A 56989-nucleotide genomic window follows, 5' to 3' on the forward strand; every position below is an offset into this window, starting at 1 on the left:
CCAATCAGCGGATAGGTGCCGGCGCCGCCGGCGAAACGCTGCCGGTAGCGGTCATAGGCATGCGGGTCGTGCGATTGCGAGAATTCCTTCTTGCCGGCCATGTGGGCATCGACCGCGTCGTGGTCGGCCATATCAACGGCATAGCGCGTGTAATAGGCCTGCGCCTCTTCCATCGTCGGGCGGCAGACGACATGCGCCACCGTGTAGACGCCGACATCGCGGCCCACCTTGTCGGCGCGTTCGCGAATGTCGGCGACATGCTTGCCGGCATCGCTCATCTCGGAAAAGGTCGTGAACAGGTAGTCGCACCGGGCGGCGGCGAAATCGCGGCCCGGCCCGCCGAACGCGGCGTTCATCGTCACCGGTCGCGGAACTTGCAGGCTGGCCGGCCGGCTCACCGCTTCCTTCAGGTGATAGTAAGTGCCTTCATAGTCGAGCGGCTCGGACGACGCATAGAGCTTCTCGAGGATTTCGATCCATTCGGCCGCCTGGTCGTAGCCCTTCTCGACCAGTGGCGTACCGAACATGCCGAATTCCTTCGGGTTCCAGCCGCAGACGATGTTGAGGCCGGCGCGGCCCTGGCTGATATGGTCGACCGTCGCCAGCGCCTTGGCGGCATAGAGCGGATGCACGAGCGGCACATGCACGGTCATGAACAGGCCGATCTGTTCGGTGGCCATGCTGAGGGCCGCCGCCCAGGTGAAGGTCTCGAACGACCACTCGCGCACCTTGTTGCGGCCGCCGAAACCACGCCACCGGGCGATCGGCAGCATGAACTCCAAGCCGGCACGGTCGGCGATCTGCGCCGCCGTCAGATTGTCCTGCCAGTTCGCCGCCCAGCGTTCCGGAACATCTGATATGGCAAGGCCGCCATCGGCATTGGTCGAAAAGACGCCAAGCTTCAGTTTGTTCGGGCCGTGCAACGGATGCGTTTTCATCATGTCTCGAACTCGCGGCGGGAGATCACACGCTACGGTGGCGGCAAAATATTTCAAGCCTGAAATAGCTTCGCCTCGCCGCCGTTTGCGGATATGAGTTTGGGCCAGACGACAAAGGGGATCGGCATGAGCGAATTCCGCCAGAAATGCATCGGCAAGGCAAACCTCGTCGGTTCGTTTGCCGCCATTCCCCATCCGGTCGCTGTCGAGGTGATGGCACTGTCCGGTCTCGACTTCCTTTGCATCGACTGGGAGCATGCGCAGATCTCGCGCGACATGATCGAGACCATGGTCCGCGCGGCCGACGTGCATCGCGTGCCGGTGATGGTGCGCGTTCCCGGCCATGCACCGGAAGCCATCCAGGCGGCGCTGGACAGCGGCGCGCAAGGCGTTCTGGTGCCGCGCGTCTCGACCGCTGCCCAGGCCGAAGCAGCCGTGAAGGCCTCGCGCTATCCGCCGCTGGGCGAGCGTGGCGTCGGGCCTGGCCGGGCCGCCGGCTATGGCTATCGCATTCCCGAATATCTTGCCGGCGCCAACGACAGGACCGTCGTCGCGGTCCAGGTCGAGACCGCGGAGGGGTTGGCCAACATCGATGCGATCGCGGCCGTCGACGGCGTCGACGTGATCTTCGTCGGCCCCGGCGACCTTTCGGTGTCGATCGACGCGATCGGACAGCAAGGCGCCGACAAGCTCAATGTAGCGATCCGGACGATCATTGCTGCCACGATCGCCCATGGAAAGACATCAGGCATATTTTGCGCCAGCCCACAGACCATCGGCCGGTGGGCAGGCCTCGGCGCGAGTTTCTTCGTGCTGGCCAGCGACACGATGTTTCTGGGCGCCGGCGCCGCGGCCAACGCTGCCGCGGCGCGCGACGAATTGGCATAGACACGCTCGGCCAGACAAAAGGCGTATCGCTGGAGCAACACGCAAGCCAAGCTTTTTAAGCTTAAAACTTTCACCTTGAAATGCGCCCCACTTTGGATAAGCATTCAAGATCGATGACGGCGGCCGTGCCACAGGGGTTACCGGCCAATCCATCGTGGTGCTTTGGGGGGTTCAGTCCTTGTCGTTCATGCTGCCCCAGTCATCATCCAGCGCACGCTGTGCTTCCGACGGCGGGCGCCGCCAGATCCGTGATCCGCAAACAGAGACCATCGCCAACCGCGCGCGCAGGTCGCTGCCATGAATTGACGCCCCGCTGGGAGGCGGGACGGCAAGAAACCGTGCGGGGCGAGCCCCGCCCGATCAACAACCAGAGGGGATACCCCAGAGGGAACACCATGAACCTGACACGTCGCAATCTCATCCTGCTCGCCGCTGCCATCGGCATTGCCGCCGGCCCCGCCACGGCTTATGCCGCCGATGTGCTCAATGTCGGCGCCTACCCGACCAATCCGCCCTTCGAGTACAAGAACGAGAGCGGCACTTTCGAGGGTTTTGAAGTCGACATCGTCAACGAAGCGGCCAAGCGCATCGGCATGACCACCGATATCGCCGATCTCGGCTTCCAGGCGCTGTTCGCGGCCACCACGTCGAAGCGCATCGACGTCGCCATCTCGTCGATCACCATCACGGCCGAGCGGCTGAAGTCGCAGTCTTTCACCCAGCCCTATTATGATTCCGACATGGGCATTGCCACCAAGACCGACAGCGCTGTTAACACCGAAGCCGACCTCAAGGGCAAGATCGTCGGCGTGCTGTCCGGCTCGACCGGCGAGACCTGGGTCAAGGCGCATCAGGAAGCCGACGGCTTCAGCGATGTGAAGGGCTATGACACACAGCAGAACCTTTTGCTCGACCTCAGCGCCGGCCGCGTCGACGCTGCCGTCAGCGACATTCCGGGCATGGAATACTCCTTCACCAAGATGAAGGATCTGAAGGTCAAGCAGCGCATCAAGACCGGCGAACAGTACGGCCTGATGATGACCAAGGACCATCCGCTGCTCGGCAAGCTCAACGACGCGCTGACCGCGATGAAGAAGGACGGCACGCTGGCCGCGATCCACAAGAAATGGTTCGGCAGCGACGCGCCGGCCGATTCCTCGACCGTCAAGGAAATGCCGCTGCCGAAGGCCTGAGCGGAGATGAACTGAAATCGTGCTGGCTTTCCAGGCCGGCACGATTCATTTCCTGCTCCGGCGCCGCTGCCGCGCGGACCGTCTCGCCATGGCGAGGTCGATTGGTCTTAACTTTGAGCACCCCTGGCTTTGGGGTTCGGGAACGCTCCCATGTCGCTGATCGACACCTTCTTCAATCCCGATGTCATCATGTCCAGCCTGCCGGCGCTGCTGCGCGGCTTCCTGAACACGCTGCTGCTTGGCATTTTGAGCATCGGCATCGGCATCCCCATCGGCCTGGTGATCAGCCTGCTGCGGCTCTATGCGCCGAAGCCGGTGCGCTGGCTGGCGGTCGGCTACACCGACATTTTTCGCGCGCTGCCGGTGCTGGTGGTGCTGATCCTGATCTATTACGCGCTGCCCTTCCTCGGCATCCGCCTGTCGTCCTGGGCGTCCGCCGTGACGGCCTTCGCCTTCATCATGTCGGCCTATTCGGCCGAAGTGTTCCGCTCCGGTATCGAAAGCATTCCGAAAGGCCAGTTTGAGGCGTCGCAGGCGCTTGGCCTACCGTTCCTCTTGACCTTGCGCAAGGTCGTGCTGCCGCAGGCGATCCGCGTGGTCATCCCGCCGATGACCAGCAATTGCGTCTCGATGTTCAAGGACACCTCGCTCGCCTCGACCGTGGCGTTGCCGGAACTCCTGAAGGAAGCGACCAACGCCCAGTCGCTCTACGCCAACCCCTCGCCGCTGATCGGCGCCGCACTGGTCTATCTCATTTTCCTTTGGCCGATGGTGCGCCTCGTCAGCCTGCTTGAAGACCGCTTCAAGACCGAGAAGGCGCGCTGACCTCGCCAACCGATCTCCACCCGCCAAATTCTTCGCAGGAGCGTAACCCGTGAACAAGCACCAGACCGACAATGCGAACGCCTCAGCGTTCCCCGTCGACACTATCCGCGCCATGTTTCCCGCCCTGCAGCGGGCCGGCGATTTCATCTTCATGGACAATGCCGCCGGCGCGCAGATCCCGCAAAGCGTGCTCGACGCGGTGACCAACCATCTGGTTTCGCACAATGTGCAGCGTGGCGGCCGCTATGGCCGCAGCGTCACCGTCGATCAGTCCGTCGCCGACGCCCGGACAAGCGTGGCGCTGCTGATCAATGCCTATAGCCCGGCGGAAATCTGCTTCGGCATGAACGCCACCTCGTTCATCCGGCTCGTCAGCCTCGGCATCGGCCAGATGCTCGCCAAAGACATGGATGGGGGGCGAGACGAGATCATCATCACCGACATGGACCATGACGCCAACATCGCCACCTGGCTGGCGCTGGAATCCGTCGGCGCCAAGTTCAAATGGTGGCGCATGCGCGAGGACGGCAATCTGCATGTCGATGATCTGCGCCCACTGGTTTCCGAGCGCACCCGCCTCGTCGCCTGCACGGTGACGGCGCATTCGATCGGCTCGATCGTCGATGTCGCCTCGGTGGCCGAGATCGCGCATGCAGCCGGCGCGGAAGTGTTCCTCGACTGCGTGCATTACGGTCCGCACGGGCTGATCGACGTGCAGGCCTGGGATTGCGACTATCTCGTCTGCTCCGGCTACAAGAATTTCTCGCCGCATATGGGTTTTCTCTGGGGCCGCTTCGAAACGCTCAAGCGGCTGCCGACCTTCCGCGAGGATTTCATCCCCGACGAACCGCCCTACAAGGTCGAGGCGGGCACCTTCATCTACGAGAATGTCTCGGGCATGGATGCCGCCGTGCAGTATCTGGAACTGATCGGCCGCAATCTGGCTCCATCCAACAACCGCTCGCGGCGCGAAAACATCGTCGCCGGCATGGGCGCCATCCGCGACTATGAGCTGCTTCTGGCGCGCGAGATGCTTGCCGTGCTGAAAGGTTGCGGCGCGACCATCTACGGTGTTGCTGATGAAGCCCGCATCAACGAGCGCGTGCCGACCTTCTGCTTCAACATCGGCAGACTGTCACCGCAGCGGATCGTCGAGGAAATGGCCGAGATGCAGATCGGCATCCGCGACGGCCACATGTATGCGCCGCGGCTGATGAAGCGCCTCAATTTGTCGATGGACAGCGGCGCCATCCGCGCCTCGCTGGTGCACTACAACACGGTCGAGGAAGTGCACAAATTCGGCGAGGCGTTGCGTGCGATTATCGCCAGGCTGTCCTGATCGATGAAGGTGGCCTGATGGCTGCGGCCAGCAGTCTCAGGCCGCCGCCTTCTTCTTCGCCAATCTCGCCTTGATCGAGGCGACGTCGGCGCGCGGCGTCGCGGCGAACAGCGTCTTGGTGTAGCTGTGCTTGGGGTCGGAAAAGACCTCTTCGCGCGAGCCATATTCGACCGCTTCGCCGAAATACATCACCATCACGTCGTCGGCGATGTAGCGCACCACGGACAGATCGTGGCTGATGAAGACATAGGTCAGCTGGAACTCGTCCTGCAGGTCGGCGAGCAGGTTGAGCACCTGCGCCTGCACAGACAGATCAAGCGCGGAGACCGGCTCGTCCAGCACCAGCAGGCTGGGGTTCAGCATCAGCGCACGGGCAATGGCGATACGCTGGCGCTGGCCGCCGGAAAACATATGCGGATAGCGATTGTAGTGCTCAGGCCCGAGACCCACCTTCTTCAGCATCTTCATGGCGAGGTCGCGCCGTTCCTCGGCCGGCTTGTCGGTGTTGATCAGCAGCGGTTCGCCCAGCACGTCGCCGATCTTCTGGCGCGGGTTGAGCGAGCCGTACGGGTTCTGGAAGACAATCTGGACCTTGCGGCGCATCTCCTTGGTCAATCCGCCCCTGGCGATGTCGACCTTGTTGCCGTCGATGAACAGTTCGCCGGAAGTCGCGGGATCGATCAGCGTGATGATGCGGGCAAGCGTCGACTTGCCGCAGCCGCTTTCACCGACGATGGCCAGCGTCTTGCCCTTGTCGACACTGAAGGAAACGCCCTTGACCGCATGCACGGTGCGCTGCGCGCGAAACAGCCCGCCGCCGACATGGTAGTCGCGCACGATATTCTTGCCTTCGACGACCTTGATGCTCATGCGGCGGCTCCCGAGGGCGCCGGCTCGAACAGCATGTCGGAGACGGTCGGCAGCCGGTCGCCCACGGCATTCTCCGGCAGCGCCGACAAAAGCGCGCGGGTGTAATTGCTCATCGGCGATTCAAACAGCGACAGCACGTCGGCCTCTTCCATCTTGCGGCCCTTGTACTGGACGATGACGCGATCGGCGGTCTCGGCCACCACGCCCATATTGTGGGTGATCATGATCAGGCCCATGCCGTATTTGGCCTGCAGCGAGACCAGGAGATCGAGGATCTGCTTCTGGATGGTGACGTCGAGCGCGGTGGTCGGCTCGTCAGCGATCAAAAGCTTTGGATTGCAGGCAATGGCAATGGCGATCATGACGCGCTGGCATTGGCCGCCCGACATTTGGTGCGGGAACGAGTTCAGCCGTTCCGCCGGCTCGGCAATGCCGACCTGCGTGAGGAGTTCGATGGCGCGCTCCCGGCGCTGCGCACCGTCCATGCCCATATGGAAACGCAGCACCTCCTCGATCTGGAAGCCGACGGTGAAGCAGGGATTGAGGCTGGCCATCGGCTCCTGGAAGATCATAGACATGTCCTTGCCGACGATCTTGCGCCGCTCGGCAGCGCTCAGCTTCAGCAGATCGCGGCCATTGAAGCTCATGCGGTCGGCGGTGACCTTGGCGGTCCATGGCAAAAGGCCCATCACCGCCAGCATCGAGACCGACTTGCCGGAACCGGATTCGCCGACGATCGCCAGCACTTCGCGCTCGTCGACATGCAAGGAAACGCCATCGACCGCCCGGAACATACCTGATGCGGTCTGGAATTCGACGACGAGGTTCTGGATGTCCAACAGCGCCATCACGACCTCCTCAATTTCGGATCGAGCGCATCGCGCAGACCGTCGCCGATCAGATTGATGGCAAGCACGGTGATCAGGATCGCCAGGCCTGGTAAGGTCACCACCCACCAGGCGCGCAGGATGAATTCACGCGCCGAGGCGAGCATCGTGCCCCATTCGGGCGTCGGCGGCTGGGCACCGAGGCCGAGGAAGCCGAGGGCGGCCGCTTCGAGGATGGCGTTGGAGAAAGACAAGGTGCCCTGGACGATCAGCGGTCCCAGGCAATTGGGCAGGATAGTGCGAAGCATCAGCCTGAGATGCCCGGCGCCGGCGACCTTCGCCGCCACGACATATTCGCGGCTCTTCTCCGCCATCACCGCGGCGCGCACAAGGCGCGCGAAATGCGGCTGCAGCACGAGCGCGATGGCCAGCATCGCATTGAACAGGCCGGGACCGAGGATGGTGACCATCACCAGCGCCAGCAACAGCGACGGGAAGGCCAGGATGAGGTCCATGACGCGCATGATCGCCACGTCGACCCAGCCGCGGAAATAGCCGGCCAGCAGGCCGAGCGTGATGCCGCCGATGAGCGCCAGCGAGACCACGACCGCGCCGATCAGCAGCGAGAAGCGCGCGCCATAGAGCAGGCGCGAAAGGATGTCGCGCCCGACCGGATCGGTGCCGAGCAGATATTGCGAGCTGCCGCCTGCCTGCCATGCAGGCGGCCGCAAGAATGCGGTCTTGTCCTGGATGTCTGGCGCGTAGGGGGCCAGCAGCGGCGCAAAGAGCGCCGCCAGCACCAAAAGGACGAAGACGAACAGGCCTATAACGGCGCCCCGGTTCACCGAGAAATAATACCAGAAGGTCCTGAGACCGGTGAGGCGATCCGGGTTGCCGGCGGCCATCGGCGCGATTTCGGTCGACTGGCTCATCACGCCGCCCTTATGCGTGGGTTGATAACGGCATAGAGCACGTCAACGATCAGATTCACGGCCATGACGATAAGCGCAATCAACAGCAGGCCAGACTGCACGACAACATAATCGCGCTTGGATATGGATTCGACCATCCACCTGCCGATGCCCGGCCACGAGAAGATCGTTTCGGTAAGGATGGCGCCGGCGAGCAGCGTGCTAACCTGCAGGCCGATGGTGGTGACCACCGGGATGAGTGCGTTGCGCAGAGCATGCACACCGATGACTCGGGCCGACGAGAGGCCTTTGGCTCGGGCAGTCCGTACATAATCCTCGCCCAGCACTTCAAGCATGGCGGAGCGCGTCTGGCGCGCTATCACCGCCAGCGGAATGGTACCGAGCACAATTGTCGGCAGCACCAGATGGCGCAATACCGAGCGGAATGCATCCCATTTGCCGTAGAGCAAGGTGTCGATGGTCATGAAACCGGTGATCGGCTTGAAGAAGTACTGCAGGTCGATGCGGCCATTGACCGGCGTCCAGCCGAGGTAACCGGAGAAGAAGATGATCAGCAGCAGGCCCCACCAGAAGATCGGCATGGAATAGCCGACGAGCGCGGTGCCCATCAGCGACTGATCGAACCAGGAGCCGCGCTTGACCGCCGCGAAGATGCCGGCCGGAATGCCCAGTACCATGGCGAAGATCATGGCAAAGAACGACAGTTCCAGCGTCGCAGGGAAGAGCGTCTTGAACTCTTCGAGCACCGGGCGCTTGGACGAAATCGAGACGCCGAAATCGCCGGTCACGACCTCACCGACATAGCGTGTGTATTGCTGCCAGATCGGCAGATTGTAGCCGAACTGCTCCTTCAGCTCTTCATAACGCGCCGGCGCCACACCGTGTTCACCGGCCATGGCAAGAATAGGATCGCCGGGCAGCAGCCTGACGAACGCAAAGGCGCAGATCGTGATGCCGACAAGCGTCGGGATCAAAAGTGCAATTCGGTGGAGGATATATTTTAGCATGATGTAGGGGGGCGGCGCTTCATTGCGCCGCCCCGCTCTATAGTCTTATTCGGCCTTGTCAACGCCGTCGAAGCGGTGAATGCCGAGCGGATCCATCTTGAAACCGCTGACATTGTTGCGCACGACCGCGTAGACTTGGCTGTGGACCAGCAGGAAGGCGGGCGCTTCCTTTGCGAAGATCACCTGCGCCTGTTCGTAGAGCTTGGTGCGCTCGGCCTGGTCGCTGGTCTTCTTGGCTTTCTGGATCAGATCCTCGAAGTCCTTGTCGCACCAGCTGGAGTAGTTCGAGACGCCGATGGCGGAGCAGGCGAACAGGGTGGCGAAGAAGTTGTCCGGATCGCCATTGTCGCCGGTCCAGCCGATCTGGAACGCACCGGGACGGTCCTTCTTCTTGCCTTCCGAGCGATACTTGGTCCACTCGTAGTTGACGATCTCCGCCTTGACACCGACCTTGGCCCAGTCGGCCTGGATCAGTTCGGCGGCGCGCTGGAAGTTCGGGTTGTACGGGCGAACGCGGTCGGATGCCCAGAGCTGGATTTCCTTCAGGCCGGCGTCGGCCAGCACCTTCTTGGCCGCTTCCGGATTGTAGGCGTCGGTCTTCACATCCTTGTTCCACGACCACATGGTCGGCGGGATCAGGTTTTCGGCAGGCGTGGCGCCTGCATCCTGGAACAGCGACTTGATCAGCGATTCCCGATCGATCGCCTGGTTGAGCGCATGGCGCACCTCAGGCTTGTCGAGCGGCGGGATGGTGGTGTTGTAGCTCATATAGCCGATGTTCAGGCCGGCCTGATCCATCAGGGTCACGTCCTTGTTGGCCTTGATGGTGGCGATGTCGGCCGGGTTCGGATAGGGCGCGATGTCGCATTCCCCGGCGAGCACCTTCTGGGTGCGGGCGGTGGCGTCAGGCGTGATGGCGAAGACGAGATCGTCGATCTTTTCCTTGCCCTTGAAATAATCCGGGTGAGCCGCGTAGCGGATGACCGAATCCAGCTGGTAGTCGACGAACTGGAACGGACCAGTGCCGATCGGCTTGGTCGAGAAATCGGCCATCTTGCCGGACTTCTCCAGCTGGTCGGCATATTCCTTCGACACGATCGAGGCGAAGTCCATGCCAAGGTTGGCCAGCATCGGCGCGTTCGGCTCGGTCAGCGTCAGCTTGACGGTAAGGTCATCGACCTTTTCCCACTTGGCGACGTATTTCGGCATGTCCATGCCGGTGTAGTAGTCCCAGGTCAGGTTCGGCAGATACTTGTCGCCGTTCCAGGGGTTCGCCTTGTTGAACTGGCGATCAAAGGAGAAAACGACGTCGTCGGCGTTGAGGTCACGCGTCGGCTTGAAATAGTCGGTGGTCTGGAACTTGACGCCCGGATGCAGGTGGAAAGTGTAGACCAAGCCGTCGTCGGAAATCTCCCACTTGTCGGCAAGGCCGGGCTCGACTTCGGTGCCGCCATGCTTGAATTCGACCAGACGCGAATAGACGGTACGCGACGAGGCATCGAAGTCGTTGCCGCCGGTCGTGGTACCCGGATCAAAATTGGCAGGCGACGCTTCCGAGCAATAGACGAGCGTCTTTGCATTGGCCATGCCGCTCAGTACGCTTGCGGCCAGCAAAGCGGCCGCAAAAGCGAGTTTCTTTTTCATTGAGCACTCCCTGATGTTCTTCCAAGCCCCTCTATCAGGCTCGCGAAGCGCGCATATAAGCACCGTTTTTCCGGCTTTGGAACACCCCGTTTGCTTACCCCTCGGGAAGCAGGAAAAAAATCTGCCATTTTGCTAAATGGCAGAAAAAATTAGCAGTTTTTTCCACTCACGAGATTATTAACGACCGCATTTTTTTATTGATCTGGCATATGGCGACATGGCCGCCGCGTCCGCCCTCATCCGATCATCGATGCGGAAAGATGCCGGTTCCAAGTGTCGCCGGCGGGAAAGATTTTCGACGGCAAATCTTTCGGCGCCCTGCCGCAAGGGCAAGACTTGCACCGCCGCCGATAGAGGCAATACATAGATGGATATGCTGGCGGCACGGAGGACGCCTCTGTCAATTCGGAGGCGGGCGCGGCATAGGCGACCGAAACGGGCGAACAGGAATTGTCGAGGAGGAACGGGTGGCAAAAGCATCAAAGGCGCCGGTGAAAGCGTCGGCAAAGGCAGTCTCGAAACCAGCCGCCGCCGACGATCAAGGTAAAGCTGGTGCCAAGGCCTCGACCGCCAGCACAGGCGCAAGACCTGCCAAGGCGGCACAGGCAGCCACCGCCAAGGCCGTTGCGAAGCCGGCGGCAAAAGCCGCCCCGGCAAAGACCTCAGCGACGAAGACTTCTCCGGCGAAGACCCCTGCAAAGGCTTCTCCCACAAAGACCGGGGCAGCGAAGGCCGCATCGCCAGCGAAGGCAGCGTCGACATCGAAACCGGCGGCAGCTGACACCAAGCGGTTGCCGAAGGCGCTCACGGAACTTGCCGCAGGCCTGCCCGAAAAGCCTTGGCTCAAGAGCTATCCGAAAAATGTTCCGGCCGAGATCGGTGCGTTGCCCTACAGTTCGATCGGCGATTTCCTGGTCGCCGCCTGCAAGCAGTTTTCCGCCCAGCCGGCCTTCACCTGCATGGACAAATCCATCAGCTATGCCGATGTCGAGCAGTTGTCGGCGGCCTTCGGTGCCTATCTGCAATCGAAGGGGCTGCAAAAGGGTGCGCGCGTCGCCATCATGATGCCTAACGTTCTGCAATATCCGGTGGCGATGATGGGCATCCTGCGCGCCGGCTATGTCGTGGTAAACATCAATCCGCTTTACACGCCGCGCGAGCTGGAGCACCAGCTCAAGGATTCCGGCGCGCAAGCCATCGTCATCCTGGAAAACTTCGCCAACACCTTGCAGGCGGTAGTCTCCAGGACCGCGGTCAAGCATGTCGTGGTGGCGGCCATGGGCGACATGCTTGGCGGCATCAAGGGCACGATCGTCAACTTCGTCGTGCGCCGCGTGAAGAAAATGGTGCCGGCATGGTCGCTGCCCGGGCATGTCAAGTTCAACGCGGCGATGAAGGCTGGCGCCGGCCTTGGCTTCAAGCCGGCCAAGGTTGCGGCCGACGATGTCGCCTTCCTGCAATATACGGGCGGCACCACGGGCGTGTCGAAAGGCGCCACGCTGCTGCACAGCAATGTGCTCTCCAATGTCGTGCAGAACGCGCAGTGGATGGAAGACGCCTATACGATCAAGCCGAAGCCCGCACACCCGAACTTCATCTGCGCGCTGCCGCTCTATCATATCTTCGCGCTGACGGTGAACGCGCTGATGGGCATGCAGCAAGGCGCTCGCAACGTGCTCATTCCCAATCCGCGCGATATCCCGGGCTTCGTCAAGGAACTCCAGAAGTATCCGGTCCACATCTTTCCCGGCCTCAACACGCTGTTCAACGCGCTGCTCAACAATGAGGACTTCCGCAAACTCGACTTCAAGCCGCTGGTGCTGACGCTTGGCGGCGGCATGGCGGTGCAGAAGGGCGTCGCCGAGCGCTGGAAGGCTTTGACCGGTTGCCCTGTCACTGAGGGCTACGGCCTCTCGGAAACGTCACCGGTGGCGACGGCCAACAAGTTCAGTTCCGGTGACTTCACCGGCACGATCGGCCTGCCGCTGCCCTCGACAGAAATCGCCATCCGCGACGATGACGGCAACAATTTGCCGCTGGGCGAGGTCGGCGAAATCTGCATCAGGGGACCGCAGGTGATGGCGGGGTACTGGAACCGGCCTGACGAGACCGCCAAGGTGATGACCAAGGACGGCTACTTCAAGTCCGGCGACATGGGCTTCATGGACGAGCGCGGCTACACCAAGATCGTCGACCGCAAGAAGGACATGATCCTGGTCTCGGGCTTCAACGTCTATCCGAACGAACTCGAGGAGGTCGTGGCCATGCATCCAGGCGTGCTCGAAGTCGCGGCGATCGGCGTGCCGGACGAGCATTCGGGCGAAGTGCCGAAGCTGTTCATCGTCAAGAAGGATCCGGCCCTGACCGTGGAAGCCATCACCGCTTTTTGCCGCGAGAACCTGACCGGCTACAAGCGGCCCAAATATATCGAGTTCAGGACCGAATTGCCGAAGACGCCGGTCGGCAAGATCCTGCGGCGGGCATTGCGCGCCTGATGCACATCGCCCAAAAGTGACCTCGGTTTTGGGAGAACGACATGCACCAAAACAAAGAGCTGAAGCGCAGCGCGCTTTAGCGAGGGGCCACCCCTTCGGCGACGAGGGACCAAGCAAGGACTTGCCAAACCGCCCGCGCCTCGACCCGGCGGAATTCATCAAGGCGAACATGCGCCTTGTTCCTGTACCGGCGCTTCCCGAAATCCGGTTCTACACCGCCCATCCGGGCAGCGGATTGAGACGCCTCGTCGATCCTGAAGACGATATTGATGCGGACGACGATGCGCCAGAACCGCAGCCGCCCTACTGGGCCTATGCGTGGGCCGGCGGCGCGGTGCTGGCGCGCCACATCCTCGACAATCCGATGACCGTGGCGGGCCGTCGCGTGCTGGACCTGGGGGCGGGTTCGGGCATTGTCGGCATTGCCGCCGCCAAGGCCGGCGCAAGCGAGGTGATCGCCGCCGAGATCGACCGCAACGGTGTTGCCGCTATCGGCCTCAACGCGGCGGCCAACGGCGTCGAGATCACGATCGTCCACCAGGATATCACCACGGGGCCGCCGCCGGCCGTCGACCTCGTGCTTGCAGGCGACGTGTTCTACGGCCACGAGGTTGCCCTACGGGTTACCCCGTTCCTCGATCGCTGTTTGGCAGCCGGCATCGAGGTGCTGGTCGGCGATCCGCGTCGCCATGACCTGCCGCTGGCCCGGCTGCGACTGCTCGCCGAACATCAGGTGCCGGATTTCGGTGACGCGAAAGATGCCACGCTGAAGCCGAGCGGCGTCTTTCGTTTCGAGGCCGAGACCGCGCTGGCGGGAGCGATCAAACCGTCTCCTTGACCCGCGTCGACAGGAAATCCGGCAGGTCGGCGACGGAATCGAGAACGACGTCGGCAATGCCGGCCAGCGATTCGCGCGTGCCGGTGCCGGAGAGCACGCCCACCGCCAGGCCGCAGGCGCCGGCGCGCGCCATTTCGAGATCGTGGCGGTTGTCGCCCACCATGGCGATCTCCGCTGGCTTCAGGCCGGTGAGGTCGCAAAAGGCCTGGATGGTGTCGGGCGCGGGTTTGGGATTGGCCACCGCGTCATAGCCATAGGCGGCGTCGAACAGCTGGGCGACGCCCAGCGTGACCAAGGTCTTTTCCGCGCCGCTGGTGGAATCGTTGGTGGCGACGCCAAGCCGGTAGGATCTTTTGTGCAGCACCGCCAAGGTATCGACGATGCCCGGCAGCGCCACCGCCATCGCCGAGCCCTGCACCGAGGTGATCTCGTTGAAGCGGGCTACGGCCAGCATCTGGTCTTCGTCGGACAGACGCGGGAACCACAGCTCGACGACATCCATGTTGGTGCCCGAGGCAAAGATCGAATCGGGCTTGAAGCGCCGGCTGGCGAAATCGAAGCCGGCGGCCGCAAGCAGCCTGTCGGCCTTCCAGCGGTCGCCATCAGCGGCATCCATGGCCATGAAATCGGCGACGCCGAGCCAGGTCGCGTTGAAGTCGACAAGTGTCCCGTCCTTGTCGAACAATATACCCTTGATGTCTGCCAAATCAGTCACTCCGAACCGCGCAATTGGTGGATGCGTTCCACAAGGCCCCTGGTCGAGGCGTCCCGGTTTGCGGCGCTTTCCTTGCCTTCCACGACAGGCAGCAGGCCGGTCGCCAGCTCCTTGCCGAGCTCGACGCCCCACTGGTCGAAGGAATTGATGTTGAACAGCGTGCCCTCGACGAAGACGCGGTGCTCATAGAGCGCGATCAGCCGCCCGAAAGTGCGCGGGTCGAGCTTGCGATAGAGGATGGTCACCGAAGGCCGGTTGCCGGAGAAGACACGATGCGGCGCAATCTTGTCGACGTCGGCCGGCTTCATGCCCTTGGCCAGCATCTGCGCGCGCGCCTCGTCCAGCGTGCGGCCCTTCATCAGCGCTTCGGACTGCGCCAGGCAATTGGCGAGCAGCAAATCATGCTGGTGCTTGAGCTCCGGCTCATGGCCGACAGCCGCGGCCAGGAACTCGACCGGGATGAAGTCGGTGCCCTGGTGCAAGAGCTGGAAGAAGGCGTGCTGGCCATTGGTGCCCGGCTCGCCCCAGACCAGCGGCCCGGTCGGTGTCGCCACGGGCGTGCCGTCAAGGGTGACGCCCTTGCCGTTCGATTCCATGTCGAGCTGCTGCAGATAGGCCGGCAGCCGGGACAGGCGCTGGTCATAGGGGATGACCGCGCGGGCCGGATAGCCGCAGATCACGCGATGCCACCAGCCGACCAGCCCGAGAAGCGCCGGCAGGTTCCCGGCGAGCGGGGTGGTGCGGAAATGCTCGTCCATCTCGTGCGCGCCGTCGAGGAAGGCGCGAAAATTTCGCGGGCCGACGGCGATCATGACGGGCAGGCCGATCGCGCCCCAGACCGAATAACGGCCGCCGACCCAGTCCCAGAAACCGAAGACGCGGTTTTGCTCGATGCCGAACTTGGCCACCAGGTCGAGTGCCGTCGAAACAGCGGCGAAATGCTTACCGACCGCCTGCTTGCCGAGTGCCTTCTGCACCCAGTCGCGCGCCGTCTGCGCGTTGGTCATCGTCTCGACCGTGGTGAAGGTCTTGGAGGCGATGATGAACAGCGTGGTTTCGGCCGACAGGCCCTTCAGCGTGTCGTGGATGTGGGCGCCGTCTATGTTGGACACATAATGCGCGCGTGGCCCGTCATGATATGGCGCCAGCGCCAGCGTCGCCATAGCCGGGCCGAGGTCGGAGCCGCCAATGCCGATGTTGACGATGTCGGTGATCTTCTTGCCGGTGGCGCCAAGAGCCTTGCCTGAACGGATGGCATCAGCGAAGGCGCCCATCGCGTCGAGCACGGAAATGACGTCGGCCTTGACGTCCTGGCCGTCGACCGTGACGCCCTTGCCGCTGAGATTGCGCAGCGCCGTGTGCAGCACGGCGCGGTCCTCGGTGATGTTGATCTTCTTGCCGGCGAACATGGCGGCGCGGCGACCCTCGAGATCGGCGGCGCCGGCGAGCTTCTCCAGCAAGTCCATGGTGACGGCATCGACGGCGCATTTCGACCAGTCGAGCAAAAGGTCACCATCGGTGGCGGAGAATGTCTGGAAACGCTGTGGATCGGCGGCGAAGGCCTGGCGCATGCTCGCAGGTGCCGCGGTGCGATGATCGCGCAAGGCGGCGAGCTGTTTCTGGAAGGCTGACTTATCCAATGGCGGGGAGCTCCTGGCGTTTTTCGACATACTTTATCAGACCGGATGTTTCCGGCGCGTGTCGTCGCGACAAACCTATTGAGCCGAATTCCGTGCGGTCAATACGCGGCGATGCCGCATCGCATCACGATGCGATGACACTATGTGTCACTTCGGGCGGCCGCAGAGCCCAATTTTGGCTGAAGGATCACTGGCATAAATCCCAAAGATCAGAAAAATTGATTGGCGCAACCCCTTGTGCCACCCATACACTCGACTGGTCCAGCCAAATGAAAATGGCTGGCCATCCGAGGAAGATTTCCCATGCCACAGCGCAACGACACGGCCATATGGTCCGGCCTGTTCCGGATTTCGGCCGAATCCGGCCAAACCCTGCAGGCGCAGATCCGCCAGGCCATCGTGGCCGCCATTCTCGACCGGCAGATCGCCGCTTCGATGCCGCTTCCCTCCTGCCGGATCCTGGCCGAGAAGCTGGGCGTCGCACGCGGGACGGTGGTGCTGGCCTTCCAGCAGCTCGTCGACCAGGGGTTCCTGGTGGCGCGCGAGCGGCGCGGCCATTTCGTCAACCCCGACGTGCTGGCAACACCGGCCAAGCCGCACCAGAAGGCGCCCGACCAGGCCAATGAGATCGACTGGAAGGCACGCCGGCAGATCGCCGCCAGCGACATGCCGCCGCCGGCCAAGCACGAGAACTGGATCAAGTCGTCCTACCCCTTCGTCTACGGCCAGTTCGACCCGGCGCTGTTCCCGACCGCCGAATGGCGCGAGTGCAACCGCATGGCGCTGGCCGTGCTCGAAATCCGCAACTGGGCGTCCGACATGGTCGATCGCGACGATCCGCTGCTGATCGAGCAGATCCAGGCGCGGCTCTTGCCCCGGCGCGGCATCTTCGCCAATCCCGACGAGATCATCGTCACGCTTGGCGCCCAGAACGCGCTCTACATGCTGGCTTCGCTGCTGATGACCAAGGGCTCGAAGGTGGCGATGGAGGACCCGGGCTACCCCGACGCACGCTCGATCTTCCGGCTTGCGGGCGCCGACATCCAGCCGGTGCCGGTCGACCAGTCCGGCATCGTAACCTCTTCTATCCCCAATGATTCCGGCTTCGTCTTCGTCACGCCCAGCCATCATTGCCCGACCATGGTGCCGTTGTCGGCCGAGCGGCGGCAGGAGCTTCTGGCGCGTGCCAACCGGCACAACCAGATCATCATCGAGGACGGCTATGACAGCCAGCTTCTCGACGAGGCGCCGCAGCAGGCGCTGAAGAGCCTCGATCGTTCCGGCCGCGTCGTCTATGTCGGCTCGATGTCGAAGACGCTGGCCCCGGGCCTGCGGCTTGGCTACATCGTGGCCTCTGCTGGACTAATCTCGGAACTGAGGGCGCTGCGCCGCTTCATGCTGCGCCATCCGCCGGCCAACAACCAGCGTGCCGTGGCGCTCTTCCTGTCGCTCGGCCATCACGAGGCCTTGGTGCGGCGCCTGTCGAGCGCCTTCGACGAGCGGCGCAAGCGTCTGGTCCATGCGATTTCCGCTTTCCTGCCGGAATGGCGCTCGACCGACTCGGCCGGCGGCACGTCGCTCTGGCTCGAAGGCCCGCGCGGCACCGATTCCCGCGGTTTGGCCGAGGCCGCGGCCTCGCGCAGCGTCATCATCGAGCCGGGAGACCGCTTCTTCGACCGCACCGAAAAGCCTTCGCGTTTCATGCGTTTGGGCATTTCCTCGATCGCGCTGCAGCACATCGAGCCAGGCATCCGGGAACTGGCCACCGCCGCCGGGCGCAGGCCCGCCGCCGCCTGATCCACTTATCCGATCCTTTTGACCGGGGCCGCCCGATCGCGGCCCCGTTTCCTTTAGCGCTGGCATATGCAACCAGACCGGCTGGCTCATGGTCTGGGCCAATGCCGGCGGCATAGTCGTGGCACAAAGGGGAAGAAGCAGCCGATGGTGGACCAACCGCCGCCCTGTTTCCGAGAAAAGGTGGAGTGCCTCCATGTCTGTGGTTCTTGAAAAGCAGGAAGCGGCGGCGGATCAGCGCTCGCGCCGCTCCGGTGGACGCGAAGCGCGCCGTGCCATGCGGGCAGCGCCGCTCGCCGACGACATCAGGCCGGTGCGCGCCGGCCTCGAGGGCGGCAGCTACGGACCGCTGCGCGGCAACGACCAGGAGCGCATCCACGAGGCGGTGCTGACGCTGCTGGAGACGGTCGGCTTCGCCAATGCCATCCCCTCTTGCATCGAGGCGCTGACCAAGGCCGGCGCCACCTATGGCGACGATGGCCGCATCCGTTTCCCGCGCGCCCTGGTGCTCGATACGATCAAAAAAGCGGCACGCAATTTCACCTTGCACGGCCAGGATCCGAAACACGATATGGTGATCCAGGGCAAGCGCGTGCACTACGGCACGGCTGGCGCCGCCGTGCATCTGGTCGATGTCGAGAAGCGCGAATACCGCGAATCGCTGCTGCAGGACATCTATGACGCCGCCCGCATCGTCGACGGGCTCGACAACATCCATTTCTTCCAGCGGCCGATGGTGCCGCGCGACATTCCCGATCCGCTCGAAATGGACTTCAACACGCTCTATGCCTGCGTGATGGGTACGTCCAAGCATGTCGGCACCTCGTTCACGGTGCGCGAGAACGTGCAGCCGGCGCTGGAAATGCTCTATGCCATTGCCGGCGGGGAGGAGAATTTCCGCGCCCGGCCGTTCGTGTCGAACTCCAACTGCTTCGTCGTGCCGCCGATGAAATTCGCCGAGGATGCCTGCGGCGTGCTCGAGGCCTGCGTCGAAGGCGGCATCCCGATCCTGCTTTTGTCGGCCGGCCAGGCCGGCGCGACCGCGCCGGCGGCGATTGCCGGCGCCGTGGTGCAGGCAGTGGCCGAAGTGCTGGCCGGTCTGGTCTATGTCAACGCCATCAAGCCGGGGCATCCGGCAATCTTCGGCACATGGCCGTTCGTGTCGGACCTACGGACCGGCGCCATGTCGGGCGGCTCGGCCGAACAGGCGGTGCTGACCGCGGCCTGCGCGCAGATGGCGCAGTTCTACGATCTGCCGGGTGGCTCGGCCGCCGGCATGACGGATTCGAAACTGCCCGACATCCAGTCCGGCTACGAAAAAGGCATCACCGACGTGATGGCCGGCTTGGCCGGGCTCAACCTCGTCTATGAATCGGCCGGCATGCATGCCTCGCTGCTCGGCTTCTGCCTGGAAAGCCTGATCATCGACAATGACATGCTCGGCCATTGCCTGCGCTGCGTGCGCGGCATCGAGGTGACAGACGAAGCGCTGTCGATCGACACCATCGCCGAAGTCTGCCTGAATGGGCCTGGCCACTATCTCGGCAACGAGCAGACGCTGCGGCTGATGCAGACGGAGTATTTCTACCCGGCCGTCGGCGACCGATTTTCGCCGAAGGAATGGAACGAGAAGGGCCGTCCCGACATATTGCAGCGCGCGATCATCGAGAAGAAGCGCATCCTTGCCGAACGCTTCCCGCGCCATGTGCCAAAACTGCTCGACGAAAAACTGCGCGCCCGCTTCGGCGACATGATCAAGCTGCCGCGCGCCAATATGGGCGGGTAGCCGGTTTGCGGACCGGCACCATCGCCTGAAAATCAACATGCCCTAGTCGGCGCCCAGACCGTAGCGCTCGACGACCTCGGCATTGATCAGCTTGGCGTGCAGAGCCATCAGCACGATCTGCGCGTCGAAACTGTCGCCGGCTTCCACCGCGGCCTCGATCCGGCGTTCGACGTCCTGCCGCTGCTGCAAACCTTGCGAGCTTTCGAAGGTTTCCGGACCGGCGATGCAATAGCTGAACAGCAGCGCCACGTCCGGATAGGCCTGTGGCGGCGGCTCGTCCGGCCAGCGATCCTTCATCAGATTGACGATTGTGAGCTTCACGCCCTCCGGCACGAGGGCGGGGTGCAGGTCGGCGCCGCGCAAGGCGGAATCGAGCTGCCTCAGATCACCCGAGCGGCCGAACATGCCGAGAAAGCCGAGGGAAGAGCGTCGTTGCGCCATGATGTTCCAATCCGTTTCCAACCACTTAAGTGGTCGGGAAGCGGAATACAAAGCGGGCTGGCATCTAGCCACTTACCGCCAGCAGCAAGACACCGGCAAGGGCCGATCCAGCGAGCGTCGGCAGCATGCCGATCTTCAGCTTCAGGATGGCGATCATCGCGGCCAAGGACAGCAGCGCCGCGCGCCAGTCGATCGACGCAAGCACCGGCACATTCATGCCGAGGCTCATTGCGTGCACCTCACGGAAGACGACGTGCAAGGCAAACCACAAAGCGAGATTCATGATGACGCCGACAACAGCGGCGGTGATCGCGCCGAGCGCCGCCGACAAGGCCCTGTTGCCGCGCAAGGCCTCGATATAGGGCGCGCCAAGGAATATCCAGAAGAAGCACGGCGTGAAGGTCACCCACAGGGTCAGCAGCGCTCCGAGCGATCCGCCAAGCAATGGGTTCAGTGACCCGGAGTGACGGAACGCGGCGATGAAGCCGACAAACTGCAGCACCAGGATGAGCGGGCCGGGCGTGGTCTCGGCAAGTCCGAGACCATCAACCATTTCACCGGGAGCCAGCCAGCCGAATGACTGGACGGCGGCCTGCGCGACATAGGCCAGCACCGCATAGGCGCCGCCGAAGGTGACGACCGCCATCAGGCTGAAGAACCGGCCTATCTCGGTCCACACACTGGCAGAGCCGGTGAACCACCAGATCAGGAGGACCGGTCCGAGCCAAATCGGCAGCCAGATCGCGACAGTGCGCGGCGCATGCCATCTGGTCGGTTTGACATGGGACAGTTCGCCGCGCTCGAACATCAGGTCGACGGCGCCCTTGATATCAGGACCATCATCCTTGCCGTGCGCCGAACCGGAGAAGAGACCCGGAGCGAGGCGGTCTCCCAGCCATCCTGTCAGGCCGGCGAGCAGGATGATCAGCGGGAACGGCACATTCAACGCGTAGATTGCGATGAAGGCCGCGACCGCGATCGACACCATGGCCGGGTTTTTCAGGGCGCGCCGTCCGATGCGGATCACCGCCTCGATGACGATGGCAAGCACCGCCGCCTTCACCCCGAGGAAAAGCGCCTCGACGAGCGGAATGTCGCCATAGAGCACGTAGAGGCTGCTCAGGATCAGCATGACGAGCGCGCCGGGCACGACGAACAGGATGCCGGCGACAAGACCGCCGATCGTCCTGTGCAGCAGCCAGCCGATATAGATGGCAAGTTGCTGGGCTTCCGGGCCAGGCAAAAGCATGCAGTAGTTCAGCGCATGCAGGAAACGCTGTTCACCGATCCAGCGCCGTTCCTCGACCAGTTCCCTGTGCATCAGGGCGATCTGCCCGGCCGGCCCGCCGAAGCTGAGCAGTCCGATCTTCGCCCAGACCTTGACGGCTTCGGCAAAGGTCGGCACAGCCGGCGCCTCGACGTTCCCCGACCCATGTGCAGGCACAACGGCGCTCATGACGGTTTACCCGCGCTGGGCCAATTGTGCGTTTCCTCGGTGGCATCGCGGCACCAGCGGAAGAACGCATCGTAGAGCAGCATGCCTGCTTCCAGTTGTTCCAGATCGTCGCGAAACATCCGCGACAGGCCAAGCGAAGCAGCCAGAAAGCCGGCGGCCTGGGGCGCCAGATCGAGCCTTGCGGTGTCGGCCGCGCGCACGATCGCGGCGAGGCGGTCGAGTGCGGTGGATTCCAGCCCGAATTCCTCGATCATCGTATCGAAGGTGCAGCGTTCACCACGATGGCTCCAGAACACATTGTCGATGTCGAACGGCACGGCCTGAAAGCGGTCGGCGACAGCCGGCACTTCGGCTGCCTCGACAAACAGGAAGACCGCATGAGGATCGACGAAACGCCGGATCAGCCAGGGGCAAGCGATGCGGTCGACCTTCGGGCGTGCCCGCGTCACCCATACGGTATGGCCCTTTTCGTCGCGCGGTGGCAATTTGTCGGTGCTGACCAAAAGCCCGTCTGCCTCGCGCCAGGCTTCGAAACCCCCTTCAAGGGATTCGGCGGGAATCCCCTCATGACGCAGCCATGCGGCGACACCTTGCGAGAGCTTCAGGCCTTTCTGGCAGACGACCGCCACAGGCTGGCCGGCGAAATCGGGCGCCCAGGTCGGAACGGTTTTGAAATCGCGCCGGATCGAGGCCGGCAGCAGGCGCGGATCGGCGTCGAAATCCTCATCGATGCGAACATCGACGATTACCGGGGCTCCCGGCAGGCCGACCAGACGAGACAGTTGCGATACGGTGATAGCGGTTGTTGACGGCATGGCGTCCACCTCCTGATAGAGAAGCCTGGACGCGAACGTTGGGCTGACGCCTCACGGGGTCGTCGCGATGCACCCCTTGGCCACAATGGTGGATTTGTTGCGAGCGCTTGTCAAGGATCGTGACCGGCCTCGACCGGGACAAACCACACAGAACTGAAAACGGCGGCGGCGGCCCGATTGACCAGGCCGCCGCCGATTCAGCGTCAGTGATTGTCCCCGGAGCAATCAGTGATTGTCCCTGGGCACGCCCCTGGTGTGCGCGACATCCTGGTATTTCACCGCCGGCTTCAACACCATGCCCTGGTCGAACTGGTCGACCATGCCGCGCTGGATTTCCTGCCACGGCGTCTGGTGCTGCGGATAGTGGTAGCCGCCATTGCCCTGCAGCGCCGCGCGCCGCTTGGCGATCTCTTCGTCGCTGACCAGGATGTTGGCGGTGCCCTTGTTCAGGTCGATGCGGACGCGATCACCTGTCTTGAGCAGCGCCAGTCCGCCGCCAATGGCAGCCTCCGGCGAGGCGTTGAGAATCGACGGCGAGCCCGACGTGCCCGACTGGCGGCCGTCGCCGATGCAGGCCAGCGCATGGATGCCCTTCTTGATGAGGTATGCCGGCGGCTGCATGTTGACGACCTCGGCGCCACCGGGATAGCCGACCGGGCCGGCGCCGCGCATGAACAGGATCGTGTGTTCGTCGATGCCTTGCGCCGGATCGTCGATGCGGGCGTGGTAATCCTCCGGCCCGTCAAAGACCATGGCGTTGCCTTCGAAAGCTTCCGGGTCCTTCGGATTGGAGAGGTAGCGCTCGCGGAATTCCGGCGAGATGCCGCTGGTTTTCATGATCGCCGAATCGAACAGGTTGCCGCTGAGGTTGATGAAGCCGGCATTGACCTTCAGCGGCTTGTCGACGCTGCGGATGACATCGGCGTTTTCGACCACCGCCGCCTTGCAATTGTCGCCGATCGACTTGCCATTGGCCGTCAGGGCATCGGGATGCGGCAACAGCCCGCCCTTCATCAGCTCGGCCACTACGGCCGGCACGCCGCCGGCGTGATGATAATCCTCGCCGAGATACTCGCCCGTCGGCTGCAGATTGACGAGGAGCGGCACCTTGAGGCCGATCTCCTGCCAGTCATCATTGTCGAGCTGCACGCCGAGATGGCGGGCAATGGCGTTGAGATGGATCGGCGCGTTGGTCGAGCCGCCGATCGCCGAATTGACGACGATGGCATTCTCGAAGGCCTTGCGCGTCATGATGTCCGACGGTTTCAAATCCTCATGCACCATGTCGACGATGCGCTTGCCCGTCTCGTAGGCGATCTGCCCGCGCTCGCGGTAAGGGGCCGGGATGGCGGCCGAGCCCGGCAGCTGCATGCCGAGCGCTTCTGCCAGCGAATTCATCGTGGTGGCGGTGCCCATCGTGTTGCAGTAGCCGGTGGAGGGCGCCGAGGAGGCGACGATATCCATGAACTCGTCATAGTCGATCTCGCCGGCCGACAGGCGCTGGCGCGATTCCCAGACGATGGTGCCGGAGCCGGTGCGCTTGCCCTTGTGCCAGCCGTTGAGCATCGGGCCGACCGACAGGGCGATGGCCGGGATGTTGACGGTGGCCGCCGCCATGAGCAGCGCCGGCGTCGTCTTGTCGCAACCGATGGTCAGCACGACGCCGTCGAGCGGGTAGCCGTAGAGCACCTCGACGAGGCCTAGATAGGCAAGGTTGCGGTCAAGGGCCGCGGTCGGGCGCTTGCCGGTCTCCTGGATCGGATGGCATGGGAATTCGAAGGGAATGCCGCCCATCGAGACGATGCCTTCGCGCACGCGCTTGGCGAGCTCGATATGGTGTCGGTTGCAGGGCGACAGATCCGAGCCGGTCTGGGCGATGCCGATCAGCGGCTTGCCCGACATCAGTTCGGCGCGCGTCAGCCCGTAATTCAGGTATCGCTCAAGATAGAGCGCCGTCATGCCGGGGTTGTCAGGGTTGTCGAACCACTCCTGCGAGCGGAATTTTTTCTTCTTGGTGGGGGCGCCGGCCATCACGGTCTCCGTATTTGTATGACAAATCGATATGACAACGCGTCAATGCAAGCAAGGGGCACACGCGTTCCCAACCCGCACTTTGGTGCGATAGACACAACAGCACCTCTGCGCTAGGGCTTCAAACCATTGTTTCCGGGAGGTTCTTGATGGCTTTGGTGATCGAAGGCGAGGAACGCATTGCCGCACCCCTGCAAAAAGTCTGGGAAGCGCTGAACGATCCCGAGGTTTTAAAGGCGACCATTCCCGGTTGCCAGAGCCTCGACATGAAGTCGCCGACCGAGATGGCCGCGACGGTGGTGCTGAAGATCGGGCCTATCAAGGCCACCTTCAACGGCGAAGTGACGCTGAAAAATCTCAAGCCGCCGCATTCCTACACCATCCAGGGCGAAGGCAAGGGCGGCATTGCCGGCTTCGCCAAGGGCGGCGCCGACGTGACGCTGACCGAGGATGGGCCGGATGCCACGGTGCTCAAATACGCGGCCAAGGCCGATGTCGGCGGCAAGATTGCCCAGCTCGGCAGCCGGCTGATCGAGTCGACGTCGAAAAAACTGGCCGGGCAGTTCTTTTCGAGTTTCGGCGAGAAGGTCGGCGGCTGACCGTTTCGCTGCGAGGTCACTCGAAGACGATGCTCGGCACTGCCGCTTCGGCCGCGCCTCGTTCCTCATTGACCCTGTCCCAGACCTTGGCGGCGATGTCGCGATAGGCTTTGGCCTCCGCGCTATCGGGCTTCGAGACAACCACCGGCTGCCCGGCATCCGAGCTTTCGCGGATGCCCATTTCCAGCGGCACTTCGCCGAGGAAGGTGACGCCGAGGCGTTCGGCCTCGCGGCGCGCGCCGCCATGGCCGAAAATGTCGTAGCGCTTGCCGGTATCGGGCGCGATGAAATAGCTCATATTCTCGACGATGCCGAGCAGCGGTACGTCGACCTTCTTGAACATGTTCAGTCCCTTGCGGGCATCGATCAGCGCCAGGTCCTGCGGCGTCGAGACGATGACGGCACCGGCCAGCGGCACCTGCTGCGCCATGGTCAGCTGCGCATCGCCGGTTCCGGGCGGCATATCAACGACAAGCACGTCGAGCCGGCCCCATTCGACCTCGCGCAGCATCTGCGTCAGCGCCGACATCACCATCGGGCCCCGCCAGATCATCGGCGTCTCCTCATCGACGAGGAAGCCCATCGACATCACCTTGAGGCCGTAATTCTCCATCGGCTTCAGGATCTTGCCGTCAACCGTCTGTGGCCGGCCATGGATGTTGAGCAGCTTCGGCATGGATGGGCCGTAAATGTCGGCGTCGAGCACGCCGACCCGCAAGCCGTTGGCGGCAAGGCCAAGCGCCAGATTGACGGCGGTGGTCGACTTGCCGACGCCGCCCTTGCCGGAAGCAACGGCGATGATCGCCTCGATGCCGGGCACGCCGCGCTTGCCCGAGCTGTGTGAGGCCGACGCCTGCGGCGCGGGACGCTGGGGGGTCGCCGGCGGTGCCGGCCTGGGTGCGGGGCGCGCGGACACCGGCGCCTCCATGCCGCCGCCCTTTTTTTCCGCCGTCAGCGCCACCACGGCACCGGCGACGCCGGGAATTGCTTTCACCACGCGCTCCGCGGCGGCGCGCAGCGGTTCCATTTCCTGCGCCCTGGCGGCGGGAACGGTGATCGAGAAGAAGACTTTCGAATCGGCGATGAAAATCTCGGAAACCATACCGAGATCGACGATGTTGCCGGTGAAGTCCGGTCCGTTGACCGTCTTCAGGCGCTCGGTGACGGTTTCCTTGGTGACGGACATGATCTTTCCTCGGCGTTTGGCAATGCAGATAGTGCAGTTTCCGGCGAGAACCAAGCCGTGACGCAAAGGCTTGCCCGGCGTGCCACGGAAAACGACCGATGCTGTCGGATTCTTGCCGGATGACGCTTCCGGCCGATGGCCAAACGGGCCGCGTGCCCTATTTCGTTTGCCTGAACGAGGACACGACAATGCGGGAAGGAGACGGTCATGCTCGAGAAAAGCAACGCAACGGCCAATCTCGCCGTCAAGGACCTGGCAAAGGCAAAGGCCTTCTATGAAGGCACGCTAGGCCTCAAGCAGATCGACGACATGGGCGGCGAGCTTGTCGTCTACAAAAGCGGCGACACGCTCATCAATGTCTATCATTCCCAATTCGCAGGTACCAACAAGGCGACGGCGGTGACGTGGACGGTAGGCGATCAGATCGAGACTGTCGTCAAATCATTGAAATCGAAAGGCGTTGTCTTCGAGCATTACGAAATGCCCGGCCTGACGATCAAGGGCGAGATCCATGTCGGCCAAGGCATGAAAGTCGCCTGGTTCAAGGACCCGGACGGCAACATCCTGAACCTCGTCGACAAATAGGCTTCGGCGCTCCGCGTCAGCCTGCCAGGCTTGTGACGAAATAAGTGAGAGCCGAAATCGCCGCCGTCGCCGGCAAGGTGACGATCCAGGCGATGACGATGTTGCCGGCGATGCCCCAGCGCACCGCCGAGACGCGGCGGGCGGCGCCGACGCCGATGATGGCGCCGGTAATCGTATGCGTGGTCGATACGGGAACGCCGAGCCAGGTGGCGGCGAACAGCGTGATGGCGCCGCCGGTTTCGGCGCAGAAGCCCTGCATCGGATTGAGCCGGGTGATCTTCGAACCCATTGTGTGGACGATCCGCCAGCCGCCGAGCAGCGTGCCAAGCGCCAGCGCCGACTGGCAGGTCAGGACGACCCAGAGCGGCACGTAGAATTTCTCGCCGAGCATGCCTTGCGAATAGAGCAGCACGGCGATGATGCCCATGGTCTTCTGCGCATCGTTGCCGCCATGGCCGAGCGAATAGAGCGAGGCGGAAAAGAACTGCAGGACGCGAAAGGTGTTGTCGACGGCGAACGGCGTCTGGCGCACGAACAGCCAGGAAACCACCAGGATCAGGACGAGCGCCAGCGCAAAACCGGTCGCCGGCGAGAGCACGATCGCGGCGACCGTCTTGCCAAGTCCCGACCAGACGATGGCACCGATGCCGCCCTTCGCAACACCGGCACCGACCAGCCCGCCGATCAGGGCGTGCGAACTGCTCGAGGGGATGCCGGCGATCCAGGTTACGATGTTCCAGACGATGGCGCCGACGAGGGCCGAGAAGATTACCGCCGGCGTGACGATGCTGACGTCGACGATGCCCTTTCCCACGGTCTCGGCGACATGAAGGCCGAAGAACATGAAGGCGATGAAGTTGAAGAAGGCCGCCCAGATTACTGCATATTGCGGCCTGAGCACGCGTGTCGAGACGATGGTGGCGATGGAATTGGCGGCGTCGTGCAAACCATTGAGAAAATCGAAGAACAGCGCGACGGCGACGAGGCCGGCCAGCAGGGGAAAGGCGATCGCGGCATCCATCGTCTAGACGTTCTCGATGACGATGCCGCTGATCTCGTTGGCAACGTCCTCGAAACGGTCGACCACCTTTTCCAGCTGGCCATAGATCTCGCTGCCGATCAGATAGGCCATCGCATCACCGCGGCCATGGCGCCTGAAAAGATCCTTCAGGCCCTGCTCATGCAAATCGTCGGCCCGGCCTTCGGCGCGCATCACCTCCTCGGCAAGGGCGTTGAGGCGTGCGCTGTTGGCACCGACCTTGGCGAGCAGCGGGATTGCTTCCGCGACCAGCCGGGCGGCGTCGACGATGACGGCGCCCATTTCCTGCATCAGCGGATCGAACTCCCTCTTCTCGAACAGCCTCACCGTCTTGACGGTCTTGTGCATCATGTCGATCGCATCATCCATCGACTGGATCAGATCCTTGATGTCGCCGCGATCGAAAGGCGTGATGAAAGAGCGCCGCACGGCAAGCAGGACCTCCGCCGTGATATGATCGGCCTCGTCCTCGAGATCGACGATCGTCTGGCACCAGCGATCGATGTCCTTGCCCTGAAGCAGTTGCTGCAGCGCTTCCGCGCCGCCGACCACCGTGCGGGAATGCCGCTCGAACAGCTCGAAGAAACGATCTTCGCGCGGCAGCAGCTTGCGGAACCAGCCCAGCATGTCAGTCTCCCATCGCGCCCGGTTCACGACCGTTTCATTGACATAGCGCCGCATGACGCCGCGGGAAACAGTAAGCCGGCTGAAAGATGTGGATGCGGAACGATTACGCATGGCGCTTGCGGCAAAGGCGAATTTCCCCGAGCCTGCGCATGACGACCGGAAGGATGGCATGATCGACAAACTCGAATTCTTTATCTCATTGGCCAAGGAAGAGCATTTCGGCCGGGCGGCGGAAGCCTGTGGGGTCACCCAACCGACCTTGTCGGCTGGGATCAAGCAACTGGAGGGACAACTCGGCGTCATGCTGGTCAATCGCGGGTCGCGGTTCCAGGGCCTGACGCCGGAAGGCAAGCAGGTGCTGGTCTGGGCGCGCCGCATCGTCGGCGATTCAAGGGCCATGCGAGAGGAGATGCGCGCGGCGCGCCACGGCCTTTCCGGACGCATCCGCATTGCCGCCATCCCGACCGCGCTCGCCATGGTGGCGCGGCTGACGACGCCGTTTCGCGAAAAGCACCCCGGCGTCACCTTCTCGGTTCTGTCGCGCACCTCGATCGAAGTCTTGTCGCTGCTCGGCAATTTCGACATCGATGCCGGTATCACCTATCTCGACAACGAGCCGCTCGGGCGGGTGACCAGCGTGCCGCTCTATAACGAGCGCTATCAGCTGATCACGGCGGTCGGAAACCCCTATTCCGACCGCGACAAAGTGACATGGGCCGAGATCAGCCGGCTGCCGCTGTGCCTGCTGACGCCGGACATGCAGAACCGCCGCATCATCGACCAGCATCTGGCCGAGGCCGGAGTGCAAGTGCGGCCGACGCTCGAATCCAATTCGATGATCGTGCTGTTCTCGCACATCCACACCGGCAAATGGTCGTCGATCATGCCGCTCAACCTCGCGGAAACATTCGGCTTTTCAGAGCCGATCCGGGCCATTCCGATCGTCGAGCCCGACGCCAGCCACACGGTCGGCCTGGTGACCGCGCCGCGTGAGCCGCACACGCCGCTGGTGCAGGCGCTGCTGGACGAGGCAATGGCGCTGGCAGACGATTTCCGCGCCCATCGCTAGGGTAGAGAATGGCGGCTGAGCGGGCTTGATAGAAAATTTCTATCAAGCGACGGATCAGCTTTATTGATTTCGCTGGTTTCCTCTGTTTTTGTAACGACTTAGCGCTGGAGCGCTACCGACCAGGGAGGGCGCTGCGTGACGATGCAGCCTGCAAGTACCGAGATCGCATCGCGCACGGCGGCGATTATCCAAGAACTGAAAGGCCTCGAAGGCCCGCTGCTGCCGATCCTGCACGAGATCCAGGAAGAATTCGGCCATGTGCCGCAGGCGGCACTGCCGGTCATCGCCGATGGGCTGAACCTCTCCAGGGCCGAGGTGCACGGCGTCGTCACCTTCTACCATGATTTCCGTGCCCGGCCGGCCGGGCGGCATGTTCTCAAGCTGTGCCAGGCGGAAGCCTGCCAGTCGATGGGCTCGGATGCCGTCGCCGCCAAGATCAAACAGTTGCTGGGCATCGGTTTCCACGAGACCACCCGCGACGGATCGGTTACACTCGAGCCGGTCTATTGCCTCGGGCTTTGCGCCTGTTCGCCGTCGGCGATGCTCGACGGCGAGGTGATCGGGCGGCTCGATGACGAGAAGATCGACGAGATCCTTGCCGAGGTGCGCTCATGATCCCCCGCATCTACATTCCCGGCGATTCCGGCGCGTTGGCGCTCGGCGCTGAAAAGGTCGCCAAGGCGATCGCCAAGGAACTCGCAGAGCGCGGCATCGAGGCCAAGATCGTGCGCAACGGATCGCGCGGCGCTTATTTCCTCGAACCGATGGTCGAAGTGGCGACCGCCAACGGCCGCGTCGCCTACGGGCCGGTCAAGCCTTCCGACGTCAAGAGCCTGTTCGACAGCGGCTTCCTCACCGGTGGCCACCACAAGCGCTGGCTCGGCGCGCCCGACAAGATCCCGTTCCTGGCCAAGCAGACCCGGCTGACCTTCGCCCGCTGCGGCATCAACGATCCGCTGTCGCTCGACGCCTACAAGTCGCTTGGCGGGCTTAAGGGGCTGCAGAACGCCGTCGCCATGACGGCGGCCGACATCGTCAAGCAGGTTACGGACTCGGGCCTGCGCGGCCGCGGCGGCGCCGGCTTCCCGACCGGCATCAAGTGGAAGACGGTGCTGGATACGACATCGGAGCGCAAATACATCGTCTGCAACGCCGATGAGGGCGACAGCGCGACTTTCGCCGACCGCATGATCATGGAGGGCGACCCCTTCGTGCTGATCGAGGGCATGACGATCGCCGGCATCGCCACAGGAGCGACCAAGGGCTTCGTCTATATCCGCTCGGAATATCCGCATGCGGTGGCGACAATGAACAAAGCCGTCGAAATTGCCCGCAAGGCCGGTGTCCTCGGCGTCAATGTGCTGGGTTCGCCCAACGCCTTCGACATGGAAATCCGCGTCGGCGCCGGCGCCTATGTCTGCGGCGAGGAAACCTCGCTGTTGAACAGCCTCGAAGGCAAGCGCGGCGTGGTGCGCGCCAAGCCGCCGCTGCCGGCCATCCAGGGCCTGTTCGGCAAGCCGACGGTGATTAACAACGTCATTAGCCTCGCCTCGGTGCCGATCATCATGGACAAGGGCGCCGCCTTCTACAAGGATTTCGGCATGGGCCGCTCGCGCGGCACCATCCCGATCCAGATCGCCGGCAATGTCAGGAATGGCGGCCTGTTCGAAACCGCCTTCGGCCTGACGCTCGGCGAGATCGTCGATGACATCGGTGGCGGCACGGCCACCGGCCGTCCGGTGAAGGCAGTACAGGTCGGCGGCCCGCTTGGCGCTTATTTCCCGCGCGCCCTGTTCGACACGCCGTTCGACTACGAGGAATTCGCCAAGCGCGACGGGCTGATCGGCCATGCCGGTATCACCGTGTTCGACGACACGGCCGATATGCTGAAGCAGGCGCGCTTCGCCATGGAGTTCTGCGCCATCGAAAGCTGCGGCAAGTGCACGCCCTGCCGCATCGGCTCGACGCGCGGCATCGAGACCATCGACAGGCTTGCCGCCGGGATCGAGCCGGAAAAGAACCTCGCGCTGGTCACCGACCTCTGCAACACGATGAAGTTCGGTTCGCTGTGCGCGCTGGGCGGCTTCACGCCCTACCCGGTGATGAGCTCGATCACGCATTTCCCCGAAGATTTCAAGCCCGCGCCGGCGCGCGTGGCTGCTGAGTAGGAGCTGGCACATGAACATCAAGGCCGACTTCCCATCGCTCGTCGAAGAGATCGACTACGGAACCCCGGAATCGCGGGCGCAAAAGCAGGTCACCCTGAGTGTCGACGGCCGCAGCATCACGGTGCCGGAAGGCACCTCGATCATGCGCGCGGCGATGGAAGGCGGGGTCGAGATCCCAAAACTCTGCGCCACCGACATGCTGGACTCGTTCGGCTCGTGCCGCGTCTGCCTGGTCGAGATCGAAGGGCGCGGCGGCACGCCGGCCTCCTGCACGACGCCGGTCGGTGAAGGCATGGTGGTGCGGACGCAGTCCGACCGGCTCGACGCGATCCGCCGCGGCGTCATGGAGCTTTACGTCTCCGACCATCCGACCGGCTGGAACGAGAAGGCCGGCACCGGCGCCAGCGAATTCGACACGGTGGCGAAGTCGGTCGGCCTGACCGAAAACCGCTACGGCGTCGAGGGCCGCAACCACGTCAAGCAGGAAGAAGACGGCGTGGCGCCCGGCCATGGCTCGCTGGCGGTCGACTACATCGCCCGCGACGAATCCAATCCTTATTTCACCTATGATCCGGCGCAGTGCATCGTCTGCTCGCGCTGCGTGCGGGCGTGCGAGGAGGTGCAGGGCACCTTCGCGCTGACCATCGAGGGCCGCGGTTTCGAATCGCGCATGGTCGCCGGCATGCATGAGGATTTCATCGCTTCCGAATGCGTGTCCTGCGGCGCCTGCGTGCAGGCCTGCCCAACCGACGCGCTGCGCGAGAAGACGGTGCTCGAGAAGGGCATGCCGGAACGCTCGGCCGTCACCACCTGCGCCTATTGCGGCGTCGGCTGCTCGTTCAAGGCCGAGGTGAAGGACGACGAAGTCATCCGCATGATGCCTTACAAGGACGGCAAGGCGAACCACGGCCATTCCTGCGTCAAAGGCCGTTTCGCCTATGGCTACGCCACGCACAAGGACCGCATCCTGTCGCCGATGATCCGCGAGAAGATCTCCGATCCGTGGCGCGAAGTGAGCTGGGAAGAGGCGATCGCCCACACGGCGAAGGAATTCCGCCGGATCCAGTATCAGTACGGCCGCACCTCGATCGGCGGCATCACCTCCTCGCGCTGCACGAATGAGGAGACCTATCTCGTCCAGAAGCTGGTGCGGCAGGGTTTCCGCAACAATAATGTCGACACCTGCGCCCGCGTCTGCCATTCGCCGACCGGCTACGGGCTCGGCCAGACCTACGGCACCTCGGCCGGCACGCAGGATTTCGATTCCGTCGAATTCACCGACGTCGCCGTCGTCATCGGCGCCAATCCGGTTTCCGCCCATCCGGTGTTCGCCTCGCGTCTGAAGAAGCGGCTGCGTCAGGGCGCGAAGCTGATCGTGCTCGATCCGCGCCGCACCGAGATGGTCAAGTCGGCGCATGTCGAGGCCGACTATCACCTGCCGCTGAAGCCCGGCACCAACGTGGCGGTGCTGACGTCACTGGCGCATGTCATCGTCACCGAAGGGCTTTTCGACGAAGCCTTCATCCGCGAACGCTGCGACTGGACGGAGTTCCAGGACTGGGCCTCCTTCGTCGCCTTGCCGGAGAACAGCCCCGAGATCGTCGGCAAGCTTTCCGGCGTCGACCCGGAACTGATCCGGGGGGCCGCGCGGCTCTACGCCAAGGGCGGCAATGGCGCGATCTATTACGGCCTCGGCGTCACCGAGCACAGCCAGGGCTCGACCACGGTGATGGCCATCGCCAACCTCGCAATGGCTACCGGCAATATCGGCCGGCCGGGCGTCGGCGTGAACCCGCTGCGCGGCCAGAACAATGTGCAGGGCTCGTGCGACATGGGCTCCTTCCCGCACGAACTGCCCGGCTATCGCCACATCTCCGGCGAAGCCGTGCGCGACATCTATGAGAGCCTGTGGGGCGTAAAGCTGGACGACGAACCCGGCCTGCGCATTCCCAACATGCTGGACGCCGCCGTCGACGGCTCCTTCAAGGGCATCTACATCCAGGGCGAGGACATCCTGCAGTCCGATCCCGACACCAAGCATGTCGCGGGCGGTCTCGCGGCCATGGAATGCGTCGTCGTGCACGATCTCTTCCTCAACGAGACCGCGAACTACGCGCATGTCTTCCTGCCGGGTTCGACCTTCCTGGAAAAGGACGGCACCTTCACCAATGCCGAGCGCCGCATCAACATGGTGCGCAAGGTGCTGGAACCGAAGGCGCGCTATGCCGATTGGCAAGCGACGCAGGAGCTAGCCCGCGCGATCGGGCTCGACTGGAACTACACGCATCCGTCGCAGATCATGGACGAGATCGCCCAGACGACGCCGAGCTTCGCCAATGTCTCCTTCGAGTTGCTCGACCGCGTCGGATCGGTGCAATGGCCCTGCAACGAGAAGGCCCCGCTCGGAACGCCGATCATGCACATTGACGGTTTCGTGCGCGGCAAGGGCAAGTTCATCCGCACCGAATATGTCGCGACGGACGAGAGGACCGGGCCGCGCTTCCCGCTGCTTTTGACCACCGGCCGCATCCTCAGCCAGTACAATGTCGGCGCGCAGACGCGGCGCACCGACAACGTCATGTGGCACGCGGAAGACCGGCTGGAGATACATCCGCACGATGCCGAAAACCGCGGCCTGCGCGATGGCGACTGGGTGCGGCTGACCAGCCGCTCGGGCGAGACGACGCTGCGGGCGCTGATCACCGACCGGGTGTCTCCCGGCGTGGTCTACACCACCTTCCACCATCCCGACACGCAAGCCAACGTCATCACCACCGACTTCTCGGACTGGGCGACCAACTGTCCGGAGTACAAGGTGACGGCAGTGCAGGTCGGCGCCTCCAATGGCCCGTCGGACTGGCAGCGCGAGTACGATGAACAGGCCAGGAACAGCCGCCGCATCGCCTCGCTGCAGGCGGCCGAGTAGTCTGGCGGCCTCGCGGTCGGAGGAAACAGGGGTGACCCAAAAGGAAGCCTACGAAAAGCTTATGCGCCTGTGTGAAAAGCAAGGCGCCGACCTGAATCAGTTTTTGTTCGATATTCAGGAGCATGCGGCCAAGGAAGACTTCGACAAGCTTCGCCGCATTGTCGGAAATATAATGGGCCTTGGACACTACAAGGCGTTCGAGATGATCGCGCACGACGTTCCAGAGTTGACGCCAAAGTGGATGAAGCAGGACTAATGCGCTCCCGCCAGCCGATCAGCCAGACTTCCCGCCTCGCGCACCGCGCCAGCGGCACGGCTGTTGCCAACCGCATGGTGCCGGAGGAGACGCCGGTGGCGTTTTCCTTTGCCGGAACCACGCATGCGGTGATGATGGCGAGCCCCGCCGACTTCGAGGATTTCGCGCTCGGCTTCTCGCTGACGGAAGGCATCATTGCCGACCCACAAGAAATCGAGGCGATCGAGGTCGAGGATCATGGCGCCGGCATCGATATCCAGATCCGGCTCAAGGATAAGGCCAATACACGCTTCGAGGCGCGGCGGCGCAGGCTTGCCGGGCCGGTTGGCTGCGGGCTGTGCGGCATTGAATCCATCGAGGAAGCCATGCGCTCCGTCGACGCTGTTGGTGCGTCAAAACTTACGCTTGATGCCGACGACATCGTCCGCTCCGTCAAGCTGTTGTCGAAGGTGCAGCCGCTGCATCAGGAAACCGGAGCCGTGCATGCCGCCGGCTTCTATATTCCCGGCAAGGGCGTCGTCATGGCGCGCGAGGATGTCGGCCGCCACAATGCGCTGGACAAGCTGGCCGGGGCGTTGGCCAAAGCCGGCATCGACGGTGCGTCGGGCGCTGTCGTGGTGACGTCGCGCGTGTCGGTCGAGATGGTGCAGAAGACGGCGGCGATCGGCTCCGCCTTCATCATCGCTGTCTCGGCGCCGACCGCGCTTGCCATCCGCACGGCCGATGAGGCCGGCATGACGCTGGTCGCCCTGGTGCGCGGCGAGGATTTCGATGTTTTCACCCACCCCGACCGGGTGGTTTTGGGAGTTGCCCAGCATGTCGCATGACGAAGACCACATCACGAGCACCAGCGAAAAGCTGGTGCGCATGGCCAACCAGATCGCGGCCTTCTTCCATTCCAAGTCACGCGAGGAAGGGGTTGCCGGCGTCGCCGAGCACATCAACAAATTCTGGGAACCGAGGATGCGGCGACAGTTCTTCGAACTGCTGGATAGCGGCGAAGGGTTCGATGAACTCGTCGTGGCTGCATCGGCCAGGATCAAGCGGCCGATCACGCCAGCCGAGGCCGATCTGAAGCTCGGACTCACCCCCTCCCCGGCAGACGTCGCCGCGTCACAAAAGTAGCCGCAGCGGGCGGTCCCGGTATACATTCACTTTCGCTAAAGTTTGAGCTGCCGCTATCGAAGCGGCTCTGCTATGGTTGACGATCAGAAATCGTCAGGCCGGGCGGAAGAAACTCGTGAGGCCGATCGAGACCCGATATGCCCTCAGCGGCGAGGCGCGGATCGCCTATCAGGTGGTCGGCCAGGGTTCGCTTGATCTCGTCTTCGTCCCGGGCTTCATTTCCAATCTCGACCTGCATTGGGAAGACGAGGGCTATACAAGGCTCTTGAGGCGGCTTTCGGCGTTCTCGCGGCTGATCCTGTTCGACAAGCGCGGCACCGGCCTTTCCGACCGTGTCGATGCGCACAACCTGCCCAGTCTTGAAACGCGCATGGACGATGTGCGCGCGGTGATGGACGCCGCCGGCAGCGGTCGTGCTGCCCTGCTTGGCGCTTCAGAAGGCGCGCCGATGGCAATGCTGTTCGCCGCCACCTATCCCGAGCGGACGCGCGCGCTGGCGCTCTATGGCGGCTATGCGCATTTCCACAAATGGGTGATGCCGCCCGAACGCCTCAACGCCTTCATCGCCACCGCCGAGACGGCCTGGGGCACCGGTGCCACCTTGCCGAATTTCGCGCCGGGCCGGGTCGACGACGCGCATTTTACCCAGTGGTGGGCGCGTTTCGAGCGGCTGTCGGCGAGCCCGACGGCAGCGGCGGCACTGGCGCGAATGAATGCGGAAATCGATGTACGTGGTGTGCTGGCGGCGATCAGCGCGCCGACGCTGCTGATCCATCGCCGCAACGATGCGCGGGTCGATCCCGACGCCAGCCGTTTCCTGGCCAAGAAAATCCCGAATGCGCGGCTGGTCGAGATTCCCGGGCGCGACCATCCGATCTGGACCGGCGATGTCGACCGGGTCGCCGACCTGATCGAGGAATTCCTGACCGGCGAGCGCGCCGTCGCCGAAGCCGACCGCGTGCTGGCGGCACTTCTGGTGACGCGCATCTACGATACGACGCGGATGGGCGACCGCGTGTGGAGCGAACGCAGCGAGCGCTTCCAGGAAACCTGGCGGTTGCTGGTCGGGCGCCATGGCGGCCGAGCGCTGGGTACGCAAGGCGAGATGATGATTTCGCGCTTCGATGGACCGGCGCGCGCCATACGCTGTGCAGCGGCGCTGCGCGAGGCAGCGCAAGGGATCGGCGTGGCCAGCGCGCAGGGCGCGCATGTCGGGGAGATCGAACTGCGCGGGCCGCCGGTGGGGCTGACGGCCCGCGTGACGATGCAGATCGCCGCGCGCGCCAGCCGGGGCGATATCCTGGCGTCGCGGCTGGTCGCTGATCTGGCAACCGGCTCAGGCCTGCATTTCGAAGACGCCAGCCGGGTCACGCTGGACGATCTGGACGAGCCCATGGCGCTGGTGCGGGCAATGTCGGAACAGCATCTGGAGCCTGACTGCCGCGCCAGGACCAAAACGACCGAACCGTCCGTGCTGACGGCGAGGGAAAGCGAGGTGGTGAGCCTGATTGCCGACGGCAAGAGCAATGCCGCGATCGCAGCCGAGCTCAGGCTGAGCGAACACACGGTCAAGCGCCACGTCGCCAACATATTGCTCAAGCTCGACCTGCCGTCGCGAGCGGCGGCGGCGGTATTCTCGGTCCGGCACACTGGCCCGGACGGGCCATGAGAGCCATGGCGCTTTCGGGCGAAGCGGCCAGGCGGATGTAAGCGCTATCAATTCCCCCATGCAGGCCAGGCGGATATCGCCGGAAGGGCACTGCGAACGGAGGATGAAATGCTCAAGTCAAAACTGAATGTCAGATCACTTGTGATCGCGGCAGGGATTGGCGCGCTGCTCACGATCTCTCCCGCGAAGGCCGAGGATGCGTCGGCGACAGCCGCCTACAAGGACATCCAGGCGACGCTCGGCTCCGTGCCGGACATGTTCAAGACACTGCCTGACGTCGCCATCGCCGGCGCCTGGGCCGAGATCAAGGGCGTCCAGCTCAACCCGAAAACCGCTCTGGACGGCAAGACCAAGGAACTGATGGGCCTCGCGGTGGCCTCGCAGATACCTTGCCAGTACTGCATCTATTTCCATACCGAGGCCGCCAAGCTCAACGGCGCGAGCGACGAGGAGATCAAGGAGACGATCGCGATGGCGGCGATCGTGCGCCACTGGTCGACAATGCTCAATGGCAGCCAGGTCGATCTCGCCACGTTCAAGAAGCAGACCGACGATGTCTTCGCCGCCGTCAAGGCGAAGTCGCAGTGAAAATCCCTGCCTGGCGGCGAGCGTCGGGCAGTCCCTACTGAATATCAACCGCCCGATCGTGAAGACGGGCACATGGAGGATAAGATGCTGACCAAGACTCAAGTCGTGGATGGCGCGGCGATCAAGAAGGCGATCGAGAGCCGCGATGGTAAGATGCTGTCGAGCTTCTATGCCGACGACGCGTTGGTGCGGGTGATCGACCGCAACAACCCGCCGAGCAAGCCGCGCGAAGTCCGCGGGCGCGCGGCGATCGCCACCTTCTGGGACGACATCTGCAGCCGGGCGATGACCCACAAGGTCGACACCACGATCGCCGACGGCGACAGCCTCGCCTTCACCCAGGCCTGCGCCTATCCGGACGGCACGAAAGTGTTCGCCGCCGCGATGCTGGAGCTGAAGAACGGGCGGATCGCGCGGCAGACCGTCGTGCAAGCCTGGGACGAATAGGCAAACAGCCGCCAACTCAACCTTGGGAGGAACCAACATGTTCAGCGCCAGATGGCAGATCGACGCGAAGTTCGGGCATAAACAGACCGTGCTCGACCTGTTGAAGAAATGGGAACGCGAGATCGGCTCGCAGGTCGGCCTCGCCGAGCTGAAGTTCCAGATCATGACCGGATCGATCGGCGCACGCGAAGCGACGGTCGAGTCGCATCATCAGGTGGAAAGCCTGGCCCAGCTGGAGGCGATGTTCGCCAAGATCAGCAAGATCGACGCACACGCCAAATGGGGCAAGGAGATGGAGCCCTACGTCGTGTCAGGCACCAGCCTGTGGAACATCTATCGTATCGTCGAGTAGCGTTCTTCTCCCCGTTCACGGCAGGGGGATTCCCCTGCCGTGAACGGGGAGAAGGAATGCGTTATGCGTGCGCAACCATGACATGCCGCACGGCGGTATAGTCTTCCAGCGCGTAGAGCGACATATCCTTGCCGTAGCCGGACTGCTTCAGACCGCCATGTGGCATCTCGTTGGTCAGCATGAAATGGGTGTTGATCCACGTGCAGCCATATTGCAGACGTGCCGCCGTCGCCATGGCGCGCGAGACGTCCTTGGTCCACACCGATGACGCCAGGCCGTAGTCGCTGTCATTGGCCCAGTTAACCGCTTCGTCGACTTCCGTGAAACGGGTGATCGAGACGACCGGGCCGAACACCTCGCGGCGTACGATTTCGTCCTCCTGCAGCGCGCCGGCGACGACGGTCGGCTGATAGTAGAAGCCGGTGCCCTCGCCCGGCTTGCCGCCGGTGGTGATCTCGATGTGCTTCAATTCCGAGGCGCGTTCGACGAAGCTCGACACGCGGTCGCGCTGGCGGCGCGAGATCAGCGGGCCAATCTCGTTTTCGGTGTCGTCCGGCTGGTTGTACTTGATGGTCGAGACCGCCGAGGACAGATCGGCGACGAGCTTGTCGTAGATCTTCTTGCCGGCATAGATGCGGCAGGCCGCGGTGCAGTCTTGGCCGGCATTGTAGTAACCGAAGGCGCGCAGGCCGTTGACGACGGAACCTAGATCGGCGTCGTCGAAGACGACGACGGGCGCCTTGCCGCCGAGTTCGAGATGCGTGCGCTTGACCGATTTGGCCGCCGCCTGCAGCACCTTCTTGCCGGTGGCGACATCGCCGGTGATCGAGATCATGTTGACCTTGGGATGGTTGATCAGCGCGTTGCCGACGCTATCGCCGCGGCCGAGCACGACATTGACCACGCCTGCGGGGAGGATTTCGGCCAGGATCCTGGCCAGCTTCAGCGCCGTCAGCGGCGTCTGCTCCGACGGCTTGAAGACGACGGTGTTGCCGCCGCCGATCGCCGGCGCCAGCTTCCAGGCCATCATCATCAGCGGGTAGTTCCAGGGCGCGATCGAGGCGACGATGCCGATCGGATCGCGCCGCACCATCGAGGTGTGGCCGGGAAGATATTCGCCGGCGACGACGCCCGGCATCGAACGGACCGCGCCGGCGAAGAAGCGGTAGCAGTCGACGATGGCCGGAATCTCGTCATTGAGCACGGAATTGATCGGCTTGCCGCAGTTCAGCGCCTCGAGAGCGGCGAAGTCCTTGGCCTCGGCCTCGATGCGGTCGGCGATCTTGAGGAGATAACCAGAGCGCTGCGCCGGCGTCGTGCGCGACCACAAGACGAACGCCTGTTCGGCGGCCGCCACCGCCGCCTCGATCTGCGCCTGGCTGGCCTCGGGCAGGTTGAGAATGGTCGCCCCGGTCTTCGGATTGAGGATCGGCTCCTCAGTCTCGGCGCCGTTCTCGAATTTCGAGCCGATCAGCATCTGGGTGTCCATGGACGTCTCTCCCTTACGAACTGACGTTATTTGCCCGAACCGGCGATCTGGTCGCCGTCGCGGGTGAGGTAATAGGCAAACAGGATGGGCAGCAGCGTCACCAGCACGACGACCATGGCCACGACATTGGTGACCGGGCGCTGGCGCGGGCGGATCAGCTCCTCCAGCATCCAGATCGGCACGGTCTGCTGCTGGCCGGCGGTGAAGGTGGTGACGATGACCTCGTCGAAGGACAGCGCGAAGGCCAGCATGCCGCCGGCAAGCAGCGCGGTGGCGATGTTGGGCAGCACGACATGGCGGAAGGTCTGAAAGCCGTCGGCGCCGAGATCCATCGAGGCCTCGATCATCGAACCGGATGTGCGGCGGAAACGGGCGACCGCGTTGTTGTAGACGACGACCACGCAGAAAGTGGCGTGGCCGAGCACGATGGTCCAGAACGAGAAAGGAATGTCGGCGAGCGAAAAGGCCGAGCGGAGCGCGATACCGGTGATGATGCCGGGCAGCGCGATCGGCAGGATGACCAGCAGCGAGATGGTCTCGCGGCCGAAGAATTTCGTCCGTGACACAGCGGCGGCGCACAGCGTGCCGAGCACCAGTGCGATCGCCGTCGAGATGGTGGCGACGCGCACCGACAGCGACAGCGCTTCCCAGACGTCAGGCCGGTTCCATGTGACGGCGAACCACTGCGTGGTCAGCCCTGGCGGCGGCCAGACGAAGCTCTTCTCCTCGGTGGTGAAGGCGTAGACGAAGATCAGCAGGATCGGCAAATGCAGGAAGAGCAGGCCGCAAGCGGCGGCGATCTTCAAGCCGAGCGGAGCCGATTGACCACGGTCAGAGCGCATCGAAAGCCCCCATGCGCTTGGCGCCCCAGAGGTAGAAACCCATGATGACGATGGGCACCACGGTGAAGGCGGCGGCGAGCGGGATGTTGCCGGCGGTGCCTTGCTGCGAATAGACGGCCTGGCCGATGAACAGGCGCGACGTGCCGATGATCTGCGGGATGATGTAATCGCCCAATGTCAGCGAGAAGGTGAAGATCGAGCCGGCGACAATGCCGGGCAGCGCCAACGGGAACAGCACGTTGCGGAAGGTCTGGCCGGGCGAAGCGCCGAGATCGGAGGAGGCTTCGACCAGATTGCCGGGCACGCGCTCGAGGGCCGCCTGTACCGGGAGGATCATGAAGGGCAGCCAGACATAGACGAAGACGATGAAGGTGCCGGTGAACGACACCGACAGCGAGTTGCCGCCGACGACCGGCAACGCCAGCCAGGCCTCGAGCAGCCACAGCACATGCAACTTGGCGAAGAGCCAGGTGAGGATGCCTTCCTTGGCCAGGATCAGCTTCCAGGCATAGATCTTGACCAGATAGCTCGACCACAGCGGCAGCATGACGCCGAGATAGAACAGCGCCTTCCAGCGACCACGGGCATAGCGCGCGGCATAGTAGGCGATCGGAAAGGCGACGATGGCCGAGGCCACGGTGACGAGAGCCGCCATCGTCACCGTGCGCAGGATGATGTCGAGATTGGCGGCCTGCAACAGGTCGCCATAGGTCTTCAGCGTGAACTGGCGGTTGATGAGGCCGGAGAACTCGTCGATGGAGAAAAAGCTCTGTGCCAGCAGCGCGAAGAGCGAGCCGATATAGACGATGCCGAGCCACAGCACCGGCGGCAAAAGCATGAGCAGCAGAAGCAGTTGCGGCCGGCGCCAGAACAGGTCCGACAGCGCGCCGCGCATGCCGCCGCTGCCTGGCAGGATGGTAGGAGCCGTGGCGCGCGGCATGGTGACGTCGACGCTCATGCCGGCTCATCCATCAGATGCAGGTGCTCGCGGTTGAAGGTGAGCACCACCGCTTCGCCCTCGGCAGGCAGCACCGTGCCAGCCGGGACCACGGCATGAAGCTTCAATCCGTCGGCATCGAGCGCCAGCCTGGTGGTGGCGCCGAGATAATTGGTCGAGACGAGGCGCGCGGCGACGCCTTCGCCGCTTGCAGCTCGACTGACGCGAATGGATTCGGGGCGGAGGCTGCCCCAGCGATGCTGGCCGGAATAACGTTGAACGAAATCCGGCGGCAGCACGTTGGAAGAGCCGACGAAATCGGCGACGAAGCGGGTTCTCGGCCGCTGATAAATATCCTCCGGCGTGCCGATCTGCATGATCCTGCCGTCGTTGAAGACGGCGACGCGGTCGGCCATCGACAGCGCTTCGCCCTGGTCGTGGGTGACGAAGACGAAGGTGATGCCGAGCGCCTTCTGCAGCGATTTCAGCTCCTCCTGCATGTTCTCGCGCAGCTTGAGGTCAAGCGCGCCGAGCGGCTCGTCGAGCAACAGCACCTTGGGCTGGTTGACCAAAGCGCGGGCGAGCGCGACGCGCTGGCGCTGGCCGCCGGAAAGCTGGCCGGGGCGGCGGGCGCCGTAGTCTGGCAGCCGCACCAGCGACAGGGCTTCCTCGGCCGCCTTGTGCCGCTCGGCCTTGCCCACGCCCTTGACCATCAGCCCGTAGGCGACGTTGTCGAGCACATTGAGATGCGGGAACAGTGCATAGTCCTGGAAGACGGTGTTGACGTTGCGGCGATAGGGCGGCACGCCCTCGGCGCGCTCGCCGAAGATCGAGATCGAACCCGAAGTCGGCTGCTCGAAACCGGCGATCAGGCGCAGGCATGTCGTCTTGCCGGACCCGGAAGGCCCGAGCATGGCGAAGAACTCGCCCGGCGCGATGTCGAGATCGACCGCGTCGACGGCGCGAACGCTGCCGAAATGGCGCGAGACTTTCTGGAAGGAGACGGCTGATGTCATGGGCTGTCCTGATCTGTCAGGCTCATCAAATTCAGGCGGCGGTGCTGCCCCTCATCCGCCTACCGGCACCTTCTCCCCGTATAGTGACCGTGAGAAGGGACTTGGCGGAAACGCTGGCGCGACACCCCTCTCCCGTTCTTCACGGGGAGAGGGAAAGGGTGAGGGGCAGCGCTATGCTCTCAGCGACGCGGAATCACCGTCCGCCGATGACGCCGATATAGTCCGACACCCAGCGGTAGTAAGGCACGCACTTGTCGTTCTGGGTGACGCATTTCGAGACCGGCGTCTTCCAGAACTTGATCTTGTCGAAATTGTCGTAGCCGTTGGTCTTGCAGCCTTCGTCGGTCAGGAGCTCGTTGCCCTTGCAGGCGGCGGGAACGACAGGGAGCGATCCGAACCAGGCCGAGACATCGCCCTGCACCTTCGGCGACAGCGAATGTTCGAGCCACATATAGGCGCAGTTTGGATGCGCCGCGTCGGCTTCCATCATGGTGGTGTCGGCCCAGCCGGTGACGCCTTCTTCCGGCACGGTCGAGGCAACCGGCTTCTTGGCGGCGACCAGCGTGTTGACCTGATACGGCCATGACCCGGAGGCGACGACGCCTTCATTCTGGAAATCGTCGACCTGGATGGCGGCGTCATGCCAGTAGCGGCCGACCAGCGTGCGCTGGACGCGCAGCAGTTCGAGCGCTGCCTTGTACTGGTCCTCGTTGAGTTCGTAGGGATCCTTGATGCCGAGTTCCGGCTTATGGAACATCAGATAGTTGGCGGCATCGGCGATGTGGATCGGCCCGTCATAGGCCTGGACGCGGCCCTTGTTAGACTTGCCGTCCGGCAGCTTCATCTCCTCGAAGACGACGTTCCAGCTCTTCGGCGCTTCCTTGAACACCTCGGTGTTGTACATCAGGATGTTCGGCCCCCACTGGTAAGGAACGCCGTAATGCACCTTGTCGACGGTGAACCAGGGGGCGTCCTTCAGCCGGTCGTCAACCGTCTTCCAGCTCGGGATGAGATCGGTGTTGATCGGCTGTACGCGCTTGCCGGCGACGAGGCGCAACGAGGCATCGCCCGAAGCCGTGACGAGGTCGAAGCCACCCTCGTTCATCAGCGAGACCATCTCGTCGGAGGTGTTGGCGGTCTTGACGTTGACCTTGCAGCCGCTCTCCTTTTCGAAGGCGGTGACCCAGTCATAGCCCTTGTCGGTCTCGCCGCGCTCGATATAGCCCGGCCAGGCAACGATGTTGACCTGGCCCTCGCCCTTGCCGAGTTCCTTGACCTGGGCGATGGCCTGACCGGAGAAGGTCAGCGCGACCGTCAGCGCCGTGCACGACTTCAGGAATGAATTCATCATCGATCTCCCATTTTGGCGCATGGCCCCGAAACCGCTCCGGTTTTCGCCAGATCACGCGCGGACTGAAAAACATATCAGTTCGTCCTGTGGACTTGATGCCGCTCTGCTGGCGGCTTTGGTCCCTGAAACCGAACGTGCTTGGAAAATTCCGGTTTCGCAAATTCATTTATCAGAACGACGATATCGGTTTTTCCGATAGACAGCCACCGCCTCAAGCATGCGCGGTCACCAGCCAGCAAGCGGCGTTAAAGCGAGCCTCACCGTCCTTAACGAAAGGCGCGAACGCAGCCGGTAACACCGTGGTGATTTTTTCGGCCGTTGCCCGGTCAACCTCGCGCAGCGCGGCGCCGAGCGGCCCTAGCCGGGTGGCATACGCCATCAGATCGCGTTGGGCGATCCGACACGGGACGTCCGCCTGTTCGACTTCGATCGAAGCCCAGCCGCTCGCTTCCAGGATCCGCTTCACCTTGGCGCCGTCGGCAAAGGCAAACTGACCCGGCGCATCGGGGTCTGGCGCCGGTGCAGGCGGCAGGAAAGGCGCAGCCGCTCGCACGGCGGTCGTCATGAAATCATTCTCGAGCGGACTGCGCCAGGCAACAAAGGCGAGTTTGCCACGGCGCCTCACGGCCTTTCTTATGTTGGTGAACGCGGCCATGGGATCATCGAAGAACATGACACCGAAGCGGGAGATTACAGCGTCGAAATGCCCGGATTCGAACGCATATGTCTGGGCATCGCCCACTTCAAAACTTGCGTTTGCTACCCCTCCCAGCTTCGTGCGCTCCGTCGCCAGGGCGACAAGCGGCTGCGAGATGTCTAGCCCCACACAATTTCCGTCGTTGCCCACGCGGCGCGCCATCGCCAGAGTCGTGGCGCCGGCACCGCAGCCGATGTCCAGGACATTGCTCCCTTCCCTGGGATAGCCGGCATCGACCACCAGCCGCTCGAACGGCGCCAGTATCTCGTCGATGATCGGCTGCATCTCGACCCAGGCCTTTCCGCTGACATCGTTCCAGAGCGCGGCTTGGCGTGTGTTTGGCGGCGCGGATTGCGGCATAACGGACCTCGCTTTCATGTTGCTCTCACCGATCGTCGCGAGCACTCTACGAGTTCAAGCCGACTTGAGGTCAAGCATGAAAGACATGGACATTGCCGAGGTGTCGCGCCGCACCGGCGTGCCCGCCTCCACACTTCGCTACTACGAGGAGAAGGGCCTCGTCGCCTCGATCGGCCGTCGCGGCCAACGCCGCCTGTTCGACCCTGCCGTCCTGGACCGGCTCGCCTTGATCGCGCTCGGACGCGCCGGTGGATTCACACTGGACGAGATTTCCTCGATGCTGACGCCCGACGGCCTGCCGAAAATGGATCGAGGGCGCCTCGATGCCAAGGCGAACGAACTGGACCAAATCATCCAGCGCCTGAGGGCGATCCGAGAGGCTTTGCGTCACGCCGCTAAATGTCCGGCCGCCGGGCCGATGGAGTGCCCGACTTTCCGCCGCGCCGTCAGGCTTGCGGGCGCCGGCCGCTTCGAGGTTGCTCCGCTCGCGCCGTTCAGGGCGGAGGCGGTTTCCGTCACAAGGCGCAAGCGCGAGACTGGCGACGTTCGCCTGGAGTAGGCCATGCTAGCGGCGGACCGTGCGCTGCGACTGGGCAAGTCCGATGAAATCGCGCGCCGCCTGCGGCAGGCTGGAGCCCCGCCGCCAGACCATGCCGACCTGCACCACCGGCAAGGAGCCGGAAATATCGCGTGATTCGATGCGGTCGCCTTCGAGCGACCATGGCCGGTAGACAAGGTCGGGCAGCAGCGCCACGCCGGCACCGGTGGCGACCAGGCTGCGCACCGCTTCCACCGAACGGGTGCGGAAGGCGACATGCGGCTTGGCGCCGATCGCCGCCAGCAGCTTTCCCGTGTTTTCCTCGATCTCGTCGACGGTGAGCATGATCAGCGTCTCGCCGGCTATGTCGCCAATGCCGATGATGTCGGCGCCGGCGAGCGGGTGGCCGAGCGGCAGCCACAGCCGATAGGCCGAGACTTCGAGGATTTCCGACTGCAGCGCCGTGCGGTCGCGCAAGTTGGACGTCACCATCACGGCGATATCCAGCTTCCCGCCGATCAAGAGATGTTCGAGGTAGTCGCCATTGTCCTCGATGGCCGAGACCTCGACGCCCGGATAGGCGCGGCGGTAGCGGGCAAGCAGATCCGACAGCACATAGCCGGCGACCAGCGAGGTGACGCCAAGCTGCAGCCGCCCTCCCGCCACCGCCTGTTCGCCGGAAAAAGAGCGGCGGGCGTCGGACACGTCAGCAAGGATCTTGGTCGCGTGGCGCAGGAACTGGTGGCCCTTATGGGTGATGTTGAGGCCGCGCGGATGGCGCTCGAACAATTCGACGCCGAGATCGCTTTCGAGTTCCTTGATCGCTTCGGTGACCGACGATTGCGAGATGGAGAGGTTTTGTGCGGCGCCCGACACCGTGCCTTGTTCGGCGACGGCGATGAAGAACTGCAGCTGGCGGATGGTGAAGGCCATGGCCGGACTAAACACCGGCGGCCGGGCGAAGGAAAGCCGATGGCGGAACTTATCCCATGACCGGAGACTGGTGCTCAGCCGAGCGCCAGCCTGATGCGCCGCCGCCATGCGGGGCCATAGCGCAATGCAAGCATGCAGACCGTCTCCAGCGCCACGACAATGACGATGATGCGCAAGCCCACCGTGAAGGAATCCTGGCCGCTGCCGCGCAAGAGGTAGCCGGTCAGGAGGAAGCCAGCATTCCAGATTGTGGCGCCCAGCAGCGTCGCCATCGCGAAGGGCAGCGCCGGCAGACAAAGCGCGCCCGCCGCGATCGGCAGATAGTTGCGCACCGTCGGGATGAACTGCGCCAGCAGCCGGTCGGCACGGTCGAATCCGATCCGGCGGCCAACCCCATACCAGACAAGGCAGCCGGCGAAGGAGGCAACCGTCGTCACCGCCAGCAGGATCGCCAGCATCGAACTGTCCGGCGCCGCCGTCATGCCGAGGAACAGCAGCAGCACATGCGAGGGCGGGACCGGGAGGATCTTCTCGGTGAAGGCGAGGCAGAAGACGCCGAACAGGCCGAAGCCGAGAATGGCCGACAACGGACCCGTCATGCGAAGCGCCAGTTCCCGAGCGTCTTGATCCTGGCGACGCGGTAGACCGTCGCCGGCGGGAAATTGCGAAAGGTATGGCCGACCCGCGCGACTTCGAGATCTAGCCGGTCGAGCAGCGACTGATCGAACGGGCAGCGCCGGCCGAGCGTGAACTGGTAGAGCGCCCCGCCCGGGCGAAGGTTTGCGAAAACACCTTCGAGAATGGCAAGCGTCTTGTTCGGCGAAATCAGGCGGAAGGGCAGGCCGCTGATGGCGGCACCTGCCACCGGCCTAGGAAATAGCGACAGATGGCGCAGGCCGACGGCATCCATCTCGAAAATCCGGGCGGCGGGAAAGCGACGCATGAGAAGTGCCGCAAAATCCGGATCGGACTCGATCAGCGTCAGATCCTCTTCCAGCACCCCGCGTGACAGCAGCGCCCGTGTGAACGGGCCGGTTCCCGGGCCAAGTTCCAACACGGGGCCGGTCTCGGGACCGATATCGCTTGTCATCAAGGCCGCCAGGCTGGGACTGGACGGTGTGACGGAGCCGATCCTGAACGGCGCCACGGTCCACGCCATGAGAAAAGACAGGGCATCATGTGCAGGCATAAGCAACCTCAATCCCGGACAAAAGTACGCCAACCAATTTGGCGCGGCGGCTTGATTTCGTTTCGGCGTCGGACCCGAACCTGTTGCATCGTCGAGCCCGACGCCTTGACGCCGGCATGGGCGGTTCCTGCCGACCGGCGCTGTTTGCCGTGGCTGGATTGCATAGACATTGCGCAATAGCTTGGACGCAAAGAAAGAACTTGCCGGCCGCCGGCCATTCGGCTTTGCCATGTCCACGCAATGTTGGCGCGGTAGCGCCCGATGCGGAGTGCACGTTGCCGGGGAGTGTGGATGCGTATCTTGCTGGTCGAAGACGAGCCCGAAATGGTCTCGGCACTGCGTGCCGCGCTGAAGCGCCACGACATGGTGGTCGATCACGCCAACACGTTGCTTGAGGCGGAAGGCTTCGTTGCCGTCGACAGCTACGACGCCATCCTGCTCGACCGCCAGTTGCCGGACGGTGACGGGCTGTCGCTGGTGCCGAGATTGCGCTCGGCGGCGAACACCACGCCCGTGCTGGTGCTGACGGCCAAGGGCGACACGTCCGACAAGGTCGATGGGCTGGACATGGGCGCGGACGACTATCTGGCAAAGCCGTTCGCCTTCGAGGAATTGCTGGCCCGCTTGCGCGCATTGCTTAGGCGGCCGGCGCCGCTGCAGTCGCAATTCATCCGCGCCGGCCATCTGGTGCTCGATGTCGGACATCGCGAGGCTGCGATCCGCGGCGAGCCGCTCAGCCTGCCGCGCCGCGAACTGCTGGTCTTGGAGGTGCTGATGCGGCGCACCGGGCGCATGGTGCAGCGCGAGGCGCTGATGGAAGCGGTGTTCGGCCTCGACGACGAGATCCAGTCCAATGCACTCGACACCCATGTCTCACGCCTGCGCCGCAAGCTCGCCGACGCCGATGCCGGGGTGACGATCAACGGCATTCGCGGCGTCGGCTATCTCCTGCGCGAAACGACGTGACCCTCAAGCGATGAGTATCAAGCGGCCGCGTTCGCTCAAATGGAGCCTGGTGCTGCGCATCGCCTTGCTGCAATGCGCGATGCTGACGCTGATCATCGTCGGTATTCTCGGCGCGTTGCTCGCCACCGGCCTCATTCCGCACGACTATGAGGACGGCACGATGGACGTGCTGGCGGATGCCGTGGCGCGCGATGCGGGCGGCAAGCTTGTGCTGCGCGAGACTTCGGACCTGACGAAACTGCGATCCGATGTTCCCGACCTTTGGTTCATCATCCGCGACAAGCAGGGGCAGCGGTTGCAGGAAGGCACGGTGCCGGCCATTTTCCAGCCTTTCGCCGGGCTGCTGGACACGATCAGCGACGCGCGTATCGACCATTCCATCGGCGAGAGCGCCACCGGATGCAAAGATCCGCTGGACCGAAACGGCCGCGGGCAACCTCCAGATATTCACCGGCACCAAGGGCGGGCTTTCGCTGCTGCGCCTGCTCGGACAGGCGCCGCAATTCTTCCTGCAAGGCATATTGCCGCTCGCCGGCCTCATGGCGCTGGCCACGCTGTTCGCGACGCCGTGGGTGGTGCGCGGCGCGCTATCGGGCCTTGGCCATGCCGCCGCCGAGGCCGAACGCATCGACATCGACCAGCGCGGCGTACAGCTGCCGCTGGAGGATGTGCCAAAGGAAGTCACGCCGCTGGTCAAGGCGGTGAACGCCGCCCTTGCACGCCTGGACAAGGGCTACGAGCGCCACAAGCGCTTCCTGACCGACGCCGCCCATGAACTCCGAACGCCGGTCGCCATCCTCAACACGCGCCTGGCCTCGCTGCCGGCGACACCGGAGCGAGCCCGGCTGCTGCAGGACGCAGCGCGGCTTTCGACGCTGACCGACCAGTTGCTCGACCTGCAACGCCTCGACCGGCAGACATCACCGTTCGATAAAGTCGATCTCGTGGCGATCGCGCGCGGCGTCATCGTCGACCTCGCGCCGATGGCGTTTTCGGCCGGATACGAGATGTCGTTCGAGCCGGAACCGGAAGCGGTTTTCGCCACCGGCGACCGCACCGCGATCGAGCGCGCCGTGACCAACATCGTCCAGAACGCCATCGAGCACGGCGGGCGCGCCGGCAAGATCACCGTCAGTGTCACAGCTCCGGCCGTCATCGAGGTGCGGGACGAAGGCGACGGCGTACCGCCAGCCGAGCGCGAACGCATTTTCGAGCCCTTCTACCGGCTGCGCCCGCAGGATCACGGCGCCGGGCTCGGGCTCAACCTGGTGCAGGAAATCATGCAGTTGCATGGCGGGCGCATCGAGATTCTCGACGGCAAGCCGAGCGGCGCCCGCTTCCGGATGAGTTTTCGCGCCTTGCCGGCATAGCACTGCCCTAAACGACAAAATTGCGTTGGCGTGTTTGACATCTTTGAAATCGTAACTAAATAAGTTACATGAAACGCAACAGCCGACTGTCCTCCACCTTGCACATTCTCGTCCACATGGCCGAGAAGCCAGAGCACGCGCTTACCTCCGAGCAGCTTGCCACCTTCATCCACACCAATCCGGTGGTGGTGCGTCGCACCATCGCCGGCTTGCGAGACGCCGGCATCGTCACCTCGTCGCGCGGGCATGGTGGCGGCTGGCTGCTCGGGCGCGCGCCCGAAAACATCTCGCTGGCCGAGATCAGCACCGCGCTTGGCGAGACGCTGCTGCCGTTCAGCACCGCGCCGGAAAGCCCGGGCTGCCTTGTCGAACAAGCGGTGATCGCCGTGCTCGACGATTTTCGCGTTGCGGCCGAAAAGCTGCTGGCGGAGAAGCTAAGCCGCATCACGCTGGCCGACCTGACCGCCGATTTCCGCCGCCGTTATGACCTCATCGGAGTCTCCAGCCATGCAGTATGATCTCGCCGTCATCGGCGGCAGCTTTGCCGGCCTGTCCGCCGCCACCCAGGCGGCGCGGGCGCGGCGCAACGTGCTGGTGATCGACGCCGGCCAGCCGCGCAACCGTTTCGCCGCGCATTCGCATGGCTTTCTCGGCCAGGACGGGCGCACGCCAGGCGCCATCCTCGACGATGCAAGGCGGCAATTGCTGGCCTATCCCACAGCCAGACTTGTCGATGCCCGTGCGGACAGAGCCGTCGCCAACAGCAGCAGCGATTTCGAGATCACCACCGATGACGGCGAGACATTCGGCGCGGCGCGGCTGGTGCTGGCCACCGGCGTGCGCGACATCCTGCCGGAGGTTCACGGGCTTGCCGAGCAATGGGGCAAGACCGTGTTGCACTGCCCCTATTGCCACGGCTACGAGGTCTCCGGCGGGCAGCTTGGCGTGCTCGCGACCGGCCCGATGTCCATGCATCAGGCGCAGCTGATCGCCGATTGGGGCGACGTCACGCTGTTCGGAAACGGCCAGATCGAGCCTGACGCCGAGCAGATGCTCGCTTTGGATGGCAAGAAAGTCAGGTTCGAACCCGCGACCGTCAGCGAACTCAGGGAAGACAGCTCCGGCGGTTTGATCGTCCACCTCGACGGCGGCCGGACGGCCGGCGTCAGGGCGATGTTCACCGCGCCGCGCAACACGATGACGAGCCCGCTGGCCGAGCAACTCGGCTGCGGCCTCAAGGACGGCCTGCTCGGCCCGATGATATCTGTCGATGACCGGCAGCAGACGACAATTCCCGGCGTCTATGCCGCCGGAGACGCAGCACGCGCGATGCACAACATCGCCTTCGCTGTATCGGGCGGGACTTTTGCCGGCGTATGCGCCCACCAGTCGCTGGTGTTCGGCTAAAATCCGGCTTCGCCGCCGGCGATGCTGAGCCGCGCGCCGGCCTGCGCCAGCGCCGCGGCTATGTCGTGCGGCGGCGAACGGTCGGTGGCGAGTTCGGAAAAGCCGTCGAAGCCACAGACCTGGACCAGGCCCTGGCGGCCGAACTTGGTGTGGTCGGTGATGACGAGCGAACGCTGGCCACGCGACAGCACCATGCGGGCGAATTCGGCCTCTTCCAGATCGTAGTCCATGACCCCCGTCACCGCATCGACGGCGCCGGTGGAGATGATGGCATGGCTGACGGAGAAGCGGCTGACGAACTCGATGGCCGAAGTGCCGAACGCGGCACCTGAATCGCTGCGCAATTCGCCGCCGGCCATGTAGACCTTGTTGCCGTTGATGGTGGCTAGCGTGCGGGCGATATCGGAAGAGTTGGTGACGACCGTCAGGCGCCGGTGGCCGAGCAGTTCCCGGGCCAGGAATGAGGTCGTGGTGCCGGTGTCCAGCATGACCGATTCCCCGTCGCGGATGGTGGCGGCGACCATGCGGGCAATGATGCGCTTGGCATCGGCATTCTCGCGCATGCGCCGTTCGAACGGCGCCTCGCCGACCATGGATGGCAGGCCGATGGCGCCATGCATCTTCAGAACCGACCCGTCGCTGGTGAGTGGCTTGACGTCGCGACGCACGGTTTCCAATGAAACACCCAGCCGATCGGCCAGGCTGGCGATGGTGACGGTTCCTTCTTCCTGCAGCAGACGCAGGATCTCGCCATGGCGTTTTGAATGGATCATTGGGTTTCCCAAGCTTCGCCTTTTGACCGGTTTTAAGGTAATTCAAGCACTTTTAAAGATATCGCCCCTTGGTTTCGGGCAAAACACCCAAAAAAAGTCACATCTCTTTATTGACAACCGGGCAACCCTGGCGTGAAATCCAGGGCATCAGCAGAGGTTCGGAGCTGCAACGGGAGGGCGATGGCAGAGCCGCAACTCACTGGCCAGGCGGTCTTGAACGCGTCTGGCGCAAGGAATTTTCAGATCCGCGGGGGCGGATGCCGGGATCAGAATCCTGGCCAAGGGGCTCGTCGGTGCGGTGCGGGATACCGATCCTGGCGTCCCGCACCGACGAGATTATTTGCGTTTCTCCCCGCTCTCGTCGCGCTGTCCATGGCGCCTTGTCGAAGCCCAGCAAACCAGGCCAGCAAACCAGGGATAATCCCGTGATTGCCGAAGATCGCATCCGCGCCCTGCCGTGCTGGACCGGCGCCATCGAGATCGCCCCCCTGCCCGGCGGCCTGAGCAATGCCAATTATGTGGTCAGTGACGCTGCCGGCAAACATGTCGTGCGCTTCGGCCAGGACTACCCCTTCCACCATGTCTTCCGCGAGCGCGAGGTGATGACCGCGCGGGCGGCCCATGCCGCCGGCTTCGCACCTGCCGTGCACTATTCCGAACCCGGTATCCTGGTGACGCAGTTTCTCGGCGCCAGGACCTTCCTCGCCGAAGACGTGCGCGCCAATCTCGGCCGTGTGGCGGCTCTGCTGCGATCCTTCCATCGCGAGATGCCGAACCATGTCTCCGGCGCCGGCTTCATGTTCTGGGTGTTCCACGTCATCCGCGACTATGCGCGCACGCTCGAGGAAGGCAACAGCCGCAAGCGCAGCGACTTGCCGCGCCTGCTGACGCTGGCCGACGAGTTGGAGCGGGCGCAGAAGCTGCTGCCGATCGTCTTCGGCCATAACGATCTTTTGCCGGCCAACATTCTCGACGACGGCAACAGGCTGTGGCTGATCGATTTCGAATATGCCGGCTTCAACACGGCAATGTTCGACCTTGCCGGCGTCGCCTCGAATGCCGGCATGAGCGACGAGGAATCCTTCGCCTTCCTGACCGCCTATTTCATGAAGGAACCGGACGCGGCGATCCGCCGCTCGCACGCTGCCATGCAATGCGCCTCGCTGCTGCGCGAGGCGATGTGGAGCATGGTGTCGGAACTCTATCTGGACGCGCCCGGCATCGACTACGTCGCCTACACCGAGGAAAATCTGGTGCGACTCGACGCGGCGCTGGAAAACTACCGGACAAAATACGGGATCCTGAAATCATGACCTTGCCCAGCCAGGCCGCCATCGTCGTCATCGGCGGCGGCATTATCGGCTGCTCGACGGCCTATCATCTGGCGCGCGACCATAAGGCCGACGTCGTTCTGCTCGAACAAGGCAAGCTGACCTCGGGCTCGACCTGGCACGCCGCCGGCCTGGTCGGGCAATTGCGCTCGTCCGCCTCGATCACCCGGGTGCTCAAATACTCGGTCGACCTCTATAAGGGGCTGGAGGCCGAAACCGGCCTTGCCACCGGCTGGAAAATGACCGGCTGCCTGCGGCTCGCCACCAATGCCGACCGCTGGACCGAGTACAAAAGGCTGGCGACGACGGCGACGAGTTTCGGCATGGACATGCATCTTTTGTCCCCGGCCGAGGTCAAGGCGATGTGGCCGCTGATGGAAACCGGCGATCTGGTCGGTGCTTCCTGGCTGCCGACCGACGGCCAGGCCAGCCCCTCCGACATCACCCAATCGCTGGCCAAGGGCGCGCGCATGCATGGCGCGAAGCTGTTCGAGAATGTCCGCGTCATTGGCTTCGAGATGAAGGGCGGCCGCATCACGGCGGTGAAGACCGATCAAGGCGACATCGCCTGCGACAAGGTGGTGAACTGCGGGGGACAATGGGCGCGGCAGGTTGGCGCCATGGCCGGCATCAACGTGCCGCTGCAGCCGGTGAAGCACCAATACATCATCACCGAGAAGATCGATGGACTGGCGACGGACGCGCCGACGCTGCGGGACCCCGACCGGCGTACCTATTTCAAGGAGGAGGTCGGCGGACTGGTGATGGGTGGCTATGAGCCGAACCCGCAGGCATGGGCGACCGATCTCCCAGGGGGCGACGTGCCCAATGACTGGGAGTTCCGGCTGTTCGACGACGACTACGACCATTTCGAGCAGCATATGACACAGGCGATCGCGCGCGTGCCGGCGCTGGAAACTGTCGGCGTCAAGCAGATGATCAACGGGCCGGAAAGCTTCACGCCGGACGGCAATTTCATCCTCGGCACGGCGCCCGAATGCGCCAACATGTTCGTCGGCGCCGGCTTCAACGCCTTCGGCATCGCCTCTGGCGGCGGCGCCGGCTGGGTGCTGGCACAATGGGTGGTCGACGGCGAGGCGCCGCTCGACCTGTGGGTGGTCGACATCAGGCGCTTTTCCAACCTGCATCGCGACCGCCAATGGGTGCGCGAGCGCACGCTTGAGGCTTATGGCAAGCATTACACGATCGGCTTCCCGCATGAGGAATATGCCAGCGGCCGGCCGCGCATCGTCTCGCCGCTTTACGGCAGGCTGAAGCAGCAGCGCGCCGTGTTCGGCTCGAAGCTCGGCTGGGAGCGGCCGAACTGGTTCGCGCCGCAAGGCGTCGAGCCGCGGGACCTCTATTCCATGGGCCGGCAGAACTGGTTTTCGGCGGTCGGCGACGAGCACAGGCATGTGCGCGAGAAGGTCGGCGTCTTCGACCAGTCGTCCTTCGCCAAATACGAATTGAGCGGACCCGACGCGGCCAAGGCGCTCGACTGGATCTGTGCCAACGACGTCAGCAAGCCGGTCGGAAGGCTGACCTACACGCAGCTTCTCAACACGCGCGGCGGCATCGAGGCCGACCTGACCGTGGCGCGGCTGGCCGAGGAGAAATTCTACATCGTCACAGGCACCGGCTTCCGCACGCATGATGCCTCGTGGATCAGCGACCATATCGGTGAGGGTCACGATGCGGAGTTGACCGATGTCACCGAGGATTTCGGCACGCTGTCGCTGATGGGTCCGCGGGCGCGCGACGTGCTCGCCGCGGTGACCGATGCCGATGTGTCGAATGCTTCGTTCCCGTTCGGCCATGTGCGCGAGATCGCCATCGCCGGCCACACGATTCGGGCGCTGCGTGTCACCTATGTCGGCGAACTCGGCTGGGAACTGCATGTGCCGATCGCCGCGACAGGCGAAGTCTTCGACGCGCTGATGGCGGCCGGCAAGACGCACGGCATCCGCCCGGTCGGCTACCGGGCGCTGGAATCGCTGCGGCTGGAAAAGGGCTACCGCGCCTGGGGATCCGACATCACACCCAACGACACGCCGCAGGAAGCCGGGCTCGGCTGGGCGGTCAAACTCAGGAAGAACACCGATTTCGTCGGACGACGCGCACTGGAGAAGGTTGTCGGCGCGCCGTTGAAGAAGCGCTTTGCCGGCTTCACGGTCGACAATCCGGAGATCGTGCTGCTCGGCCGGGAGACCATCCTGCGCAATGGCGAGCCGGTCGGCTATCTGACCAGCGGCGGCTATGGCTACACGCTGGGCAAGAACATCGGCTACGGCTATGTGCGCAACGGCGACGGAGTGAGCGACGATTTCCTCGCCGCGGGCGACTACGAGCTGGTTGTCGCAATGGAGCGGACGCCCGCCAGAATCCATCTCGAGCCGATGTTCGACCCGACAGCGGGGAGGGTAAAAGCCTAGTTCACCCGCAAGGCGAGGCCGCGGCTGGGCACGGTGTCGGCTTCGCCCGGCATCGAGACGTAAGGGCGCGTTTCCTCGGCACGGGTGACGACGCCTTGTGCTTCGAGTTCGGCGATGCGTGCGGCAAAACCCTGATCCCACAGCGTGTTCTTGACCGTCAGCACGATGATCCCGCCGGGGCGGCAGATACGGATCAGCTCATCCAGCCCTTCGACGCCGACATGGCCTGAAGTGAAGACACCGGCCGA

At 63.7% G+C, this 56989-nt stretch carries 53 protein-coding genes and 1 pseudogene (2 of these 54 cut by a window edge); 28 read left to right on the plus strand and 26 right to left on the minus strand.

The window, feature by feature from the left end; all coding sequences use genetic code 11:
• Positions 1–941, minus strand: partial view of an LLM class flavin-dependent oxidoreductase gene (locus JG747_RS00540; protein WP_064984550.1) — the 5' portion only. It extends 154 nt beyond the left edge of the window; only the first 941 of its 1095 coding nucleotides appear in the window; it begins with the start codon at positions 939–941; the stop codon falls past the left edge of the window.
• Positions 942–1064: 123 nt separating this feature from the next.
• Here JG747_RS00540 and JG747_RS00545 point away from each other — a divergent pair, with 123 nt between their 5' ends.
• From JG747_RS00545 to JG747_RS00560, 4 genes are all read left to right on the plus strand, one after another.
• A complete protein-coding gene (locus JG747_RS00545) occupies positions 1065–1826 on the plus strand; it encodes an HpcH/HpaI aldolase family protein (protein ID WP_202360948.1) in 762 nt (253 codons plus the stop codon).
• Between the two features lie 395 nt (positions 1827–2221).
• Positions 2222–3019: an ABC transporter substrate-binding protein gene (locus tag JG747_RS00550; protein WP_019862988.1), complete on the plus strand. Its 798-nt coding sequence runs from the start codon at positions 2222–2224 to the stop codon at positions 3017–3019.
• Positions 3020–3169: 150 nt separating this feature from the next.
• Positions 3170–3844, plus strand: a complete 675-nt coding sequence (locus JG747_RS00555; RefSeq protein WP_019862987.1) for an amino acid ABC transporter permease — start codon at positions 3170–3172, stop codon at positions 3842–3844.
• A gap of 49 nt (positions 3845–3893) precedes the next feature.
• Entirely contained in the window at positions 3894–5183 is a 1290-nt protein-coding gene (locus JG747_RS00560) for a cysteine desulfurase-like protein (protein ID WP_202360949.1), read from the plus strand.
• 36 nt (positions 5184–5219) lie between these two features.
• Here JG747_RS00560 and JG747_RS00565 read toward each other — a convergent pair whose 3' ends face one another.
• From JG747_RS00565 to JG747_RS00585, 5 genes are read right to left on the minus strand one after another with little or no spacing between them, the layout of a single operon-like run.
• The gene (locus JG747_RS00565; RefSeq protein ID WP_038651943.1) at positions 5220–6053 is read right to left on the minus strand and encodes a dipeptide ABC transporter ATP-binding protein; all 834 of its coding nucleotides are present in this window, start codon (positions 6051–6053) and stop codon (positions 5220–5222) included.
• Positions 6050–6901: an ABC transporter ATP-binding protein gene (locus JG747_RS00570; RefSeq protein ID WP_202360950.1), complete on the minus strand. Its 852-nt coding sequence runs from the start codon at positions 6899–6901 to the stop codon at positions 6050–6052. The genes JG747_RS00565 and JG747_RS00570 overlap by 4 nt, the downstream gene beginning before the upstream one ends.
• Positions 6901–7812, minus strand: coding sequence for an ABC transporter permease subunit (locus JG747_RS00575; RefSeq protein WP_202360951.1), 912 nt, complete (start codon positions 7810–7812; stop codon positions 6901–6903). Before JG747_RS00575 ends, JG747_RS00570 begins: the two co-directional genes overlap by 1 nt.
• On the minus strand, positions 7812–8819 hold the full coding sequence (locus JG747_RS00580; protein ID WP_038651941.1) for an ABC transporter permease subunit: 1008 nt from the start codon (positions 8817–8819) through the stop codon (positions 7812–7814). Before JG747_RS00580 ends, JG747_RS00575 begins: the two co-directional genes overlap by 1 nt.
• Before the next feature lie 45 nt (positions 8820–8864).
• Positions 8865–10463 (minus strand): ABC transporter substrate-binding protein, encoded by a 1599-nt coding sequence (locus JG747_RS00585; protein ID WP_038651939.1) that lies wholly within the window; start codon positions 10461–10463, stop codon positions 8865–8867.
• A gap of 467 nt (positions 10464–10930) precedes the next feature.
• Between JG747_RS00585 and JG747_RS00590 the strand changes: the two genes are divergently transcribed.
• Complete coding sequence (locus JG747_RS00590) at positions 10931–12958, plus strand: long-chain fatty acid--CoA ligase (protein WP_202360952.1); 2028 nt, start codon at positions 10931–10933, stop codon at positions 12956–12958.
• Between the two features lie 16 nt (positions 12959–12974).
• Entirely contained in the window at positions 12975–13796 is an 822-nt protein-coding gene (locus tag JG747_RS00595; protein WP_244748310.1) for a class I SAM-dependent methyltransferase, read from the plus strand.
• Here JG747_RS00595 and JG747_RS00600 read toward each other — a convergent pair.
• Positions 13780–14502, minus strand: coding sequence for an HAD family hydrolase (locus JG747_RS00600; RefSeq protein WP_027047706.1), 723 nt, complete (start codon positions 14500–14502; stop codon positions 13780–13782). The two genes, JG747_RS00595 and JG747_RS00600, sit on opposite strands and share 17 nt — an antisense overlap.
• Before the next feature lie 5 nt (positions 14503–14507).
• On the minus strand, positions 14508–16151 hold the full coding sequence (gene pgi, locus JG747_RS00605) for a glucose-6-phosphate isomerase (protein WP_038651932.1): 1644 nt from the start codon (positions 16149–16151) through the stop codon (positions 14508–14510).
• A gap of 303 nt (positions 16152–16454) precedes the next feature.
• On the opposite strand from pgi, the gene pdxR reads away from it, so the two are divergent.
• Both pdxR and JG747_RS00615 read left to right on the plus strand, forming a co-directional pair.
• Entirely contained in the window at positions 16455–17948 is a 1494-nt protein-coding gene (gene pdxR, locus JG747_RS00610; protein ID WP_202360953.1) for a MocR-like pyridoxine biosynthesis transcription factor PdxR, read from the plus strand.
• Between the two features lie 193 nt (positions 17949–18141).
• Positions 18142–19731: a trimethylamine methyltransferase family protein gene (locus JG747_RS00615; protein WP_027047705.1), complete on the plus strand. Its 1590-nt coding sequence runs from the start codon at positions 18142–18144 to the stop codon at positions 19729–19731.
• A 42-nt stretch (positions 19732–19773) separates the two neighbouring features.
• On the opposite strand, the gene JG747_RS00620 is transcribed toward JG747_RS00615, so the two are convergent.
• The 4 genes from JG747_RS00620 to JG747_RS00635 form a co-directional block, all read right to left on the minus strand.
• On the minus strand, positions 19774–20172 hold the full coding sequence (locus tag JG747_RS00620; protein ID WP_027047704.1) for a hypothetical protein: 399 nt from the start codon (positions 20170–20172) through the stop codon (positions 19774–19776).
• 64 nt (positions 20173–20236) lie between these two features.
• Complete coding sequence (gene chrA, locus JG747_RS00625; protein WP_019862972.1) at positions 20237–21628, minus strand: chromate efflux transporter; 1392 nt, start codon at positions 21626–21628, stop codon at positions 20237–20239.
• On the minus strand, positions 21625–22443 hold the full coding sequence (locus tag JG747_RS00630) for a chromate resistance protein ChrB domain-containing protein (protein WP_027047703.1): 819 nt from the start codon (positions 22441–22443) through the stop codon (positions 21625–21627). Before JG747_RS00630 ends, chrA begins: the two co-directional genes overlap by 4 nt.
• 225 nt (positions 22444–22668) lie before the next feature.
• Positions 22669–24474 (minus strand): IlvD/Edd family dehydratase, encoded by a 1806-nt coding sequence (locus JG747_RS00635; protein WP_019862970.1) that lies wholly within the window; start codon positions 24472–24474, stop codon positions 22669–22671.
• Positions 24475–24623: 149 nt separating this feature from the next.
• Between JG747_RS00635 and JG747_RS00640 the strand changes: the two genes are divergently transcribed.
• Entirely contained in the window at positions 24624–25073 is a 450-nt protein-coding gene (locus tag JG747_RS00640) for an SRPBCC family protein (RefSeq protein ID WP_019862969.1), read from the plus strand.
• Positions 25074–25089: 16 nt separating this feature from the next.
• Here JG747_RS00640 and JG747_RS00645 read toward each other — a convergent pair whose 3' ends face one another.
• Complete coding sequence (locus JG747_RS00645) at positions 25090–26259, minus strand: Mrp/NBP35 family ATP-binding protein (protein ID WP_019862968.1); 1170 nt, start codon at positions 26257–26259, stop codon at positions 25090–25092.
• Between the two features lie 207 nt (positions 26260–26466).
• Between JG747_RS00645 and JG747_RS00650 the strand changes: the two genes are divergently transcribed.
• Entirely contained in the window at positions 26467–26844 is a 378-nt protein-coding gene (locus JG747_RS00650; RefSeq protein ID WP_019862966.1) for a VOC family protein, read from the plus strand.
• Between the two features lie 16 nt (positions 26845–26860).
• Here JG747_RS00650 and JG747_RS00655 read toward each other — a convergent pair whose 3' ends face one another.
• Positions 26861–27865, minus strand: a complete 1005-nt coding sequence (locus tag JG747_RS00655; protein ID WP_019862964.1) for an inorganic phosphate transporter — start codon at positions 27863–27865, stop codon at positions 26861–26863.
• Between the two features lie 3 nt (positions 27866–27868).
• Entirely contained in the window at positions 27869–28510 is a 642-nt protein-coding gene (locus JG747_RS00660; protein WP_027047702.1) for a DUF47 domain-containing protein, read from the minus strand.
• A gap of 169 nt (positions 28511–28679) precedes the next feature.
• On the opposite strand from JG747_RS00660, the gene JG747_RS00665 reads away from it, so the two are divergent.
• From JG747_RS00665 to JG747_RS00715, 11 genes are all read left to right on the plus strand, one after another.
• A complete protein-coding gene (locus JG747_RS00665; protein ID WP_202360954.1) occupies positions 28680–29579 on the plus strand; it encodes a LysR family transcriptional regulator in 900 nt (299 codons plus the stop codon).
• A gap of 135 nt (positions 29580–29714) precedes the next feature.
• The gene (locus tag JG747_RS00670; protein WP_019862961.1) at positions 29715–30194 is read left to right on the plus strand and encodes a formate dehydrogenase subunit gamma; all 480 of its coding nucleotides are present in this window, start codon (positions 29715–29717) and stop codon (positions 30192–30194) included.
• The gene (locus JG747_RS00675; protein WP_202360955.1) at positions 30191–31747 is read left to right on the plus strand and encodes a formate dehydrogenase beta subunit; all 1557 of its coding nucleotides are present in this window, start codon (positions 30191–30193) and stop codon (positions 31745–31747) included. The genes JG747_RS00670 and JG747_RS00675 overlap by 4 nt, the downstream gene beginning before the upstream one ends.
• Positions 31748–31757: 10 nt before the next feature.
• The gene (gene fdhF, locus JG747_RS00680; RefSeq protein ID WP_019862959.1) at positions 31758–34673 is read left to right on the plus strand and encodes a formate dehydrogenase subunit alpha; all 2916 of its coding nucleotides are present in this window, start codon (positions 31758–31760) and stop codon (positions 34671–34673) included.
• 31 nt (positions 34674–34704) lie between these two features.
• Positions 34705–34929 carry a hypothetical protein gene (locus JG747_RS00685; protein ID WP_019862958.1) on the plus strand — a complete coding sequence of 75 codons (225 nt, stop codon included), beginning with the start codon at positions 34705–34707 and terminating at the stop codon, positions 34927–34929.
• Complete coding sequence (fdhD, locus tag JG747_RS00690) at positions 34929–35756, plus strand: formate dehydrogenase accessory sulfurtransferase FdhD (RefSeq protein ID WP_202360956.1); 828 nt, start codon at positions 34929–34931, stop codon at positions 35754–35756. The genes JG747_RS00685 and fdhD overlap by 1 nt, the downstream gene beginning before the upstream one ends.
• Positions 35746–36054, plus strand: a complete 309-nt coding sequence (locus tag JG747_RS00695; protein WP_019862956.1) for a formate dehydrogenase subunit delta — start codon at positions 35746–35748, stop codon at positions 36052–36054. The genes fdhD and JG747_RS00695 overlap by 11 nt, the downstream gene beginning before the upstream one ends.
• A gap of 115 nt (positions 36055–36169) precedes the next feature.
• The gene (locus JG747_RS00700) at positions 36170–37723 is read left to right on the plus strand and encodes an alpha/beta fold hydrolase (protein WP_202360957.1); all 1554 of its coding nucleotides are present in this window, start codon (positions 36170–36172) and stop codon (positions 37721–37723) included.
• Between the two features lie 108 nt (positions 37724–37831).
• Complete coding sequence (locus JG747_RS00705; protein WP_019862954.1) at positions 37832–38311, plus strand: carboxymuconolactone decarboxylase family protein; 480 nt, start codon at positions 37832–37834, stop codon at positions 38309–38311.
• An 84-nt stretch (positions 38312–38395) separates the two neighbouring features.
• On the plus strand, positions 38396–38758 hold the full coding sequence (locus JG747_RS00710) for a nuclear transport factor 2 family protein (protein WP_027047699.1): 363 nt from the start codon (positions 38396–38398) through the stop codon (positions 38756–38758).
• Between the two features lie 37 nt (positions 38759–38795).
• Positions 38796–39110, plus strand: coding sequence for a hypothetical protein (locus tag JG747_RS00715; RefSeq protein WP_010913185.1), 315 nt, complete (start codon positions 38796–38798; stop codon positions 39108–39110).
• Positions 39111–39171: 61 nt separating this feature from the next.
• Here the strand turns inward: JG747_RS00715 and JG747_RS00720 are convergent, their stop codons facing one another.
• From JG747_RS00720 to JG747_RS00745, 6 genes are all read right to left on the minus strand, one after another.
• Positions 39172–40599, minus strand: coding sequence for a gamma-aminobutyraldehyde dehydrogenase (locus tag JG747_RS00720; RefSeq protein ID WP_019862951.1), 1428 nt, complete (start codon positions 40597–40599; stop codon positions 39172–39174).
• A gap of 26 nt (positions 40600–40625) precedes the next feature.
• On the minus strand, positions 40626–41441 hold the full coding sequence (locus tag JG747_RS00725) for an ABC transporter permease (RefSeq protein ID WP_019862950.1): 816 nt from the start codon (positions 41439–41441) through the stop codon (positions 40626–40628).
• Positions 41431–42381 carry an ABC transporter permease gene (locus JG747_RS00730; RefSeq protein ID WP_202362211.1) on the minus strand — a complete coding sequence of 317 codons (951 nt, stop codon included), beginning with the start codon at positions 42379–42381 and terminating at the stop codon, positions 41431–41433. The genes JG747_RS00725 and JG747_RS00730 overlap by 11 nt, the downstream gene beginning before the upstream one ends.
• A gap of 14 nt (positions 42382–42395) precedes the next feature.
• Entirely contained in the window at positions 42396–43394 is a 999-nt protein-coding gene (locus JG747_RS00735) for an ABC transporter ATP-binding protein (RefSeq protein ID WP_202360958.1), read from the minus strand.
• Positions 43395–43587: 193 nt separating this feature from the next.
• Entirely contained in the window at positions 43588–44742 is a 1155-nt protein-coding gene (locus JG747_RS00740; protein WP_027047698.1) for an ABC transporter substrate-binding protein, read from the minus strand.
• A 214-nt stretch (positions 44743–44956) separates the two neighbouring features.
• Complete coding sequence (locus JG747_RS00745; RefSeq protein ID WP_244748311.1) at positions 44957–45847, minus strand: class I SAM-dependent methyltransferase; 891 nt, start codon at positions 45845–45847, stop codon at positions 44957–44959.
• 31 nt (positions 45848–45878) lie between these two features.
• Between JG747_RS00745 and JG747_RS00750 the strand changes: the two genes are divergently transcribed.
• Positions 45879–46361, plus strand: a complete 483-nt coding sequence (locus JG747_RS00750) for a helix-turn-helix domain-containing protein (protein ID WP_202360959.1) — start codon at positions 45879–45881, stop codon at positions 46359–46361.
• Between the two features lie 6 nt (positions 46362–46367).
• On the opposite strand, the gene JG747_RS00755 is transcribed toward JG747_RS00750, so the two are convergent.
• From JG747_RS00755 to JG747_RS00765, 3 genes are all read right to left on the minus strand, one after another.
• Positions 46368–47273, minus strand: coding sequence for a LysR substrate-binding domain-containing protein (locus JG747_RS00755; protein ID WP_019862944.1), 906 nt, complete (start codon positions 47271–47273; stop codon positions 46368–46370).
• A 74-nt stretch (positions 47274–47347) separates the two neighbouring features.
• Positions 47348–47872 carry a DedA family protein gene (locus JG747_RS00760; protein WP_202360960.1) on the minus strand — a complete coding sequence of 175 codons (525 nt, stop codon included), beginning with the start codon at positions 47870–47872 and terminating at the stop codon, positions 47348–47350.
• The gene (locus JG747_RS00765) at positions 47869–48363 is read right to left on the minus strand and encodes a class I SAM-dependent methyltransferase (RefSeq protein ID WP_244748312.1); all 495 of its coding nucleotides are present in this window, start codon (positions 48361–48363) and stop codon (positions 47869–47871) included. The genes JG747_RS00760 and JG747_RS00765 overlap by 4 nt, the downstream gene beginning before the upstream one ends.
• 390 nt (positions 48364–48753) lie before the next feature.
• On the opposite strand from JG747_RS00765, the gene JG747_RS00770 reads away from it, so the two are divergent.
• The 4 genes and pseudogenes from JG747_RS00770 to JG747_RS00785 all read left to right on the plus strand — a co-directional run bounded on the left by JG747_RS00770 (position 48754) and on the right by JG747_RS00785 (position 52205).
• Positions 48754–49428 carry a response regulator transcription factor gene (locus JG747_RS00770; RefSeq protein ID WP_202360962.1) on the plus strand — a complete coding sequence of 225 codons (675 nt, stop codon included), beginning with the start codon at positions 48754–48756 and terminating at the stop codon, positions 49426–49428.
• Between the two features lie 10 nt (positions 49429–49438).
• Positions 49439–50798 (plus strand): annotated as a pseudogene (locus JG747_RS00775) (sensor histidine kinase).
• A 68-nt stretch (positions 50799–50866) separates the two neighbouring features.
• Positions 50867–51316 carry an RrF2 family transcriptional regulator gene (locus JG747_RS00780; protein WP_038651875.1) on the plus strand — a complete coding sequence of 150 codons (450 nt, stop codon included), beginning with the start codon at positions 50867–50869 and terminating at the stop codon, positions 51314–51316.
• Complete coding sequence (locus tag JG747_RS00785; RefSeq protein ID WP_038651872.1) at positions 51306–52205, plus strand: NAD(P)/FAD-dependent oxidoreductase; 900 nt, start codon at positions 51306–51308, stop codon at positions 52203–52205. The genes JG747_RS00780 and JG747_RS00785 overlap by 11 nt, the downstream gene beginning before the upstream one ends.
• Here JG747_RS00785 and JG747_RS00790 read toward each other — a convergent pair.
• Entirely contained in the window at positions 52202–52978 is a 777-nt protein-coding gene (locus JG747_RS00790; RefSeq protein ID WP_019862936.1) for a DeoR/GlpR family DNA-binding transcription regulator, read from the minus strand. The genes JG747_RS00785 and JG747_RS00790 overlap by 4 nt on opposite strands.
• 425 nt (positions 52979–53403) lie before the next feature.
• Here JG747_RS00790 and JG747_RS00795 point away from each other — a divergent pair, with 425 nt between their 5' ends.
• The gene (locus JG747_RS00795; protein WP_019862935.1) at positions 53404–54291 is read left to right on the plus strand and encodes a phosphotransferase family protein; all 888 of its coding nucleotides are present in this window, start codon (positions 53404–53406) and stop codon (positions 54289–54291) included.
• Positions 54288–56741: a GcvT family protein gene (locus JG747_RS00800; RefSeq protein ID WP_202360963.1), complete on the plus strand. Its 2454-nt coding sequence runs from the start codon at positions 54288–54290 to the stop codon at positions 56739–56741. The genes JG747_RS00795 and JG747_RS00800 overlap by 4 nt, the downstream gene beginning before the upstream one ends.
• Here JG747_RS00800 and JG747_RS00805 read toward each other — a convergent pair.
• On the minus strand, positions 56738–56989 hold the final stretch of the coding sequence (locus tag JG747_RS00805) for a class I SAM-dependent DNA methyltransferase (protein WP_019862933.1). 381 nt of this gene lie beyond the right edge of the window; the window shows 252 of its 633 coding nt (coding positions 382–633); the start codon falls outside the window, past its right edge; the stop codon is at positions 56738–56740. The two genes, JG747_RS00800 and JG747_RS00805, sit on opposite strands and share 4 nt — an antisense overlap.

Source organism: Mesorhizobium sp. 131-3-5 (genome assembly GCF_016756575.1).
Taxonomy (GTDB): Bacteria; Pseudomonadota; Alphaproteobacteria; order Rhizobiales; family Rhizobiaceae; genus Mesorhizobium; species Mesorhizobium jarvisii.

Excerpts from the sequence above, each read along its gene's own strand:
- JG747_RS00735 (WP_202360958.1), bottom strand. The coding sequence starts at position 43,394 with ATGACATCAGCCGTCTCCTTCCAGAAAGTCTCGCGCCATTTCGGCAGC.
- JG747_RS00585 (WP_038651939.1), bottom strand. The coding sequence starts at position 10,463 with ATGAAAAAGAAACTCGCTTTTGCGGCCGCTTTGCTGGCCGCAAGCGTA.
- JG747_RS00705 (WP_019862954.1), top strand. The coding sequence starts at position 37,832 with ATGCTCAAGTCAAAACTGAATGTCAGATCACTTGTGATCGCGGCAGGG.
- JG747_RS00785 (WP_038651872.1), top strand. The coding sequence starts at position 51,306 with ATGCAGTATGATCTCGCCGTCATCGGCGGCAGCTTTGCCGGCCTGTCC.
- JG747_RS00760 (WP_202360960.1), bottom strand. The coding sequence starts at position 47,872 with ATGACGGGTCCGTTGTCGGCCATTCTCGGCTTCGGCCTGTTCGGCGTC.
- JG747_RS00715 (WP_010913185.1), top strand. The coding sequence starts at position 38,796 with ATGTTCAGCGCCAGATGGCAGATCGACGCGAAGTTCGGGCATAAACAG.
- JG747_RS00555 (WP_019862987.1), top strand. The coding sequence starts at position 3,170 with ATGTCGCTGATCGACACCTTCTTCAATCCCGATGTCATCATGTCCAGC.
- chrA (WP_019862972.1), bottom strand. The coding sequence starts at position 21,628 with ATGAGCGCCGTTGTGCCTGCACATGGGTCGGGGAACGTCGAGGCGCCG.
- JG747_RS00720 (WP_019862951.1), bottom strand. The coding sequence starts at position 40,599 with ATGGACACCCAGATGCTGATCGGCTCGAAATTCGAGAACGGCGCCGAG.
- JG747_RS00770 (WP_202360962.1), top strand. The coding sequence starts at position 48,754 with ATGCGTATCTTGCTGGTCGAAGACGAGCCCGAAATGGTCTCGGCACTG.
- JG747_RS00615 (WP_027047705.1), top strand. The coding sequence starts at position 18,142 with ATGTCTGTGGTTCTTGAAAAGCAGGAAGCGGCGGCGGATCAGCGCTCG.
- JG747_RS00565 (WP_038651943.1), bottom strand. The coding sequence starts at position 6,053 with ATGAGCATCAAGGTCGTCGAAGGCAAGAATATCGTGCGCGACTACCAT.
- JG747_RS00620 (WP_027047704.1), bottom strand. The coding sequence starts at position 20,172 with ATGGCGCAACGACGCTCTTCCCTCGGCTTTCTCGGCATGTTCGGCCGC.
- JG747_RS00730 (WP_202362211.1), bottom strand. The coding sequence starts at position 42,381 with ATGCCGCGCGCCACGGCTCCTACCATCCTGCCAGGCAGCGGCGGCATG.
- JG747_RS00665 (WP_202360954.1), top strand. The coding sequence starts at position 28,680 with ATGATCGACAAACTCGAATTCTTTATCTCATTGGCCAAGGAAGAGCAT.
- fdhF (WP_019862959.1), top strand. The coding sequence starts at position 31,758 with ATGAACATCAAGGCCGACTTCCCATCGCTCGTCGAAGAGATCGACTAC.
- JG747_RS00675 (WP_202360955.1), top strand. The coding sequence starts at position 30,191 with ATGATCCCCCGCATCTACATTCCCGGCGATTCCGGCGCGTTGGCGCTC.
- JG747_RS00645 (WP_019862968.1), bottom strand. The coding sequence starts at position 26,259 with ATGTCCGTCACCAAGGAAACCGTCACCGAGCGCCTGAAGACGGTCAAC.
- JG747_RS00550 (WP_019862988.1), top strand. The coding sequence starts at position 2,222 with ATGAACCTGACACGTCGCAATCTCATCCTGCTCGCCGCTGCCATCGGC.
- JG747_RS00710 (WP_027047699.1), top strand. The coding sequence starts at position 38,396 with ATGCTGACCAAGACTCAAGTCGTGGATGGCGCGGCGATCAAGAAGGCG.
- JG747_RS00790 (WP_019862936.1), bottom strand. The coding sequence starts at position 52,978 with ATGATCCATTCAAAACGCCATGGCGAGATCCTGCGTCTGCTGCAGGAA.
- JG747_RS00630 (WP_027047703.1), bottom strand. The coding sequence starts at position 22,443 with ATGCCGTCAACAACCGCTATCACCGTATCGCAACTGTCTCGTCTGGTC.
- JG747_RS00650 (WP_019862966.1), top strand. The coding sequence starts at position 26,467 with ATGCTCGAGAAAAGCAACGCAACGGCCAATCTCGCCGTCAAGGACCTG.
- JG747_RS00765 (WP_244748312.1), bottom strand. The coding sequence starts at position 48,363 with ATGACAAGCGATATCGGTCCCGAGACCGGCCCCGTGTTGGAACTTGGC.
- JG747_RS00740 (WP_027047698.1), bottom strand. The coding sequence starts at position 44,742 with ATGAATTCATTCCTGAAGTCGTGCACGGCGCTGACGGTCGCGCTGACC.
- JG747_RS00635 (WP_019862970.1), bottom strand. The coding sequence starts at position 24,474 with ATGGCCGGCGCCCCCACCAAGAAGAAAAAATTCCGCTCGCAGGAGTGG.
- JG747_RS00570 (WP_202360950.1), bottom strand. The coding sequence starts at position 6,901 with ATGGCGCTGTTGGACATCCAGAACCTCGTCGTCGAATTCCAGACCGCA.
- JG747_RS00655 (WP_019862964.1), bottom strand. The coding sequence starts at position 27,865 with ATGGATGCCGCGATCGCCTTTCCCCTGCTGGCCGGCCTCGTCGCCGTC.
- JG747_RS00780 (WP_038651875.1), top strand. The coding sequence starts at position 50,867 with ATGAAACGCAACAGCCGACTGTCCTCCACCTTGCACATTCTCGTCCAC.
- JG747_RS00545 (WP_202360948.1), top strand. The coding sequence starts at position 1,065 with ATGAGCGAATTCCGCCAGAAATGCATCGGCAAGGCAAACCTCGTCGGT.
- JG747_RS00750 (WP_202360959.1), top strand. The coding sequence starts at position 45,879 with ATGAAAGACATGGACATTGCCGAGGTGTCGCGCCGCACCGGCGTGCCC.
- JG747_RS00725 (WP_019862950.1), bottom strand. The coding sequence starts at position 41,441 with ATGCGCTCTGACCGTGGTCAATCGGCTCCGCTCGGCTTGAAGATCGCC.
- JG747_RS00800 (WP_202360963.1), top strand. The coding sequence starts at position 54,288 with ATGACCTTGCCCAGCCAGGCCGCCATCGTCGTCATCGGCGGCGGCATT.
- JG747_RS00575 (WP_202360951.1), bottom strand. The coding sequence starts at position 7,812 with ATGAGCCAGTCGACCGAAATCGCGCCGATGGCCGCCGGCAACCCGGAT.
- JG747_RS00695 (WP_019862956.1), top strand. The coding sequence starts at position 35,746 with ATGTCGCATGACGAAGACCACATCACGAGCACCAGCGAAAAGCTGGTG.
- JG747_RS00640 (WP_019862969.1), top strand. The coding sequence starts at position 24,624 with ATGGCTTTGGTGATCGAAGGCGAGGAACGCATTGCCGCACCCCTGCAA.
- JG747_RS00660 (WP_027047702.1), bottom strand. The coding sequence starts at position 28,510 with ATGCTGGGCTGGTTCCGCAAGCTGCTGCCGCGCGAAGATCGTTTCTTC.
- JG747_RS00580 (WP_038651941.1), bottom strand. The coding sequence starts at position 8,819 with ATGCTAAAATATATCCTCCACCGAATTGCACTTTTGATCCCGACGCTT.
- JG747_RS00755 (WP_019862944.1), bottom strand. The coding sequence starts at position 47,273 with ATGGCCTTCACCATCCGCCAGCTGCAGTTCTTCATCGCCGTCGCCGAA.
- fdhD (WP_202360956.1), top strand. The coding sequence starts at position 34,929 with ATGCGCTCCCGCCAGCCGATCAGCCAGACTTCCCGCCTCGCGCACCGC.
- pdxR (WP_202360953.1), top strand. The coding sequence starts at position 16,455 with ATGCCACAGCGCAACGACACGGCCATATGGTCCGGCCTGTTCCGGATT.